This is a genomic window from Streptomyces sp. NPDC031497 (genome assembly GCF_055580905.1).
The window spans coordinates 113,942-171,024 of the sequence record NZ_JBVIKO010000017.1; the positions used below are offsets into that span (position 1 = coordinate 113,942).

Annotated in this window: 48 protein-coding genes and 1 tRNA gene; 25 read left to right on the forward strand and 24 right to left on the reverse strand. The window is 71.3% G+C overall.

Features of this window, described 5'->3' with window-relative positions:
• The first annotated feature begins 44 nt into the window (after positions 1-44).
• Positions 45-1,706, forward strand: a complete 1,662-nt coding sequence (gene qcrB, locus ACZ5K7_RS30620) for a cytochrome bc1 complex cytochrome b subunit (protein WP_468918215.1) — start codon at positions 45-47, stop codon at positions 1,704-1,706.
• A gap of 69 nt (positions 1,707-1,775) precedes the next feature.
• On the opposite strand, the gene ACZ5K7_RS30625 is transcribed toward qcrB, so the two are convergent.
• Positions 1,776-2,738 (reverse strand): acyl-CoA dehydrogenase family protein, encoded by a 963-nt coding sequence (locus ACZ5K7_RS30625; RefSeq protein WP_468918218.1) that lies wholly within the window; start codon positions 2,736-2,738, stop codon positions 1,776-1,778.
• Between the two features lies 1 nt (position 2,739).
• The gene (locus ACZ5K7_RS30630; RefSeq protein ID WP_450971777.1) at positions 2,740-3,879 is read right to left on the reverse strand and encodes an acyl-CoA dehydrogenase family protein; all 1,140 of its coding nucleotides are present in this window, start codon (positions 3,877-3,879) and stop codon (positions 2,740-2,742) included.
• Positions 3,880-3,932: 53 nt separating this feature from the next.
• On the opposite strand from ACZ5K7_RS30630, the gene ACZ5K7_RS30635 reads away from it, so the two are divergent.
• From ACZ5K7_RS30635 to ACZ5K7_RS30645, 3 genes are read left to right on the forward strand one after another with little or no spacing between them, the layout of a single operon-like run.
• A complete protein-coding gene (locus tag ACZ5K7_RS30635) occupies positions 3,933-4,721 on the forward strand; it encodes an SDR family oxidoreductase (protein WP_468918221.1) in 789 nt (262 codons plus the stop codon).
• A gap of 25 nt (positions 4,722-4,746) precedes the next feature.
• A complete protein-coding gene (locus tag ACZ5K7_RS30640) occupies positions 4,747-5,382 on the forward strand; it encodes a TetR/AcrR family transcriptional regulator (protein ID WP_351695134.1) in 636 nt (211 codons plus the stop codon).
• 46 nt (positions 5,383-5,428) lie between these two features.
• The gene (locus tag ACZ5K7_RS30645; protein WP_468918224.1) at positions 5,429-6,586 is read left to right on the forward strand and encodes an acetyl-CoA C-acetyltransferase; all 1,158 of its coding nucleotides are present in this window, start codon (positions 5,429-5,431) and stop codon (positions 6,584-6,586) included.
• Here ACZ5K7_RS30645 and ACZ5K7_RS30650 read toward each other — a convergent pair.
• Genes ACZ5K7_RS30650 through ACZ5K7_RS30665 form a run of 4 tightly spaced genes read right to left on the reverse strand, consistent with a single transcriptional unit; the run spans position 6,570 to position 9,949 of the window.
• Positions 6,570-7,628, reverse strand: a complete 1,059-nt coding sequence (locus tag ACZ5K7_RS30650) for an NAD(P)H-dependent flavin oxidoreductase (RefSeq protein ID WP_468918227.1) — start codon at positions 7,626-7,628, stop codon at positions 6,570-6,572. The genes ACZ5K7_RS30645 and ACZ5K7_RS30650 overlap by 17 nt on opposite strands.
• Positions 7,628-8,356, reverse strand: a complete 729-nt coding sequence (locus ACZ5K7_RS30655) for a CoA-transferase subunit beta (protein WP_351695128.1) — start codon at positions 8,354-8,356, stop codon at positions 7,628-7,630. The genes ACZ5K7_RS30650 and ACZ5K7_RS30655 overlap by 1 nt, the downstream gene beginning before the upstream one ends.
• Positions 8,356-9,204 carry a CoA transferase subunit A gene (locus ACZ5K7_RS30660; RefSeq protein ID WP_468918230.1) on the reverse strand — a complete coding sequence of 283 codons (849 nt, stop codon included), beginning with the start codon at positions 9,202-9,204 and terminating at the stop codon, positions 8,356-8,358. The genes ACZ5K7_RS30655 and ACZ5K7_RS30660 overlap by 1 nt, the downstream gene beginning before the upstream one ends.
• Positions 9,197-9,949 carry an enoyl-CoA hydratase family protein gene (locus ACZ5K7_RS30665; RefSeq protein ID WP_351695124.1) on the reverse strand — a complete coding sequence of 251 codons (753 nt, stop codon included), beginning with the start codon at positions 9,947-9,949 and terminating at the stop codon, positions 9,197-9,199. Before ACZ5K7_RS30665 ends, ACZ5K7_RS30660 begins: the two co-directional genes overlap by 8 nt.
• Positions 9,950-10,074: 125 nt before the next feature.
• On the opposite strand from ACZ5K7_RS30665, the gene ACZ5K7_RS30670 reads away from it, so the two are divergent.
• The gene (locus ACZ5K7_RS30670) at positions 10,075-10,833 is read left to right on the forward strand and encodes an SDR family oxidoreductase (protein ID WP_351695122.1); all 759 of its coding nucleotides are present in this window, start codon (positions 10,075-10,077) and stop codon (positions 10,831-10,833) included.
• Position 10,834: 1 nt separating this feature from the next.
• Positions 10,835-11,740 (forward strand): SDR family oxidoreductase, encoded by a 906-nt coding sequence (locus tag ACZ5K7_RS30675; RefSeq protein WP_351695120.1) that lies wholly within the window; start codon positions 10,835-10,837, stop codon positions 11,738-11,740.
• 26 nt (positions 11,741-11,766) lie between these two features.
• Here the strand turns inward: ACZ5K7_RS30675 and ACZ5K7_RS30680 are convergent, their stop codons facing one another.
• Positions 11,767-12,657, reverse strand: coding sequence for a hypothetical protein (locus tag ACZ5K7_RS30680; protein ID WP_351695118.1), 891 nt, complete (start codon positions 12,655-12,657; stop codon positions 11,767-11,769).
• Between the two features lie 154 nt (positions 12,658-12,811).
• Positions 12,812-14,563: a glycoside hydrolase family 35 protein gene (locus ACZ5K7_RS30685; RefSeq protein ID WP_468918236.1), complete on the reverse strand. Its 1,752-nt coding sequence runs from the start codon at positions 14,561-14,563 to the stop codon at positions 12,812-12,814.
• A gap of 107 nt (positions 14,564-14,670) precedes the next feature.
• On the opposite strand from ACZ5K7_RS30685, the gene ACZ5K7_RS30690 reads away from it, so the two are divergent.
• The 4 genes from ACZ5K7_RS30690 (at position 14,671) to ACZ5K7_RS30705 (ending at position 19,570) form a co-directional block, all read left to right on the forward strand.
• Positions 14,671-15,543: a helix-turn-helix domain-containing protein gene (locus ACZ5K7_RS30690; protein ID WP_351695450.1), complete on the forward strand. Its 873-nt coding sequence runs from the start codon at positions 14,671-14,673 to the stop codon at positions 15,541-15,543.
• 34 nt (positions 15,544-15,577) lie between these two features.
• Positions 15,578-15,928: a chorismate mutase gene (locus ACZ5K7_RS30695; RefSeq protein ID WP_351695113.1), complete on the forward strand. Its 351-nt coding sequence runs from the start codon at positions 15,578-15,580 to the stop codon at positions 15,926-15,928.
• A 211-nt stretch (positions 15,929-16,139) separates the two neighbouring features.
• On the forward strand, positions 16,140-18,623 hold the full coding sequence (pepN, locus tag ACZ5K7_RS30700) for an aminopeptidase N (RefSeq protein ID WP_351695111.1): 2,484 nt from the start codon (positions 16,140-16,142) through the stop codon (positions 18,621-18,623).
• A gap of 113 nt (positions 18,624-18,736) precedes the next feature.
• On the forward strand, positions 18,737-19,570 hold the full coding sequence (locus ACZ5K7_RS30705) for an NAD(P)H-binding protein (protein ID WP_468918240.1): 834 nt from the start codon (positions 18,737-18,739) through the stop codon (positions 19,568-19,570).
• Positions 19,571-19,587: 17 nt separating this feature from the next.
• Here ACZ5K7_RS30705 and ACZ5K7_RS30710 read toward each other — a convergent pair whose 3' ends face one another.
• The gene (locus ACZ5K7_RS30710) at positions 19,588-20,136 is read right to left on the reverse strand and encodes a GNAT family N-acetyltransferase (protein ID WP_351695107.1); all 549 of its coding nucleotides are present in this window, start codon (positions 20,134-20,136) and stop codon (positions 19,588-19,590) included.
• Positions 20,137-20,353: 217 nt separating this feature from the next.
• Between ACZ5K7_RS30710 and ACZ5K7_RS30715 the strand changes: the two genes are divergently transcribed.
• Together ACZ5K7_RS30715 and ACZ5K7_RS30720 are read left to right on the forward strand one after the other, a co-directional pair.
• On the forward strand, positions 20,354-21,712 hold the full coding sequence (locus tag ACZ5K7_RS30715; protein ID WP_468918243.1) for a pyridoxal phosphate-dependent decarboxylase family protein: 1,359 nt from the start codon (positions 20,354-20,356) through the stop codon (positions 21,710-21,712).
• Positions 21,709-23,130: a lysine N(6)-hydroxylase/L-ornithine N(5)-oxygenase family protein gene (locus tag ACZ5K7_RS30720; RefSeq protein ID WP_468918245.1), complete on the forward strand. Its 1,422-nt coding sequence runs from the start codon at positions 21,709-21,711 to the stop codon at positions 23,128-23,130. Before ACZ5K7_RS30715 ends, ACZ5K7_RS30720 begins: the two co-directional genes overlap by 4 nt.
• Before the next feature lie 42 nt (positions 23,131-23,172).
• On the opposite strand, the gene ACZ5K7_RS30725 is transcribed toward ACZ5K7_RS30720, so the two are convergent.
• Positions 23,173-24,978, reverse strand: a complete 1,806-nt coding sequence (locus ACZ5K7_RS30725; protein ID WP_351695101.1) for a bifunctional metallophosphatase/5'-nucleotidase — start codon at positions 24,976-24,978, stop codon at positions 23,173-23,175.
• Positions 24,979-25,128: 150 nt separating this feature from the next.
• Here ACZ5K7_RS30725 and ACZ5K7_RS30730 point away from each other — a divergent pair, with 150 nt between their 5' ends.
• Complete coding sequence (locus tag ACZ5K7_RS30730) at positions 25,129-25,836, forward strand: SIMPL domain-containing protein (protein ID WP_351695099.1); 708 nt, start codon at positions 25,129-25,131, stop codon at positions 25,834-25,836.
• A gap of 187 nt (positions 25,837-26,023) precedes the next feature.
• A complete protein-coding gene (gene pyk / locus ACZ5K7_RS30735; protein WP_453018819.1) occupies positions 26,024-27,460 on the forward strand; it encodes a pyruvate kinase in 1,437 nt (478 codons plus the stop codon).
• A gap of 33 nt (positions 27,461-27,493) precedes the next feature.
• Here pyk and ACZ5K7_RS30740 read toward each other — a convergent pair whose 3' ends face one another.
• Together ACZ5K7_RS30740 and ACZ5K7_RS30745 are read right to left on the reverse strand one after the other, a co-directional pair.
• The gene (locus ACZ5K7_RS30740) at positions 27,494-28,255 is read right to left on the reverse strand and encodes a helix-turn-helix domain-containing protein (RefSeq protein ID WP_468918250.1); all 762 of its coding nucleotides are present in this window, start codon (positions 28,253-28,255) and stop codon (positions 27,494-27,496) included.
• A 106-nt stretch (positions 28,256-28,361) separates the two neighbouring features.
• A tRNA-Leu gene (locus ACZ5K7_RS30745) sits at positions 28,362-28,436 on the reverse strand.
• A 100-nt stretch (positions 28,437-28,536) separates the two neighbouring features.
• On the opposite strand from ACZ5K7_RS30745, the gene ACZ5K7_RS30750 reads away from it, so the two are divergent.
• Entirely contained in the window at positions 28,537-29,193 is a 657-nt protein-coding gene (locus ACZ5K7_RS30750) for an ANTAR domain-containing response regulator (protein ID WP_351695094.1), read from the forward strand.
• Positions 29,194-29,268: 75 nt separating this feature from the next.
• On the opposite strand, the gene ACZ5K7_RS30755 is transcribed toward ACZ5K7_RS30750, so the two are convergent.
• From ACZ5K7_RS30755 to ACZ5K7_RS30795, 9 genes are all read right to left on the reverse strand, one after another.
• Positions 29,269-29,985: an ABC transporter ATP-binding protein gene (locus tag ACZ5K7_RS30755; protein WP_468918254.1), complete on the reverse strand. Its 717-nt coding sequence runs from the start codon at positions 29,983-29,985 to the stop codon at positions 29,269-29,271.
• Positions 29,982-30,893 (reverse strand): ABC transporter ATP-binding protein, encoded by a 912-nt coding sequence (locus tag ACZ5K7_RS30760; protein WP_468918256.1) that lies wholly within the window; start codon positions 30,891-30,893, stop codon positions 29,982-29,984. The genes ACZ5K7_RS30755 and ACZ5K7_RS30760 overlap by 4 nt, the downstream gene beginning before the upstream one ends.
• Positions 30,894-30,898: 5 nt before the next feature.
• Entirely contained in the window at positions 30,899-32,749 is a 1,851-nt protein-coding gene (locus ACZ5K7_RS30765; protein ID WP_351695087.1) for a branched-chain amino acid ABC transporter permease, read from the reverse strand.
• 5 nt (positions 32,750-32,754) lie between these two features.
• A complete protein-coding gene (locus ACZ5K7_RS30770; RefSeq protein ID WP_351695085.1) occupies positions 32,755-33,687 on the reverse strand; it encodes a branched-chain amino acid ABC transporter permease in 933 nt (310 codons plus the stop codon).
• 112 nt (positions 33,688-33,799) lie between these two features.
• A complete protein-coding gene (locus ACZ5K7_RS30775; RefSeq protein WP_351695083.1) occupies positions 33,800-35,038 on the reverse strand; it encodes a branched-chain amino acid ABC transporter substrate-binding protein in 1,239 nt (412 codons plus the stop codon).
• Positions 35,039-35,342: 304 nt separating this feature from the next.
• Positions 35,343-35,936, reverse strand: a complete 594-nt coding sequence (locus ACZ5K7_RS30780; protein WP_468918260.1) for a Tat pathway signal sequence domain protein — start codon at positions 35,934-35,936, stop codon at positions 35,343-35,345.
• Positions 35,933-36,346, reverse strand: a complete 414-nt coding sequence (locus tag ACZ5K7_RS30785; RefSeq protein ID WP_468918263.1) for a hypothetical protein — start codon at positions 36,344-36,346, stop codon at positions 35,933-35,935. The genes ACZ5K7_RS30780 and ACZ5K7_RS30785 overlap by 4 nt, the downstream gene beginning before the upstream one ends.
• A 236-nt stretch (positions 36,347-36,582) precedes the next feature.
• Complete coding sequence (locus ACZ5K7_RS30790; protein WP_468918266.1) at positions 36,583-37,068, reverse strand: PaaI family thioesterase; 486 nt, start codon at positions 37,066-37,068, stop codon at positions 36,583-36,585.
• Positions 37,069-37,156: 88 nt separating this feature from the next.
• A complete protein-coding gene (locus tag ACZ5K7_RS30795) occupies positions 37,157-39,451 on the reverse strand; it encodes an FdhF/YdeP family oxidoreductase (protein ID WP_468918268.1) in 2,295 nt (764 codons plus the stop codon).
• 256 nt (positions 39,452-39,707) lie between these two features.
• Here ACZ5K7_RS30795 and polA point away from each other — a divergent pair, with 256 nt between their 5' ends.
• Entirely contained in the window at positions 39,708-42,434 is a 2,727-nt protein-coding gene (gene polA, locus ACZ5K7_RS30800; RefSeq protein WP_468918271.1) for a DNA polymerase I, read from the forward strand.
• A gap of 301 nt (positions 42,435-42,735) precedes the next feature.
• The gene (locus ACZ5K7_RS30805) at positions 42,736-43,107 is read left to right on the forward strand and encodes a hypothetical protein (RefSeq protein WP_468918273.1); all 372 of its coding nucleotides are present in this window, start codon (positions 42,736-42,738) and stop codon (positions 43,105-43,107) included.
• Here ACZ5K7_RS30805 and ACZ5K7_RS30810 read toward each other — a convergent pair.
• The gene (locus ACZ5K7_RS30810; protein ID WP_468918276.1) at positions 43,043-43,882 is read right to left on the reverse strand and encodes a DUF4184 family protein; all 840 of its coding nucleotides are present in this window, start codon (positions 43,880-43,882) and stop codon (positions 43,043-43,045) included. The genes ACZ5K7_RS30805 and ACZ5K7_RS30810 overlap by 65 nt on opposite strands.
• 313 nt (positions 43,883-44,195) lie before the next feature.
• On the opposite strand from ACZ5K7_RS30810, the gene ACZ5K7_RS30815 reads away from it, so the two are divergent.
• The 3 genes from ACZ5K7_RS30815 (at position 44,196) to pgfA (ending at position 47,284) form a co-directional block, all read left to right on the forward strand.
• Positions 44,196-45,971, forward strand: a complete 1,776-nt coding sequence (locus ACZ5K7_RS30815) for a lytic transglycosylase domain-containing protein (protein WP_468918279.1) — start codon at positions 44,196-44,198, stop codon at positions 45,969-45,971.
• 164 nt (positions 45,972-46,135) lie between these two features.
• Positions 46,136-46,270 carry an SPW_0924 family protein gene (locus ACZ5K7_RS30820; protein ID WP_351695065.1) on the forward strand — a complete coding sequence of 45 codons (135 nt, stop codon included), beginning with the start codon at positions 46,136-46,138 and terminating at the stop codon, positions 46,268-46,270.
• 21 nt (positions 46,271-46,291) lie between these two features.
• Positions 46,292-47,284, forward strand: coding sequence for a cell envelope lipid trafficking protein PgfA (gene pgfA, locus ACZ5K7_RS30825; protein ID WP_450971708.1), 993 nt, complete (start codon positions 46,292-46,294; stop codon positions 47,282-47,284).
• Here the strand turns inward: pgfA and ACZ5K7_RS30830 are convergent.
• Positions 47,274-50,033: an ATP-dependent helicase C-terminal domain-containing protein gene (locus tag ACZ5K7_RS30830; protein ID WP_468918283.1), complete on the reverse strand. Its 2,760-nt coding sequence runs from the start codon at positions 50,031-50,033 to the stop codon at positions 47,274-47,276. The genes pgfA and ACZ5K7_RS30830 overlap by 11 nt on opposite strands.
• Positions 50,034-50,172: 139 nt before the next feature.
• Positions 50,173-51,072: a class I SAM-dependent methyltransferase gene (locus tag ACZ5K7_RS30835; RefSeq protein WP_468918285.1), complete on the reverse strand. Its 900-nt coding sequence runs from the start codon at positions 51,070-51,072 to the stop codon at positions 50,173-50,175.
• A gap of 315 nt (positions 51,073-51,387) precedes the next feature.
• Here ACZ5K7_RS30835 and rpsA point away from each other — a divergent pair, with 315 nt between their 5' ends.
• The 5 genes from rpsA (at position 51,388) to ACZ5K7_RS30860 (ending at position 57,083) form a co-directional block, all read left to right on the forward strand.
• Entirely contained in the window at positions 51,388-52,881 is a 1,494-nt protein-coding gene (rpsA, locus tag ACZ5K7_RS30840) for a 30S ribosomal protein S1 (protein ID WP_189947373.1), read from the forward strand.
• 333 nt (positions 52,882-53,214) lie between these two features.
• Entirely contained in the window at positions 53,215-54,741 is a 1,527-nt protein-coding gene (locus ACZ5K7_RS30845) for a flavin monoamine oxidase family protein (protein ID WP_468918422.1), read from the forward strand.
• A 209-nt stretch (positions 54,742-54,950) separates the two neighbouring features.
• Positions 54,951-55,889 carry a PAC2 family protein gene (locus tag ACZ5K7_RS30850; RefSeq protein WP_351695055.1) on the forward strand — a complete coding sequence of 313 codons (939 nt, stop codon included), beginning with the start codon at positions 54,951-54,953 and terminating at the stop codon, positions 55,887-55,889.
• A gap of 123 nt (positions 55,890-56,012) precedes the next feature.
• Positions 56,013-56,624 (forward strand): dephospho-CoA kinase, encoded by a 612-nt coding sequence (gene coaE / locus ACZ5K7_RS30855; protein WP_351695053.1) that lies wholly within the window; start codon positions 56,013-56,015, stop codon positions 56,622-56,624.
• 72 nt (positions 56,625-56,696) lie between these two features.
• Positions 56,697-57,083 (forward strand): tetratricopeptide repeat protein, encoded by a 387-nt coding sequence (locus ACZ5K7_RS30860; RefSeq protein WP_351695052.1) that lies wholly within the window; start codon positions 56,697-56,699, stop codon positions 57,081-57,083.

A 57,083-nucleotide genomic window follows, 5' to 3' on the forward strand; every position in this document is an offset into this window, starting at 1 on the left:
CATGCCACCCTGAGGGGTGATCCGGCGGGGAGGCGACGCGACGTATGGACGACGCGGCACGAACGGTGAACGGCTCGGTACGGGCGGGGAGTTCGGCGAGCAGGGAGAACCCGCCGGGCAACGGTGAGAAGCTCGCGGACTGGGCCGACGGGCGGCTGGGGATATACGGCCTGGCCAAGGCCAACATGCGCAAGGTGTTCCCGGACCACTGGTCCTTCATGCTGGGCGAGGTCTGCCTGTACAGCTTCCTCATCCTGATCCTCACGGGCATCTACCTCACCCTCTTCTTCGAGCCCAGCGGTGCCGAGGTCGTCTACCACGGCTCCTACGGGCCGATGAACGGCATCATCATGACCAAGGCGTACGAGTCGACGCTGCACATCAGCTTCGACGTACGCGGCGGACTGCTGATCCGGCAGATCCACCACTGGGCGGCGCTGGTCTTCGTCGCCGGGATGTTCGTCCACATGATGCGGGTGTTCTTCACCGGCGCCTTCCGCAAGCCGCGCGAGGTCAACTGGCTGTTCGGCTGGACCCTGCTGTTCCTCGCCATCCTCACCGGCCTGACCGGCTACTCGCTCCCCGACGACCTGCTCTCCGGCACCGGCGTCCGGTTCGCCGACGGCGCGATCCTGTCGATCCCGATCGTCGGCTCGTACCTCTCGATGTTCCTGTTCGGCGGGGAGTTCCCGGGCCACGACATCATCTCCCGGTTCTTCCCGATCCATGTCCTGCTGCTCCCCGGGATCATGCTGGGGCTGGTGGTGGCCCACCTGATCCTGGTCTTCTACCACAAGCACACCCAGTACCCCGGGCCCGGACGCGACCAGAAGAGCGTCGTCGGCATGCCCTTCCTGCCGGTCTACATGGCCAAGGCCGGCGGCTTCTTCTTCCTCACCTTCGGCATCCTCGCGATCATCGGCGCCATCGCCACCATCAACCCGGTGTGGGCCTTCGGGCCCTACCGCCCGGACCTGGTGACCACCGGCGCCCAGCCCGACTGGTATCTCGGCTTCTCCGAGGGGCTGATCCGCGTCATGCCCGGCTGGGAGATCAACGGCTGGGGCCACACCCTGGAGCTGGGTGTCCTCATCCCCTTCTCGCTCTTCCCGCTCTTCCTCCTGGCCATTGGCGTCTACCCGTTCATCGAGGCGTGGATCACCGGCGACAAGCGTGAGCACCACATCCTCGACCGGCCGCGCAACGTCCCCGTCCGCACCGCTCTCGGCGTGGCCTGGCTCAGCATCTACTTCGTCCTGCTGATCGGCGGCGGCAACGACGTCGTGGCCACCCATCTCCATCTCTCCATCAACTCGATCACCTGGTTCGTGCGGATCTCCGTCTTCGTCGTCCCCGTCCTCGCCTTCATCACCACCAAGCGGATCTGCCTGGGCCTGCAACGCCGGGACCGCGACAAGGTGCTGCACGGCAGGGAGACCGGCCTCATCAAGTTGCTTCCGCACGGCGAGTACATCGAGGTCCACGAACCCCTCAGCCAGGAGAGCCTGTTCGTCCTCACCCAGCACGAACAGGACCCGCCGTACGAGATCGGCCCGCTGGAGGACGCGAACGGCGTACGCCGGAAGGTCACGGCCGTCCAGCGGCTACGCGCGAGCCTGGCGAAGGGCATGTTCGGCCCGGACACCCACATCCCGAAGCCGACGCGGGAGGAGTACAAGGAGCTCACGAGCGGCGATCACCACTGAGCGCCCCGAGGAGAAGCGCCCCTTTAGGGGCGCGGGGAACTGCGCGATCAGCCCCCACCGTCCCGCAGTTCACGTACGCCCCTGCAGAACCGCGTTTCTGCATTCCTCGGGCGCCCCCCAGGCACCCCGCAACGCCCGCGCCTTGGCCAGCCACAACGACAGGTCGTACTCCGCCGTGTAGCCGATCGCCCCGTGCAGCTGCAGCGCGGCCCTGGAGCTGAGGTACGCCGCCTCGCACGCGCTGAGTTTCGCCGCGGCCACGTCCGACGGAGTCATCGTCACCGCCGCCCCGAGGACCACCGGCCGGGCGAACTCCAGCGCGATCTTCACATCGGCCAGCCGGTGCTTGACCGCCTGGAACGAGCCGACGGGCACCCCGAACTGGCTCCGCTGCTTCACATACGCCACCGTTGTGTCGAGCAGCGCCAGCCCGACCCCCAGCGCCTGCGCGGCCACCGCCAGCCGGGCCCAGGTCAGCGCATCCGCCCACGCCGGCTCCGCGCTGATCAGCTCACCGACAGGCGCGAGCGGTGTGAGCCGGCGCGCCGGGTCCAGGGACCGGCGCACCGCACCGGCGCCGGGGGAGAGCCGCAAGCCCTCCGGCGTCGCGGCGAGCCGCAGATCCGCCGCGTCCCCGTCCAGCGCGTACCCGTACCCGTGCTCGGCGACCGTCACCGTCGCCAGGGTCTCTCCCGAGGCGATCCCGGGCAGGAGCCGCTTGGCGAGATCCGGGCTCTCACCGAGCAGCACCGCCGCGGCCACCGTCTCCACCAGCGGACCGGGCACCGCATGCCGCCCCAACTCCACGAACGCGAGGGCGAGTTCCACAGCCCGGCGCCCTTCCCCGCCGTACTCCTCGGGCACCGCGAGGCCGAACACCCCCGCCGCGCCGATACGCCCCCACAGCGCCCGCCCGCTCGTGTGCTCCCCGCGGCTCCACTCCCGTATCACCGCCGGGGTGTCCGCCGCCGTCAGCAGCGCCCGCAGGGAGGCGGCGAAGTCGCGCTGCTCGATGTCGAGGAGGAAACGCATGTCAGCGGCGTCCCTTCGGCAGGCCGAGCAGGCGCTCGGCGATGATGTCGCGCTGGATCTCGTTGGTGCCCGCGTAGATGGGCCCGGCGAGCGAGAAGACGTATCCCTCGGACCACGAGGTGTCCGCCAACTCGCCGTCCGTGCCCAGCAGGTCGAGTGCCGTCTCGTGCAGCGCCAGATCCAGTTCGGACCAGAACACCTTGTTCAGGCTGGACTCGGGGCCGAGCGACTCGCCGTCCAGGAAGCGGGAGGCGGCCGCGTAGGTGAAGAGCTGGTAGGCGCGGGCGCCCAGGACGGCGTCGGCCACCCGGCCCGCGGCGGACTCGGGGGCGCCCTGCTCCCGCCACAGGCGCAGCAACCGGTCGGCGGCGGCCAGGAACCGGCCCGGTGACCGCAGCGTCAGCCCCCGCTCGTTGCCCGCCGCCGACATCGCTATCCGCCAGCCCTCGCCCGGCTCGCCGATCACGTCCTCGTCGGGGACGAACACCTCGTCCAGGAAGAGTTCCGCGAACGCCGGCTTGCCGTCGAGGCGGCCGACCGGGCGGACCGTGACCCCCGGTGCACGGAGGTCGAACATCAGATAGGTGAGTCCCTGATGCGGCTTGGGGGCGTCCGGATCGCTGCGGAACAGGCCGAACGCCCGGTCGGCGAACGCGGCCCGTGACGACCAGGTCTTCTGCCCGCCGAGCAGCCAGCCGCCGTCCGTCCGCACGGCCTTGGAGGTGAGGGAGGCCAGGTCGGAACCGGCCCCGGGCTCGGACCACGCCTGCGCCCAGACCACCTCGCCGGTGGCCATCGGCGGCAGCACCCGCGCGCGCTGCTCCTCCGTGCCGTGGTCGAAGAGGGTCGGCGCGAGCAGGCTGATGCCGTTCTGGCCGACCCGGCCCGGTGCGCCCGCCGCGTGGTACTCCTCCTCGAAGACCAGCCAGCGGATCAGCCCCGCGTCCCGGCCGCCGTACCGCTCCGGCCAGGACACCACCGACCAGCGGTCCGCGGCCAGTTCGGCCTCCCACGCGCGGTGCGCCGCGAAGCCCTCCGCGGTCTCCAGGGAGGGGAGCGGTGTGCCGGGTACGTGCGCCGCGAGCCAGGCGCGGGCCTCGGCGCGGAACTCCTCGTCGGCCGGGGTGTGGGTGAGGTCCACGGTCGCCGTCACCATCCTTCCCTAACAAGTGTTTGGTAGGTTAGCGTGGCCCTATGACAGGCGTCGAGAGCCCGGAGTACGTACCCGGGCACGGGCTGCTGGCAGGGCGCACGGCCGTCGTCAGCGCCGCGGCCGGGGCGGGGATCGGCGGTGCCACGGCACGCCGCTTCCTGGAGGAGGGCGCGCGCGTACTGATCAGCGACGCGCACACGCGCCGGCTGAAGGAGTACGAGGCCGAGCTGGCGGGTGCGCATCCGGGCGCCGTGACCGCGGTGCCCTGTGACGTGACCGACGAGGCGCAGGTGCGGGCCCTGTTCGAGACCGCCGTACGGGACCACGGACGGCTGGACATCGTCGTCAACAACGCTGGCCTGGGCGGTACTTCGGCCCTGGTCGACATGGACGACGAACAGTGGGCGCGGGTCCTGGACGTCACTCTCAACGGCACCTTCCGGTGCCTGCGCGCCGCCCTGCGGCTCTTCCGCGACAGCGGACGGGGCGGGGTCGTCGTCAACAACTCCTCCGTCGTCGGGTGGCGTGCCCAGGCCGGACAGGCCCACTACGCCGCCGCCAAGGCCGGGGTGATGGCGCTGACCCGGTGCGCGGCCGTCGAGGCGGCCGAGTACGGGGTGCGGGTCAACGCCGTGGCGCCCAGCCTCGCCATGCATCCGCACCTGGTGAAGGTGACCTCCGCCGAACTGCTGGAGGAGCTGACCGCCCGCGAGGCCTTCGGGCGGTACGCCGAGCCCTGGGAAGTGGCCAACACGATCGTCTTCCTGGCGTCCGGCTACTCCTCCTACCTCACCGGAGAGGTCGTCTCCGTCAGCAGTCAGCATCCCTGACCCCCGGAGCGCCGACAATGGACCCGTGCCGACCAAGAAGAAGCCCCAGGTGACCGCCGCGAGCAGGCGCGCTGCCGCCGCCGCTCCAGCCCGGCGCCGCGAACTCCTCGAAACCGCCGCCGAGGTCTTCGCCGAGCAGGGCTACAACGCCACCACCGTACGCAAGATCGCGGATCACGCGGGCATGCTCGCGGGCAGCCTCTACTACCACTTCGACTCCAAGGAATCGATGCTGGAGGAGATCCTGCGGACCTTCCTCGACGAGCTCTGGGGCGGCTACGACACCGTCCTGGACGCCGGACTCGGTCCCCGCGAGACCCTCGAAGCCCTGGTCACCGAGTCCTTCCGGGAGATCGACCGGCACCGCGCCGCCGTGGCGATCTACCAGAAGGAGAGCAAGCAGCTGGTCGCACAGGAGAGATTCACCTTTCTCGCCGAGTCGCAGCGCAAGTTCGAGAAGGCATGGCTGTCCACGCTGGAGCACGGGGTCGCCGCGCGCGTCTTCCGTGCCGACCTCGACGTCCGCCTCACCTACCGGTTCGTGCGCGACACCGTGTGGGTCGCCGCCTCCTGGTACCGGCCCGGCGGACAGCACAGCCCGGAGGAGATCGCCCGGCAGTACCTGTCGATGGTGCTGGACGGTATCGCCGTCCGTGAATAGCTCACCCATTCGCTGAAAACCCCTTTCTGGTGAGGGAGTCGCTGACATGGCCGAGGCCTACATAGTCGAGGCGGTGCGTACGCCCGTCGGGCGGCGCGGGGGCGGACTGAGCGGGGTCCACCCGGCCGATCTGGGCGCCCGTGTGCTGACCGCCCTGGTCCAGCGGTCGGGCGTGGACCCGGCGGCCGTCGAGGACGTCGTCTTCGGCTGCCTCGACGCGGTCGGACCGCAGGCCGGTGACATCGCCCGCACCTGCTGGCTGGCGGCCGGGCTGCCCGAGGAGGTGCCGGGCGTGACCGTCGACCGGCAGTGCGGCTCCTCACAGCAGGCCGTGCACTTCGCCGCGCAGGCCGTGCTCTCCGGCACCCAGGACCTGGTGGTCGCCGGCGGCGTCCAGAACATGTCCCAGATCCCCATCGCCTTCGCCTCCCGGCAGGCCGCCGAGCCGCTGGGGCTGACCGAGGGCCCCTTCCTGGGCAGCGAGGGCTGGCGGGCCCGGTACGGCCGGCAGCCCGTCAACCAGTTCGCCGGCGCCGAGATGATCGCCGCCAAGTGGGGCATCAGCCGCCGGGACCAGGAGGAGTTCGCCCTGAACTCCCACCGCAGGGCGCTGCGCGCCATCGACGAGGGCCGCTTCGAGCGCGAGACCGTGCCCTACGGCCCGGCCGCCGTGGACGAGGGCCCGCGCCGGGACACCTCCCTGGAGAAGATGGCCGCCCTGAAGCCGGTCGTCGACGGCGGCACCATCACCGCCGCCTGCTCCTCCCAGGTCTCCGACGGCGCCGCCGCGATGCTGCTCGCCTCCGAACGGGCCGTCCGCGAACACGGACTGCGCCCCCGCGCCCGCGTCCACCACCTCTCCGTCCGCGGCGAGGACCCCATCCGGATGCTCTCCGCCCCCATCCCGGCCACCGCGCACGCCCTGAAGAAGACCGGCCTGACCATCGACGCCATCGACCTCGTCGAGATCAACGAGGCCTTCGCCCCGGTCGTCCTGGCCTGGCTCAAGGAGACCGGCGCCGACCCCGCCAAGGTCAACGTCAACGGCGGCGCGATCGCCCTCGGCCACCCGCTCGGCGCCACCGGCGTCAAGCTGATGACCACCCTCCTGCACGAACTGGAACGCACCGGCGGCCGCTTCGGCCTCCAGACGATGTGCGAGGGCGGCGGTCAGGCCAACGTGACCATCATCGAGCGGCTCTGAGCCCCTCCAGTCCCCGCACCACCTCGTCCGCCTCCTTCATGACGCGTGCCACCAGCTCCGCGCACGACGGCAGGTCGTCGATCACCCCGGCGACCTGCCCGGACGCCATCACCCCGAGATCCGTGCGGCCGTCCACCATCGCCGACCTGAGCAGCATCGGGGTGTTGGCGGCGAGCAGCACCTGACTCCAGGACAGGTCCTTGCCGTGCCGCAGGGCCAGGCCGTCCCGGACCATCTGTCGCCAGGTCAGCCCGGAGAGTCTGCGGAAGGCGGCCGCATGGCGCACGGCCCGCAGCAGCCGTCGCGTCCGGCCGGTGTTCTCCAGGGAGTCGACGAGCGGGGTCCGCAGCATCCGGTGCGGCAGCCCGTCCACCGCCCTGGTCACCGTGACGTCCTTGACCGTCGCCCCCAGATATCTCGCCTTCACCGCGTCCGGCACCGTCGAGTCCGAGGTGAGCAGGAAACGGGTCCCCATCGCGACCCCCGCCGCCCCGTACGCCAGCGCCGCCACCAGGCCACGCCCGTCGAAGAACCCCCCGGCGGCCACCACCGGTATCCGCACCGCGTCCACCACCTGCGGCAGCAGCACGCTCGTCGCCACCTCCCCGGTGTGCCCGCCGCCCTCGCCGCCCTGCACGATCACCGCGTCCGCGCCCCACGCCGCGACCTTCTCGGCGTGCCGCCGCGCGCCGACGGAGGGGATCACCACCACGCCCGCCCCCTTCAGCTCGGCGATCAGCTCGGCGGAGGGCGCGAGCGCGAACGACGCCACCCGCACGCCCCCGTCCACGATCAGCCGCACCCGGTCACCCGCGTCGGCCGCGTCCGCCCGCAGATTCACCCCGAACGGGGCGTCCGTACGGCACCGCACCTCGGCTATCGCGGCACGCAGCTGGTCGAGGGTCATCGTCGCGGAGGCCAGGATGCCGAGAGCCCCGGCATTGGCCGTCGCGGAGACCAGACGGGGGCCCGCCACCCAGCCCATCCCCGTCTGCACGATCGGATACCGGACCCCCACCAGCCGGGTGAGCGCGGTCTCCATCAGCCCGCGACCTCCCTCGCCCGCGCGCCGCCCGGATCCAGCACCTCACGGATCAGCCGCAGCTCCTCCGGGCCCGGTTCGCGGGTGTACGGCACCTCGTCCGGGACGGCGAGCTCGAAGTCCGTGGCCTCCCGCACCTGACCGACGCTCACCCCCGGATGCAGTGCGGCCAGCCGCATCGAGCGGTCCGGGGTCTCGAAGTCGAAGACGCCGAGGTCGGTGACGACCCTCGGGATGCGGTGGAAGCGTTCCGTGCCCGGGTGCTCGGCCACCCGGTCGTACCCCACCCCGCACACCATGTCGACCTTCGCGACGAACACCCGCCGGGAGTGCTTCGGGACCCAGTAACTCGTCGGATTGTTCAGTGTGTTGAGGGACGCGCCGCGCACGCCGAGCAGCTGGCGGCGGGGCCGGGACCAGTCGCCGATGGCCGAGATGTTCTGGTTGCCGTACCGGTCGAGCTGGCTCGCGCCCATCATCACGTGCCGGCGGCCACCGGCCACCAGGGTGAGGTGCTGCCGGTAGGGCAGCCAGCCCTCGGGGGTGCCGTCCGGGCGGACCAGCGTCGCCTCGCCGTCGGTCAGCAGCAGGTCGGGGGCGAAGGTGAGCCGGGCCAGCCGGGCGCCCAGCGAGGGGATCAGGCCCATCGGGCTCGCCAGGATCTCACCGGAGCCGCGCCAGGCCTCGGCGCAGGCGATGACGCAGTAGTCGGCGCGCAGTACGTCCATCAGCCCTGCTCCTCCTGCCAGTTCCGCACCGCCGCGCGGTAGGCCTGCTCGTCCCCGGCCAGGAACCGCCCGGAGAACTCCGCCCACGGGGTCCTCGCGTACAGCCGCTGGAAGTCCTCGTCCCGCCCGTGGTCGGGGGCGCAGGAGGTGAAGTGCGCACCGCCCGGGGCCTCCACGACCCCCGTCACGTGCAGCCGCTTGACCAGCAGCGACTGCGCTGCCGCCGTCTTCGTCAACTCGGCCGTGTCCACGACCTGTTCGCAGGAGACATAGGCGGTGTCTGCCGCCTCGCAGAACAGGTCGTCGAAGTACGGATCCGGGCCGAGATACTGCCCGTTGCCCAGCCGGTCGGCGCGGTTGACGTGGACCAGGGCCGCGTCCAGGCGCAGGGCGGGCATCGCCACGAACGTCTCCCCGTCGTCGTACGGCGACGTCACCGTCCGCAGGCCGGGGTTGACCCGCATGACGTCCGAGCCGAGCCCCGCGCGCACCGGCAGGAACGGCAGCCGGTTCGCGGCGGCGCGCAGACCCCACATGAACATGCCCTCGTCGACCTCCGTCAGCTCGAACGCCCCGCGCTCGCGCGCCGCCCGGTAGTGCGGTTCCAGCGGGATGGAGTCGAGGGTGACGAAGGCCGTCACCAGTCTGCGCACCCGGCCGGCCGCGACCAGCATCCCGACGTCCGGGCCGCCGTAGGAGACCACGGTGAGGTTGTCGATGCCGCTCCGGAGCACGGCTCTGACCAGGGACATCGGCTTGCGTCGGGACCCCCAGCCGCCGATGCCGAGGGTCATGCCGCTGGTCAGCCGGGCGACGGCCTCGTCGGCGGTCATCGTCTTGTCAGTCACTCCCCGCACCCTCCTTCCCGAAGGTGTCACGGACCCGGTCGGCCACCCCACTGAGGGCGGCCTCGAAGGTGAAGCCCTGTTCCCATCGGTAGCTGCGCCGCACGTCGACGGGGTCGATGCCGTTGATGGCGGCCTTGGCCAGGCGCAGCAGCCGGCCGTCCTTGGCGGCTATCTCCCGCGCCAGCTCCAGTGCCGCCGAGAACAGTTCCCCGCGAGGCACCACCCGCCACACCGAGCCGTGGGCGTGCAGCTGGGCCGCCGTCGCCGTGCGCGAGGTGTAGTACAGCGTCCGCATCAGATGCGGCGGGACCAGCCGGGCCAGATGCGTGGCCGCGCCCAGCGCGCCCCGGTCCAGCTCGGGCAGTCCGAAGACGGCGCCCTCGCTCGCCACGATCGCGTCCGCGTTGCCCACCAGACCTATCCCGCCGCCCAGACAGAAGCCGTGCACGGCCGCCACCACCGGGGTCTCGCACTCGTACACCGCCGCGAAGGCCTCCGCGCAGGCCCGGTTGGCGCCGAGCAGTGCCTCGTTCCCGTCCGCCTGTATCTCCTTGATGTCCACGCCCGCGTTGAAACCGCGGCCCTGCGCGGCCAGCACCACACACCGGGTCTCGGGGTCGCGGCCCGCCGCGCGCACCGCGTCCGCCAGCGCGAACCAGCCGCGCACCGGCAGCGCGTTCACCGGCGGATGGTCGACCGTGACCAGCGCGACGCCCTTTTCCGGAAACGAGGTGGAGACACTCATCGACGCATCAGCTACCTTCGCACTCAGCTGCCTTTCCACCAAACATTTGTTAGGTGTGAGGCTTCGAAGCTAGCAGCCGCTGCGAGCAAGCGGGAGGCCCTGTGGAAAACCCGGAACGAGGCCCTGTGGACGACTCGCTGCGCGGCCGGACCGTCGTGGTCACCGGCGGAACCAGGGGCGTGGGCGCCGGGATCGCCCGGGCCTTCGCCGAGGCCGGCGCCCACGTCCTGACCTGTGCCCGCCGACCACCCGGACAACCCCTCGACGGCATCGAGTTCACCCCCCTCGACCTGCGCGACCCGCCCGCCGTGCGCGCCTTCTTCGACGCCCTGCCCCGGGTCGACGTGCTCGTCAACAACGCGGGCGGCACTCCCTACCGGCGGCTCGCCGAAGCGGACGCCGAGCGGCACGCCCGGGTGATCGAGCTGAACCTCCTCACCCCGCTGACCGCCTCCCTCGCCGCGTACGAGCACCTGCGGCGGGCCCGGGGAGCCGTGGTGATGATCGGCAGTGTCAGCGGCGGCCGCCCCTCGCCGGGCTCCGCCGCCTACGGCGCGGCCAAGGCGGGACTGGAGAGCCTCGCCCGGTCCATGGCGGTGGAGTGGGCACCGGAGGTCCGGGTCAACACGCTGGTCGTCGGCATGGTCCGCACCGAGCTGGCCCACCTCCACTACGGCGGCCAGGACGGCGTCGACGCCGTCTCCCGCACCGTCCCGCTTCGCCGCCTCGCCGCCCCGTCCGACATCGGCGCCGCCGCCGTCTTCCTCGCCTCCGACGCCGCCGCCTACATCAGCGGGGCGAGCCTGCTCGTGCACGGCGGCGGGGAACGGCCGCCCTTTCTCGATGCCGCGACTTCCAACAAGCCGTCCGACCAGGAGGACTGAGATGAGCGGAATCTGCACGGGCCGGGTCGTGGTCGTCACCGGCGCCGGGCGAGGGCTCGGCCGGGCCCACGCACTGGCCTTCGCCGCCGAGGGCGCCCGGGTCGTCGTCAACGACCTCGGTGTCGGCCTCGACGGCGTGCCGGGGCCGGACCATCCCGCCGGGGCCGTCGTGGACGAGATCCGCGCGGCCGGCGGCGAGGCGGTCGCACACGGCGGTGACATCGCGACCACCGCCGGGGCCGCCTCTTTGATCGGAACGGCCGTCGAGACCTACGGCAGGCTCGACACCCTCGTGAACAACGCGGGCTTCCTGCGCGACCGCATGCTCGTCAACCTCGGCGAGGACGACTGGGACGCGGTCATGCGGGTGCACCTCAAGGGCCACTTCCTGCCGCTGCGGCACGCGGCCGAGCACTGGCGGGCCGAGGCCAAGGCGGGCCGTACCCCGGTGGCCCGGATCGTCAACACCAGCAGCGGAGCCGGACTGCTGGGCTCGGTCGGGCAGGGCAACTACAGCGCCGCCAAGGCCGGCGTCGTCGGCCTCACCCTGGTCGCGGCCGCCGAACTGGCCCGCTACGGCGTCCAGGTCAACGCCGTCGCCCCGGCCGCCCGTACCCGGATGACCGAGCGCGCGTTCGCCGCGACCATGGCCGCCCCCGACTCCGGCTTCGACGCCATGGCCCCGGAGAACGTCTCCCCGCTCGTGGTCTGGCTGGGCTCCGCCGCGAGTGCCGGAGTCACCGGGCGGGTGTTCGAGAGCGAGGGCGGCCGGATCACCGTCATGGAGGGCTGGCGAGCGGGGCCGACCGCCGACAAGGGCGCCCGCCGGACCCCGGCCGACGCGGGGGAGACGGCACTGAAACTGCTGGCCGAGGCGGCGGCACCGGGGGCGGTGTACGGGGCCTGACCTGCGGGTCGGTCCAGCGGGCCGGTCTAGGTGTCGCACTCCAGCACCGTCCGGCACAGCGAGCAGCGGGCCCGGACCCGGCCCCTGACCGGCACCCTGATCCGCTGGTGGCAGGTGGGGCACGGGAACGAGACCCGCAACTGACCGACGCCGTCCGGCGTGAAGGTGTAGGGGGTGCCGGAGTGCGGGGCCGGGGCGGCGGGGGCGTGCCGGCGGTCCCGGGCGTAGCGGCGGCGGCCGGCCCAGCCCGCCGCGGTCAGCGGCGGCTGCTCCTCGTCCTGGCGGGCCCGGGCCATGCCCTTCTCGTACGCGGTGTAGGCCTGCGGGCTGGTGAACCACACGGACGGGTCCTCGTGGAAGGCGAGGGAGCGCTTGGCCAGGACGTAGCCGAACTCCTCCGGGGTGAGGTAACCCAGCTTCTGGGACGCCTCTCCGTGCTCCCGGTAGGCGTCGAGCAGCAGCCAGCCCGCGCCCAGGTAGGTGGTCGCGGTGTCCGTGAGGATCTCGTTCGCCGGGATGCTCGGGAAGGACAGGTCGAGCCGGTGCAGATAGACGTGCATCACCTCGTGGGCGAGGGCCGCGCCGATGTCCCTGCGGTGGGTGCGGAAACGGTCGTTCAGCTCGACGAAGTACTCGGGGCCCGCGGTGAGTTCGACGTTGGCCGCGTGGGTCATCTCCCGGAAGCCGACGATCATCCGGGCGTCCGGCAGCCGGAAGTGCCGGACCATCTCGTGGGCGACCCGCTGGGCGCCGAGGTGGAGGTCGTCGGTGTCACAGAACGCGACGTCGGCGGGGAGCACGCTGGTGGCGAAGGTCTGGACGGTGTCGTACGACAGGCGCCGGTACAACGCCGTGATGGCGGCCCGCACGGTGTCCAGGTGCGGGTAGCCGTGTTCTACCGGGCCGCCGTTCGCCACGTCCCTTACCCCCACAGACGCCGCCGGAGATTTCTTCCACTGTATGCGGGGGCGGGGGATTTCGGGGGTCGCAAGGTTGTTGGTCGGCCGCGGGCGAGCGGGGGCTCATCGCGCCCACGCGGCGGTAGCCGCATATCCATACAGCCCCGCGCCCCTAAAGGGGCGCCATGCGCGCCGTTCCCCGGTCGGTCCCCTGAAGTTCCAGGACCCACACCTCGTTCTCGCCCTCCCTCAGGACCGGACCCGGCACGTACAGCGACTCCTGCGGGCCCGCCGACCAGTACCGGCCCAGGTTGAAGCCGTTGACCCAGACGAAGCCCCGGGTCCAGCCGGGGAGTTCCAGGCGGGCGTCCCCGGCGCCGCGGACCGTCACCGTGCCTCGGTAGAGCCCGGGCACGCCGTCCTCCGGGAGCGAGCCGAAGGCAACAGCCTCCACGCCCCCCTCGAACGCGTCCAGATCCAGCCCCCGCGCGCGTACCCCGTGCAGGAACTGGCGTTCGTGCAGGAGGCCGCCGGTGATGCCCTTCGTCTCGCCCGAGCGGGGGCCGTAGTTGACGCGGCCCAGGGACTCCACCCAGAGCTCCACGCGCGCGGGGCCGGCGACCGGCTCCTTGAGCTGGGGTTCCTCCTCGGTGAGCACGCCGGCCCGCTCCCCGTCGACGTACACGACGGCCAGATCGCGCAGCCCCCGCGCGGTGAGCGGATACGGCCGGCGGGGTCCCGGCACGTCCGCCGCGTAGCGGACCAGGCCCCGGCCGATGCCCAGCTCCTCGAAGGTGGGCGGGACGGCGTGGACGCCTTCCGGGCCGCCGAGCGCTTCCAGGACGCCGGCCAGGGATGCCCAGCCGGTGACCGTCACGTCGGCCGCCGAGGCCAACCCGGCGGGCGCGGGCGGCGGTTCGGGCAGGGGCTCGGCGTGGTAGTCGGCCAGCACCTCGCGGAAACGCCAGAACTTCTCCGTGGGGCGGCCGTACTCGTCGATCGGCGCGTCGTAGTCGTACGACGTCACGTCCGCCTCCAGCGGGCCCTCGTGCAGGTCGCCGCCGGGCCGGTTGGCTCCCGCCCAGCCGGCGAAGTTGGTGCCGCCGTGCGCCATGTAGACGTTCACGGAGGCCCCGCAGCCGAGGATCTCCCGCAGCGCCGCCGTCGCGTCCTCCGCGTCCCGCACGACGTGCTCGCCGCCCCAGTGGTCGAACCAGCCGCACCAGAACTCCATGCACATCAGCGGGCCCCGCGGCTGGTGCCGGCGCAGCGTCTCGAAGGCCACGCGCGCGTGGGAGCCGAAGTTCACCGTCGCCAGCAGCCCGGGGACCGAGCCGCCGGTGAGCATGTGGTCCTCGGGGCCGTCCGAGGTGAACAGCGGCACGGTGACGCCCTCCGCGCGCAGCCGCCCGGTGAGATGGGCCAGGTAGTCGGCGTCGGAGCCGTAACTGCCGTATTCGTTCTCGACCTGGACCATGATCACCGGGCCGCCCCGGTCCAGCTGCCGGGGCACGACCTCGGACAGCAGGTTCTGGAACCAGCGGTCCACGTACCGGAGGAAACGCTCGTCACGCGTGCGTGCGCGTGCGCCGAGCTCGCCCGTCACCCAGTGCGGCAGACCGCCGTTCTCCCACTCCGCGCAGATGTACGGCCCCGGGCGCACGATCGCCCACAGGCCCGCGTCCCGCGCCGCGTCCAGGAAGCGGCCGAGGGCCCCGAGGTCCTGGAAGGAGCCCGGGCGCGGCTCGTGCAGGTTCCACGGGACGTACGTCTCCACGCAGTTCAGCCCCATGGCCCGCAGCATCGCCAGCCTGTGGTCCCACTGCTCCTCGTGCACCCGGAAGTAGTGCAGCGCGCCGGACAGCAGCCGTACCGGGCGGCCGTCGAGCAGGAAATCCGTTTCGCCCACCGTGAAGTCGCTCATAGGCTCACCTTGGCCCTCTGGCGGGCGCCGAGACCATGGACAAAGATCGGCAGCAGTTGGACTGAAGAGCCGAGAAGAAGGAGCGCGCAGTGCCGGGAGGGGCGCCGATCTTCCGCACCTGGATGCGGTTCTTCACACCCGGCCCCGTCCACCACCGCCTCGGCCTGGTCTGCCAGGGCGTCGGCCTCCAGTACGGCGCGGTGCCCGCCGTCGGCCCCCGCGTGCTCGACGGGCACGTCGCCGTGGTGATCAGCTCCGGCCGGGGCTGGTACCGCACACCCGACGGGCGCCGTACGCCGGTCACCGCGCCCGCCCTGGTGTGGCTGACGCCGGGCGTCCCGCACCACTACGGGCCGGACCCGGACAGCGGCTGGGACGAGGGCTTCGTGACCTTCACCGGGCCCGACACCGCGACCTACACGGAGCTCGGCTACATCGAGCCCGAGCGGCCCGTGGTGCCCCTGGCGGACGCCGCCGGACCCCGGGACGTCATCGCCCGTATCGCCAGGGCCGCCCGCCGCGGCAACCCCCTCCTGGAGGTCGAGACCGGTGCCGCCGTGCACGAACTGCTGGTCGCCCTGCGGCGCGCGCGTGCCGACCTCGCCCCCGACGGGGACCCGGTCCTGCCCGCGCTCGCCCGGGACGCCTGCACCGGCATGACCGTCGCCGACCACGCGGCCCGGCACGGCATGACCGCGGCCGAGCTGCGTACCGCCGTCCGCCGGATCGCCGGGTGCAGCCCCAAGGACTATCTGATCGGCATCCGGCTCGGCCGCGCCCAGGAACTCCTCGCCGCCACCGAACTCTCCGTCGCCGCCGTCGCCCGCCGCGTCGGCTACGACGACCCGGCCTACTTCTCCCGCCTGTTCACCCGCCGCGTCGGCATGGCCCCCGTGCGTTTCCGCGCCCAGCAGAGCCGAGCCGTCCCCGACGACTGGAACGACGGCCTCGACGAGGACGGCCTCGACGAGGGCCCTTAGTGATCACGCGGTCGTCCCCTTAGGGTTGACGCCCATGACCACCAGCAACACCGGTACCGGTGACGTCGACCCCGCCGTCCGCGCCGAGCTCGGCCGGCTGCGCGACAGCATCGACAACATCGACGCGGCCGTCGTCCACATGCTCGCCGAACGCTTCAAGGCCACCCAGCAGGTCGGCCGCCTCAAGGCGGTCCACCGGCTGCCCCCGGCCGACCCGGCCCGCGAGGCCCGCCAGATCGCCCGGCTGCGCGCCCTCGCCGAGAACGCCAAGCTGGACCCGGCCTTCGCCGAGAAGTTCCTGACCTTCATCATCGCCGAGGTGATCAGACACCACGAGTCCATCGCCGAGGACACCGTCGACGGCCGGCCGGCGGACGCGCACTGAACCGGCCGTACGTCCCGAAGAGCGCCCGGCCCCGCCGGGCCCACCGGCGGTGACGAGGCGCTCGAACAGGTGCCCAGCGGCCGGGCCGGCCGTCGGCCGCACCGCGTCCACCAGCGCCGTCCCGTCCCGCCGCACGACCAGGGAGCGGACATAAGCCGCGTACCGCTCCCGCCCCTGTGCGTTGTCGGTGTCATCGGGCAGCATGGCCCGCATGTCCGTACTGACTCGCGACGAAGCGCAGAGCCGCGCCGAGCTCCTCGACGTCCACCGCTACACGATCGACCTCGACCTGACCACCGGGGACGAGACCTTCGACTCCCGAACAGTGATCAGGTTCACGGCCCGGTCCGACGGCGACACCTTCGTCGAGATGAAGCCCGTCGAACTGCGCGCCGTCAGCCTCGACGGACAGCCCCTGGACCCCGGGGCGCTGGACCAGGACCGGCTGCCCCTGAGGAACCTCACCGCCGGGGAACACGAGCTGCGCGTCGACGCCACGATGCGCTACTCCCGCACCGGCGAGGGCATGCACCGCTTCACCGACCCCAGCGATGACGAGACGTACGTCTACACGCAGCTCTTCCTGGACGACATACAGCGCGTCTTCGCCGCCTTCGACCAGCCCGACCTGAAGGCCGTCTTCGAACTGTCCGTCAAGGCGCCCGAGGACTGGACCGTGCTCGCCAACGGCGTCACCGAGCACCTCGGCGAGGGCCGCTGGCGGGCCGCCGCCACCCCGCTGATCGCCACCTACCTGGTCGCCGTCGCCGCCGGTCCCTGGCACTCGGTGCGCACCGAGCACCGCGGCCTGCCCTTCGGCATCCACTGCCGCCGCTCGCTCGCACCGCACCTCGACGCCGACGCCGAGGAGATCCTCGACATCACACGCGCGTGCTACGACCGCTACCACGAGAAGTTCGAGGAGCCCTACCCCTTCGACTCCTACGACCAGGCGTTCGTCCCCGAGTTCAACGCCGGCGCCATGGAGAACCCGGGCCTGGTCACCTTCCGCGACGAGTTCGTCTACCGCTCCGCCGTCACCGACACCGAGCGGCAGACCCGCGCGATGGTCATCGCCCACGAGATGGCCCACATGTGGTTCGGCGACCTCGTCACCCTGAAGTGGTGGGACGACATCTGGCTGAACGAGTCGTTCGCCGAGTACATGGGTTACCAGACCCTCACCGAGGCCACCCGCTTCACGGAGACCTGGGTCGACTTCGGCGTCTCCCGCAAGGCCTGGGGCTACGACGCCGACCAGCGCCCCTCCACCCACCCGGTCGCCCCCGAGGCCGTCGACGACACCGCCGCCGCCCTGCTCAACTTCGACGGCATCTCCTACGCCAAGGGCGCCTCCGCACTGCGGCAACTGGTCGCCTGGATGGGCGAGAAGGACTTCCTCGCCGGCATCAACATCCACTTCCGGCGGCACCGGTTCGGCAACGCCACCCTCGCCGACTTCATCGACTCCCTCGCCGCCGCCACCGAACGCGACGTGCACGCCTGGGCCGACGCCTGGCTGCGCACCACCGGCGTCGACACCCTCACCCCGGTCCTCGCCACCGCCCCCGACGGCACCCGCACCCTCACCGTCGAGCGCACCGGCAGCCGCCCGCACCGCGTCTGCGTCGGCGTCTACGACCGGGACCTCGCCGACGAGGGCCGGCTCGCCCTGCGCGAGCGCATCGACCTCGACATCCCGCAGAGCGCCCCACAGGACCTCGGCAAGCGCCCCGCGCTGCTCCTGCTCAACGACGGCGACCTGACCTACGCCAAGGTCCGCTTCGACGCCGAGTCCACCAGGACCGTCCGCGCCGGCCTGTCCGGCCTGCCCGACCCCCTCACCCGCGCGGTGGTCTGGAACGCCCTGCGGGACGCGGTCCGCGACGGCGAACTCCCGCCCGCCGACTACCTGGAGACCGCCCGGGCCCATCTCCCGCGCGAGACCGACCTCGCCCTCGTCCAGGGCGTGCTGGCCTTCACCTCGGTCCAGGTCGTCGACCGGTACCTCAGGCCGGAGGACCGCCCGGCCGCCCTCGCCACCGTCTCCGCCCTGTGCCGCGACTTCATCCGGCGCACCGAGGACGGCGACAACCCCGGCCTGCGCCTGATCGCCGTGCGGTACTTCATCCGCGCGGCCGCCCACCCCGACGCCATCGCCGCCTGGCTCGCCGAGGGCACCGTGCCGGGCGGCCCCGAACTCGACCCCGAGCTGCGCTGGCGCGTCCTGAGCCGGCTCGCCGTCCTCGGCGCCACCGACGAGGCGCAGATCGCCGCCGAGCTGGCCCGCGACCCCAGCGCCAGCGGCCAGGAGGGCGCCGCCCGCTGCCGGGCCGCGCTGCCCGACCCCGAGGCGAAGCGCAGGGCCTGGGAGGCGATGTTCACCGGCGACGACCTGTCCAACTACCTCTTCACCGCCACCGCCCAGGGCTTCTGGCACCCCGAACAGGCCGACCTGGTCCGGGAGTACGTGCCGCGCTACTACCAGGACGCGGCCGCCGTCGCCGCCCGGCGCGGCCCCGCCATCGCCGCCGTCGCCGGCCGCGAGGCCTTCCCCACCCACGCCGTCGACGCCGAGAACCTCGCCCTGGGCCGGGCCTGTCTGCGCGACGCCGACCCGGTCACGGCCCTGCGCCGCCGCCTGACCGACGAACTCGACGACCTGCAGCGGGCGTTGCGGGTCCGCGAGGCGTAGGACCGCCGACGTAGGACGACACGGGTGCGGCTGGTCCCTGATGACGATGCGGGGGCCCGCCGCCGCTCCTAGGCTCGGTGTCGAAGAAGCACCAGAGACCCAGGGAGAAACCCGTGATCGTAGTCACCGGTGCCACCGGCAACGTCGGCCGCGCCCTCGTCGCACGTCTCGTCGCCGACGGACAGCCCGTGCGCGCGCTCACCCGCGCCCCGGAGACGGCCGGCCTGCCCGACAAAGCCGAGGTGGTGCGGTTCCGGCCGGACGACCAGGCCGCCCTGTTCGAGGGTGCGGACAAGGTCTTCCTGTACGTCCAGGGCGCCGACGGCCGGATGCCCGAGCTGCTGGACGCGGCCCGCGCGGCCGGAGTGCGACAGGTCGTCCTGCTCTCCTCCGGGATCATCCAGGAGGGCGCCGACGAAACCCACCCGATCCACGCCATGCACGCCACCGCCGAGCGGCAGATCCGCGACAGCGGCCTCGCCTGGACGTTCCTGCGCCCCAACGCGTTCGCCACCAACGCCCTCCAGTGGGCACCCCAGATCCGGGCCGGCGACACCGTCCGCGGTGTCTTCGCCGACATGCTCACGGCACCCATCCACGAGGCCGACATCGCCGCCGTCGCGGAACGCGCCCTCCTCGACGACGGCCACGAGGGCGCCGTCCACCGCCTCACCGGCCCCGCCGCGACCACCAACACCGACCAGATCGCCGCGATCGGGCGGGCCGTCGGCCGGGACCTGGCCTTCGTCGAGGTGGGACCGGCGGAGGCGGCCCCGCTGCTCTTCCCGCAGACACCGCCGGAGCTGGTCAGGGGCATCCTGAAGACCTTCGCGGACACCGTCGGCGTCGCTCCCGAGATCACCACCGCGGTCGAGGAGATCACCGGCAGCCCGGCCCGTACCTTCGAGCAGTGGGCCAAGGACCACGCGGCCGACTTCCAGCCCTGAAGGCCCGACCAGAGCCCTCAGTCCGCCGCCAGCCGTAGCTCCGCCCGGCGCACGCCTCCTTCCCGGGGTCCCGGGCGCCGGTTGCCCACCTCGGCCGCCCTGGGCGCCGCCGCGCCCAGCGTGAAGCCCAGGCGCTCCAGGAAGCACGCCCCGGACCGCCAGCCCGCCGGCACACTCGCCGTCACCAGGGAGATCCCCTCGGCATGCGCGAGCAGCGACTCGGCCAGCGCCCGCCCGAGACCCCGGCCCCGCACCCAGGGCGCCAGCAGGAACAGGCCCACCGCGACCGCGCCGGGCACCGGATGGTTCCGTACCGCGTCCACCAGGCCGGAGACGACCCCGTCCCGCTCCAGCACGAGCAGCACCTTGTCGTCGGGGTCGGCGCCCTCGGGCAGCCCGTAGAACAGGCTCTGCACGTCGCCCGGCCCCGACGGCAGTCCCGTCGCCGCCACGAACCAGTCCTCGCACGCCTCGAACAGGTCGAGGAGCGGCCCCTCGTCCGAGGGCAGCGGCTCCCGCACCAGCACCCGCTCACCGGGCACGTCGATCATCCACGCGTCAACCACCCGACCGACGTTAACCCCGCTCAGCCCCGGTCTCAACGCCCTGTCACCGCCTGCTCCGACGCGCCCTCGGCACACCGCCCCGACACGTTTTCCCCGCACGGCAGTACCCACTTTCGGGTTCCGATCGTTGAGCTTTGGGGACGCGCAGACCCAATCCCGTACAAGCTGGAACTCCCCCCGCGGACAACCCCTTTCGGCCGGCGCCCCGAGGAGACCCATGAGTACGCCGCCTCTCGCATCCGGACCCCAGGGCCCCGACGCCCTGCGGCCCCTGCTCGACACCGTGCTCGACGCGCTGCGCGCCGGCGGCCGGGCCCGCGGCGGACCGCTGCCGGCGGGCGGCCCGGAGGCGGTGGCCGAGCGGGTCGCGGACGCCGTCGGGGACGTCCTCCCGGACGACGGCGACCCCGACGCCCTGCGCACCTTGGTGACCGCCCTCGCGGCGGGCGCGGCCGACCCGGCCGACCCGCTGTGCGCGGGCCATCTGCACGGCCCGCCGCTCGCCGTCGCCACCGCCGCCGACCTCGCCGCGAGCGCCCTCAACCCCTCGCTGGACTCCTGGGACCAGGCCCCGGCGGCCTCCGCCCTGGAAGCCATGGTCACCCGCGCCCTCGCCCATGCCCTCGGCCTCTCCGACGCCGTGGTCACCAGCGGCGGCACCGAGTCCAACCAACTCGCCCTGCTCCTCGCCCGCGAGGCCCTCGGCGGCGGTGTCCGGCTGATCTGCGGCGCCAACGCCCACCACTCGCTGCCCCGGGCCGCCTGGCTGCTGGGCCTGCCCGACCCGGTCGTGGTCCCGGCGCCGAACGGCACCCTCGACCCGGCCGCCCTGCACGCCGCCCTCAGCCACCTGCCGAAACCGTTCGTCGTGGCCGCGACCGCCGGTACCACCGACGCCGGCCTCATCGACCCGCTCCCCGAGATCGCGGGCCTGTGCGCGGCCCACGGCGCCCGGCTGCACATCGACGCCGCCTACGGAGGCGCTCTCGCCTTCAGCGACCGGCACCGGGACAAACTCGCCGGCCTGGAGCGCGCCCACACCGTCACCCTCGACCTGCACAAACTCGGCTGGCAGCCGGTCGCCGCCGGCCTCCTCGCGGTCGCCCGCCCCGCCGAGCTCGGCGTACTCCACCACCGCGCCGACTACCTCAACGCCGACGACGACACCGAGGCCGGCTACCCCGACCTCCTCGGCCGCTCCCTGCGCACCACCCGGCGCCCCGACGTCCTCAAGATCGCGGTCACCCTCAGGACCCTGGGCCGCTCCGGACTCGGCGCCCTGATCGACCAGGTGTGCGCACGGGCCCGGGAGTTCGCGGCCCTGGTCCGGGAGCACCCCGGTTTCGAACTCTACGACCGGCCGAACATCAGCACGGTGCTGTTCCGCCCCGCCGGAGCCACCGACGACGACATCGCCGGCATACGGCGCAGGCTGCTGCACGACGGCCGGGCCGTCCTCGGCCGGGCCCGGCTCGACGGTCGGCTCTGGCTCAAGGCCACCCTCCTCAACCCCCACACCCGGCCGGACGAACTGGCCGTCCTCCTCAAACTCGTGGAAGGAACGACGCCCCAATGAGCTCGCTGCCCAACCCCCCACACCAGGAGCCCGAAGCACCCCGCGACCTGGTCGGCATCGGCGTCGGACCGTTCAACCTCTCCCTGGCCGCCCTCGCCCACCCGCTCGCCGAACTGGACGCCGTCTTCTACGAGCAGCGCCCCGGCTTCGACTGGCACCCCGGGCTGCTGATCGACGGCGCCACCATCCAGGTCCCGTTCCTCGCCGACCTGGTGACCCTCGCCGACCCCGCCAGCCCCTGGTCGTTCCTCAACTACCTCAAGTCCCGCGACCGGCTCTACCCGTTCTACTTCGCCGAGCGCTTCCACATCCGGCGCGCCGAGTACGACGCGTACTGCCGCTGGGTCGCCGAGAGCCTGCCGGGCCTGCGTTTCTCGCATCAGGTGGACGCGGTCCGCTGGAACTCCGAACGGGACCTGTTCGAGGTCGACTTCACCCAGCTCGACGCCGACGGGGAGGCCGAGTCCCTGGGCCGTACGTACACGAAGAACGTCGTGCTCGGAGTCGGCACGGTCCCCCATGTGCCCGACCCGCTCAAGCCCCTGGTGGAGGCACCGGGCGTGCCCGTCGTGCACGCGGCCGACTACCTCGAGCACCGCGAGGCCTTCCTCGCCGCCGAGCACGTCACCGTCGTCGGCTCCGGACAGTCCGGCGCCGAGGTCTTCCTCGACCTGCTGCGGCACCGCCCGGCGGGCCGCGAGAAACTGCACTGGATCGGCCGCAGCGAGGCCTTCGCGCCCATGGAGTACTCCAAGCTCGGCCTGGAGCACTTCACGCCCGACCACACCCGCTACTTCCACGCCCTCGCCGAGCCCGTCCGGGACCGGCTGGTCGCCTCCCAGTGGCGGCTGCACCGCGGCATCGACGCCGACACCATCGCCGCCATCCACGAGGAGCTCTACCGCCGCACCCTGCACGGCGGCTGGCCGGACGCCGTCCTCACGCCCGGGGTCCAGGTCCGCACGGCCGGACGCATCGCCACCACCAAGATCGAGCTCCATCTGGAACACATCCAGCAGGGCAGCCGCTCCCGGCTCCCCACCGACGCCGTGGTGCTGGCCACCGGCTACCGCGAGCGCCCCCTGGGCCGGCTGCTCGCCGGACTCGACCCCTATCTGCGCCGGGACAGCAGTGAACGCCCGCGCGTGGACGAACGGTTCCGGCTCGTCCTCGACCCGTCCGTGACCGGATCGGCGTACGTGCAGAACGCCGAGCGCCACACCCACGGCGTCGGCGCGCCCGACCTGGGCCTCGCCGCCTGGCGCAGCGCCAGCATCCTCAACTCCCTCACCGGCAAGGAGCCCTACCCGCTGCCCGCCCGCACGGCCTTCACCAGCTTCGGCCTGGAGCGGTCGGAGGACAGGGTCCCGACACAGCACGGGCAGCGGCCGAGGCAGCTCACCCCCCTGGCCGACTGAGCGACGGGCGCCGGTGCCAGGGCCGGCGCCCGCCGACCCCCGTCAGAACACCGGCGTGCCGTCCCGGGTCAGCTTCCAGTCCGCCGACGCGAAGTCCTTCGGGTCCAGGACGCCCTTGGCGGTCACCCACTCCGCGATCCGGGTACGGATCTCCGTCGACTCCGACCACAGCTCCTTCGCCGACGCCACGTACGGGAACGCGCCGCCGCCGTTGGCTCGGTAGTTGTTCACCGCCAGCACGAACTGCCGCGCGTCGTCCAGGGCGGCACCGTCGTAGGTCAGGTTCCTGATCCGGGACCCGGCCGGCTGGGCGATGTCGATCTCATATCCGAGGCCCGAGACGTAGTCGTAGTTGTAGTCCGGACGGTTGTTCGCGTTGGTCAGCTTGTCCACGTCGACGACGGTGCCGGCGGCCGTCTGCACGAAGTACTCCGCCGAGTACTCCAGGTAGGCCCGGATCTGAGCGCCCGTCATCACCTTGGCGACCAGCGTGTTGTCGTACACGTACAGGCTCGACAGGTCCCGGATGGTGACCTCGCCGGCCGGGATCTGGGAGGTCCGGGAGAACGGCGAGGCCTGCGCGAGCACCGGGAGCGCGGCGTACTCGGTGCCCGCCAGGGCCGCCTTGACCACGTCCTCCTGGACCTTGGTGATCAGATCGATGATCGGGGCGTCCTTGTAGCGCGCCTCGACCGTGGTGAGGGTCGCGGTCGCGGTGCCGACGACCTGGTTGACGTACTCGACGACCTTCGCGTGCTCGTCCTTCAGCAGCCGGGTGATCTTCGGGTCGTCGGCGACGGTGTTGGAGTTGCGCAGCGAGGCGGCGACCGACTCCACCTCCCACCCGCCCTTGGCGAACACCAGCTCGATGTCGAAGAGGGTGAGGCGCTCGGCATAGCACAGCGGCTCGGAGAGCACGACGGTCTTCCCGGTCGCCTCGTTGGTGACCTTCAGCTCCGGGATCTCCACATGCGCGTGGCCGACCAGGATGGCGTCGATGCCCGGCACCTGCCTGGCCACGTTCGCGGCCGCGTTCTCGACGTACGGCACCTGGTCACCGTAGGAGGAGGTACCCGAGGTGCCGGAGTGGGCCGAGACCACGACCACGTCCGCGCCCATCGCCTTCAGCCTGGGCACCCACTTCGCGGCCTGCTCCTCAAGCCCCGGGAAAGCCAGCTTGCCCTGGACGTAGGCCTTGTCCCAGATCGCGATGCCCGGGTTGGTCAGGCCGAGCACGGCGACCTTGACCGGCGGGGCGCCCGGGACATGGAACTTCTTCATGAAGTACGGCGGGAAGGCGGGCCTGAGGGTCTTCGCGTCGACCGCGTTGGCGCCGAGCAGCGGGAAGCGCAGCTGGTCCTCGAACCTGCGCAGGGTCTCGATGCCGTAGTTGAACTCGTGGTTGCCGAGCGCCGCCGCGTCGTACCCGATCGCGTTCATGGCCTGCGCCATCGGGTGCACCGGGCCGCCCTTGGCGGTGATCGGGTCGACCTTGGCGTAGTAGTACGCCAGCGGGGTGCCCTGGATGGTGTCACCGGCGTCCAGCAGCAGGGTGTTGTGGCGGCCCTTCTCCTCGCGCACCTGGTTCACCAGGGTCGAGACGCGCGCCAGGCCCAGCGCGTTGCCCTTGGCGTCCGTGTACTCCGCGTCCTTGAAGTAGTCCCAGTTGAAGACGTTTCCGTGCAGGTCGGTGGTGCCCATGACGGTCAGGGAGTACCGCTTGGGGTGCTTGGCCGGCCTCGGGGAGGCCTGGGCGGCCTGCGCCGGGGCCGCCGCCGCTCCGGCGACCGCCACTCCCGCCCCGGTGGCGGCGGACTTCTTCAGGAACTTCCGGCGATTCAAGGGCATGTCTCGATCTCCTCGGGAAATGGTCAACGACGCGCGTAGATTCTGTCCTGGGCATGACCTACGGCAACAGGTCCGGGAGGTTGCGATCTGGTGACCCGGACAGTGAACTCCACTGCGCACACACGGGGATGGCGTGACAGAGTGGGGCGTATGACCGCACCCTCGCCCGAGGACCGCAAGCCCGTCGGCACACCCGACGCGCCCCTTCTCGTCGTGCGCGGCGAGGCCGAGCTGGAGGTCGAACCCGAGCTGGCCCGGATCGGCGTCACGGTGAGCGCCCGAGGCCGCGACCGTCGCTCGACCCTGGACGACCTCACCCGCCGCAACACCGCCGCCCTCGACCTGATCAAGTCCTACGGCGAGGCGGTGGCGCACCTGTCGACGGGGACCTTCTCGATCGCCCCCGAATTCGCCGAGCGCGGCCGGGGCGAGCGGGTCCGCAGCTATCAGGGCCGGGTCCAGCTCACCGCCGAGCTCACCGACTTCACCGCCCTCGGTGAACTCGCCACCCGCCTCGCCGACTTGGAGCTGACCCGGGTCGACGGCCCCTGGTGGTCGCTGCGCCCCGACTCACCCGTGCACGGCGAGGCCCGGCGGCGGGCGGTCGCCGAGGCGGTACAGCGCGCCCGGGAGTACGCGAGCGCCCTCGGCACCTCCCTGGCCGCCCTGGTCGAGCTGGCCGACACGGGCATCGACGGTCCTCAGCCGCGCCGGGCGGCTTTCGGCGGCGGGGTCCGACGGATGGCGGCCGCCGCGGAAATCGCCGAGCCCGCCGAACCCCTCGATCTCGAACCTCCGCGACTGCGCGTAGCCGCTCAGGTCGGCGCGCGATTCACGATGGCGCCGCCGGAGCTGTGACCCGGGAAGCGATGTTCGGTATTTCGAATAGATGAGCGCTCGCATTCCCGCGTTCAACATATGCGAGATGCTCATCGGAGCGGGCCACCGCACAATTCAACACTTGTCAATAGGCCTTCACGCAAAGGTTGTTGGGTCGTCATGTACGGCCAATTCTCTACCCACCGGTAAGGCCTAGGCTCGAAGCATGCGCCGAGCAAAGATCGTTTGTACTCTGGGGCCCGCCACCGACTCGTACGACCAGATCAAGGCCCTGGTCGAGGCCGGAATGGACGTCGCCCGATTCAACCTCAGCCACGGCAGCTACGCCGAGCACGAGGAGCGCTACCAGCGTGTCCGCAAGGCCTCCGACGAGACCGGTCGCAGCGTCGGGATGCTCGCCGACCTTCAAGGCCCGAAGATCCGCCTCGGCAGCTTCACCGAGGGACCGGTACTCCTCGAACGCGGCGACACCTTCGTCATCACGGTCGAGGAGGGCGCCGAGGGCGACCGCCGGCAGTGCGGGACGACGTACGCCGGCCTGGCCGACGACGTCACCCCCGGTGAGCGCGTCCTCGTCGACGACGGCAAGGTCTGCCTGGAGGTCACCCACGTCGACGGCCCCCGGGTGCACACCACCGTCGTCGAGGGCGGCATGGTCTCCGACCACAAGGGCCTCAACCTCCCCGGCGTCGCCGTCTCCGTCCCGGCCCTCTCCGACAAGGACGAGGCCGACCTGCGATGGGCACTGCGCACCGGCTTCGACGTCATCGCCCTCTCCTTCGTGCGCAGCGGCAGCGACGTCGAGGACGTCCACCGCATCATGGCCGAGGAGGGCCGCCGCCTCCCGGTGATCGCCAAGGTGGAGAAGCCGCAGGCCGTCGAGAACATCGACTCCATCGTGGCCGCCTTCGACGGCATCATGGTCGCGCGCGGCGATCTGGGCGTGGAGATGCCGCTGGAGCAGGTGCCGATCGTCCAGAAGCGCGCCGTCAAGCTGGCCAAGCGCAACGCCAAGCCGGTCATCGTCGCCACCCAGATGCTCGACTCCATGATCGACAACTCCCGGCCCACCCGCGCCGAGGCCTCCGACGTCGCCAACGCGGTGATCGACGGCACGGACGCGGTGATGCTCTCCGGCGAGACCAGCGTCGGCAAGTACCCCATCGAGACCGTCCGGACGATGGCGAAGATCGTCGAGGCGGCCGAGGAGGACATCCTCGCCAAGGGGCTGCCGCCACTGACCGAGAGCAACAAACCCCGCACCCAGGGCGGCGCGGTCGCCCGGGCCGCCGCCGAGATCGGCGACTTCCTCGGTGCGAAGTTCCTGGTCGCCTTCACCCAGTCCGGAGACACGGTCCGCCGGCTCTCCCGCTACCGCTCGCCGATCCCGCTGCTCGCCTTCACCCCGGAACCGGCCACCCGCTCCCAGCTCAACCTGACCTGGGGCGTCGAGACCTTCCTCGGCCCGCACGTCGACTCCACGGACAAGATGGTCGACCAGGTGGACGAACTGCTGCTGAAGTACGGCCGCTGCGAGAAGGGCGACGTCGTGGTCATCACGGCGGGGTCGCCTCCCGGGGTGTCCGGCTCGACGAACATGGTCCGCGTACACCACATCGGCGAGGACGACAGCCCGAAGTGACGCGTGAGGGCCCCTCTTGAGGAGGGGTCCTTATCAATACTTGGGGCCCACGTGGGTGTCCATGAGGGCCACCGAGGCCTTCTTGGCGACGGAGATGTTGTACGGGTTGCCGTCACGCTTGCAGTGCGTCCACTCGATGCCGAGGTTGTCGAGGGTGTCGGTGTAGAGCTGGCGGATGTCCTCGGAGACATTGGTGAAGAAGTACCGGGGGTACTCGTACCGCTTGCGCTCACCGGCTACGAGGCGGGTGGTCCAGTTGGTGATGCGACAGCCGTCGGAGTGGATGAGGCCGCGGATGAATTTCCAGGGGTGGGCGTCGACGATCTTCTGTTGCCAAGGTTCGAGGATGATCGGGCGCTCGTGTTTCTTGCCCGGGCCGTGCTGGGGGAAGAGGTCGGGCCAGTGGGGGCTGTAGCCGACCACCGACACATAACCTTGGGCCTGCACGTGGTAGGCAGTGCCCGAGGGGTTGATCGCGCGCATGGCGATCTCGCAGGCGTCAATCAGCCCCGGCCACGAGTTGGCGCAGGCGATACGCAGGTAGTAGCCGTTCCCGCGGGGGTGAGTGCTGATGCAGCCATCGCCGAGATAGAGGCCCAGCAGGTAGGAGTAGGCGGCTTCGTTCTCCGGCGGTCCTGGTGGTGGCGGAACCGCCATGCGAGGCAGAGGTTCCAGCCGCACCGTCCAGGAGCGGATTGCGGCTCGCGAGACACCGGTCTCTCGACTCACCGAATTCAGGCTGCGTCCCTGTGCGACCAGAGCGAGTGCTCGCCTGCGTGTGCTGACGTCGTACATGTGGCCACTGTGGGAGGGAGGCCGCGGTGACACGCAGCAAAAAGCGGAAGGCCACGCGAACGTGGTCCTCCGCTTGAAAGTCATGACCTTGGAAACCAAGGAAAAGTGCCCCGGGTCGGACTCGAACCGACACTGTACGGGTTTTGAATCCGTTGCCTGCTGCCAATTGGGCTACCGGGGCTCGAAGAATCAAAGGTCACACCCGACCCTCCGCGCGTCCACCTTACCGCAGCTAGGTAGGCTCTTGTCAGCAGTACCCCTGCCCTGAACGAGGAGCCCCCGTGACCGCCGCCGAGTCGCCCAAGCCAGTCGACGTACCCGACGACGACAAGTCGCATGTGCCTCCGTTGACGACCCGTGTCGTCATCGCCGAGGACGAGGCCCTGATCCGGCTCGACCTGAAAGAGATGCTGGAGGAGGAGGGGTACACCGTCGTCGGCGAGGCCGGCGACGGTGAGCAGGCGGTCGAACTCGCCCGCGAGCACCGCCCCGACCTGGTCATCCTGGACGTCAAGATGCCCAAGCTGGACGGCATCTCGGCGGCCGAGAAGATCGCCGCGGAGTCCATCGCCCCGGTCCTGATGCTCACCGCGTTCTCGCAGCGCGACCTGGTCGAACGGGCCCGGGACGCCGGCGCGATGGCGTACCTCGTCAAGCCGTTCAGCAAGAGCGATGTCGTCCCCGCGATCGAGATGGCCGTCTCCCGCTTCACCGAGCTGAAGCAGCTGGAGAAGGAGGTCGCCGACCTCACCCTGCGCCTGGAGACCCGCAAGCTGGTCGACCGTGCGAAGTCCATCCTGCAGACCGAGTACGGCCTGAGCGAGCCGGCCGCGTTCCGCTGGATCCAGAAGACGTCGATGGACCGCCGTATGTCGATGCAGCAGGTCGCGGAGGCGGTCATCGTGGACAGCGACGAGAAGAAGTCCAGCAAGGGCTGACCGGCCGTCCGCCGACGACGAGGCCCGCGCTCCGGGGAAGAGGGAGCGCGGGCCTCGTCGTATCGAACCCGGGTGTCAGTCCTCGCCCAGGTAGGCCTTGCGGACCGACTCGTCGTGCAGCAGGTCCTGGCCGCTTCCCGACAGCACGATGTTGCCGACCTCCATCACGTGCCCCTGGTCGGCCAGCGACAGCGCGGCCTGGGCGTTCTGCTCGACGAGCAGGATCGTCGTGCCTTCGGACTTCAGCTCGGCGATCGTCGCCATGATCTTCTGCATCATGATCGGCGAGAGTCCCATGGACGGCTCGTCGAGCATCAGCAGCTTCGGCTGGGACATCAGCGCCCGCCCCATGGCCAGCATCTGCTGCTCACCGCCGGAGAGGGTGCCGGCGGCCTGCTTGCGCCGTTCGCCGAGGATCGGGAACAGGGCGTACGCCCGCTCGATGTCCTTCTCGATGCCCGGCTTGTCGTTGCGCAGGAACGCGCCGAGGCGCAGGTTGTCCTCGATGGTCATGCGCGGGAAGATGTGCCGGCCCTCGGGGGAGTGGGCCAGGCCCAGCGAGACGATGTTGTGCGCCGGGATCTTCTTCAGCGACTTGCCGTTGAACCGGATCTGCCCGCCGACCGGCTTGAGCAGCCCGGACAGTGTGCGCAGGGTCGTGGTCTTGCCGGCGCCGTTGGTGCCGATCAGGGTGACGACCTGGCCGGCCTCGACCTTGAAGGAGATGCCCTTGACGGCCTCGATCTTGCCGTAGGCGACCCGCAGGTCCTCTACTTCGAGCAGTGCGGTCATCGGTCGTTCTCCTTGCCGGGCGCGGCGTCGGTCGGGGACTCGGCGTTCGCCTCGGCCGCCTCGACCTCGGCGGCCTCCTCGTCGCCGGGCGCGTTCTCGAACGGCTCGCCGAGGTATGCGGCGATGACCCGGTCGTCGCCCTGCACGGTCGCGCTGTCGCCCTCGATGAGTTTCTCGCCCTGCACCAGAACGGCGACCCGGTCGCAGAGGTTGAAGATGAAGCGCATGTCGTGCTCGATGACGAGGACGGCGATGCCCATGTCGCGGATCTTGAAGACCAGTTCCTCGGTGGTCCGGGTCTCCTGCGGGTTCATGCCGGCCGTCGGCTCGTCGAGGAGCAGGAGTCCCGGCTCGCTGGCGAGGGCGCGTGCGATCTCCAGCTTGCGCTGCTCGCCGTAGGGCAGGTTGCGGGCCAGGTGCTCGGCCTTGCGCTCCAGGCCGACGAACTCCAGGAGTTCCATGGCCCGGGCCCGGGAGGCCGCCTCGGCGCGGTGGAAGCCGGGGCCGCGCAGCAGGGCCGACCAGAGGCCTTCCTTGGTGCGGGTGTGCCGGCCGACCAGCACGTTCTCCAGGACCGTCATGTTGGCGAACAGCCGGATGTTCTGGAAGGTGCGGGCGATGCCTGCCGCCGTGACCTTGAAGGACTTCGGCGGCAGTACCTGGCCCTTGTAGCGGACCTCGCCCTCGGTGGGGATGTACAGGCCGGTGAGGCAGTTGAAGAAGGTGGTCTTGCCGGCGCCGTTGGGGCCGATCAGACCGACGATCTCGCCGCTGTTGACGGTGAGGTTCACATTGCGTACGGCGGTCAGGCCGCCGAAGCGCATGGTCACGCCGCGTGCGTCGAGCACGGTCTCGCCGGATGCGGAGGCGCCGGGCGCGGCGTCCTGGACGGTGGTGTCGGTGGTCATGGTGGTCAGGCCCCTGCCTTGGTGAGGACGGCGGGCGCTTCGGCATCTTCGTGGAACTCGAGCTGGCGGCGCCGGTTGGGGATGAGGCCCTCCGGGCGGAAGCGCATCAGCAGGATGAGCGTGACGCCGAAGGCGAAGAGCTGGTAGTCGCCGAGGAACTGGAGCTTGGCCGGGATCAGGTAGAGCAGGGACGCGCCGACCAGCGGGCCGGAGATGGTGCCCATGCCGCCGAGTACCACCGCGGCCAGCAGGAAGGCCGAGTTGGGCGGGACGACGTAGGCGAACTGGTACTGCTCCGGGGTCACGGTGTAGGTGACGTGCGCCTGTACCGAGCCGGACAGGCCGGCGAGGCAGGCACCCAGGGCGAAGGCGATCAGTTTGACCCGGAAGCCGTTGATGCCCATGGCGAGCGCGGCGGTCTCGTCCTCGCGGATGGCGACCCAGGCGCGGCCGATCCGGGAGTCGCTGCTGCGCCGGAAGACGATGACCACGATGAGCGTGATGATCAGCATCAGCAGCAGGTAGTTGGCGAACCGGCCGATGGTGGAGCCGAGGATCTGGTGCTCGGCGCCGAAGTCGAAGCCGAGGATGTTCAGGTTCGGGATCGAGGAGATGCCGTTGGAGCCGTTGGTGACGTCCGGGCCGGAGGTGCCGTCCAGGTTGAGGACGGTGATCCGGAAGATCTCACCGAAGCCGAGTGTCACGATGGCCAGGTAGTCGCCGCGCAGCCGCAGCGTCGGGGCGCCGATCACGACACCGAAGATCATTGCGACGACCGCGCCGAGCAGTGCCGAGGCCCAGAACGGCCAATGCACGTGCAGCGGGGAGGACGGTGAGCCGGAGACCAGGGCCGCGGTGTAGGCGCCGACACCGAGGAAGGCGACGTATCCGAGGTCGAGCAGGCCGGCGAGGCCGACGACGATGTTCAGGCCGAGCGCGACGGTCGCGAAGATCAGGATGTAGACGCCGATGGTCGCGTACTGGTCGTTGGACTGGGTGAACGGGAAGGCCGCGGCGGCGAGGAAGGCGCCGGCCATGGTGATGTTGCGGTGCTTCGTGGTGATCGCCGAGACGCGGGCCACGAGCCCGGCCTTGGAGATGGCGGCGAAGCCGAAGCCGGCGGTGATCAGGAAGCCGATGAACAGTTCGTCGTACGACGTGCCGATGCCGTAGCTGAAGACGAACAGGCCGATGGCCATGGCCGCCACGATCACCAGGATCTCGATCCAGGAGGCCAGCGGGCGCGCCGGGGCCGGGGTCTTGGTGGCGAAGGCCGCGCGGAAGGTGTTCCACTTCTGCCGGGAGTTGTGGCGGAACAGCTCCCAGCCGGTGTCGTCCGGGTCGACCGGGTCGGGCTCCGGCCGTTCGAACGGCAGCGCCAGCGCGCCGACCACGGCGGCGAGCGTGGCGATCGCGACGACGAAGCCGCCCGGGTCCAGGTTCACCACGCCGCCGAGTTCGTCGCTGATGGCGATGACGGTGTACCAGGCGGTGGCGAAGGTGCCGAGCGCGGCCATCTTCAGTGCGCTCTCGGCGCTGCCCGGCGTCAGCGCGCCCAGGCCCTTCACGCCGTAGGAGGCGAGGCCGAACAGGGTGGTGAGGAGCCCGCCGATCAGGACGAGGACCTGCAGGCCGCCGGGGTAGCCGTAGACCGTGAGGTCACCGGGGAACGCGGAGGTCCAGGTCCAGGACATGAACGTGGAGACGACGGCGAGGGCGCCGCCGCCGGTGGCGAGGGCCCGGCCCAGCGGGGCGGGCAGGCCGATGAGGCCGGACGCGGCGGGCGCGGGGGCGCTCTCGGCCGTCGGGGTCCCCGGGGTCTCGGGGGTCTCGGATGCGGTGGTCTCTGTGGTCATCGGTGTCACGCCCTGTCCGCGACGCGTTCGCCGAGCAGACCCTGTGGCCTGAACAGCAGTACGAGGATGAGGAGTACGAACGCCCAGACGTCGGCCCAGGACTGGCTGCCGAACTGGCCCATGCCGGGGATGTCCGAGATGTACGCGGTCGACAGGGCCTCGGCGACACCGAGGACGAGGCCGCCGAGCATGGCGCCGTAGATGTTGCCGATACCGCCGAGGACGGCCGCGGTGAAGGCCTTCAGGCCGAGCAGGAAGCCCATCTTGAAGTCGATCTGGCCGTATTTGAGGCCGTAGGCCGTACCGCCGACGGCGGCGAAGGCGGCACCGAGGGCGAACGCGATCACGATGATGCGGTCGGTGTTGACGCCCATCAGCTTCGCGGTGTCCGGATCCTGGGCGGTGGCCTGCATGCCACGGCCGGTCCGGGTGCGCATCACGAAGTAGGCGAGGAAGGCCATGCTGAGCGGGGCCACGACCACCAGGAAGATGTCACCGGTCTGGATCGTGACGTTGCCGATGTTGAAGGGGCCGCCCGGGATGGTCGGGAAGGTCCGGGCGGACTTCGCCTCGGGGTACCAGGCCCACACCGCCTGCTGGAGGGCCAGGGAGAGGCCGATGGCGGTGATGAGGGGGGCGAGACGCGGGGCGGTGCGCAGCGGGCGGTAGGCGAACCGTTCCGCTCCCACGGCGACCAGGACGGACACGATGATGGCGCCCACGAGCATCAGCGGCAGCGCCACCCACATCGAGGTGCCGTCGGGCAGTACATACGCGTAGACCGTGAGCGCACCGAAGGCGCCGGTCATGAAGATCTCGCCGTGGGCGAAGTTGATGAGCTGGACGATGCCATAGACCATCGTGTAGCCGATGGCGACCAGCCCGTACATGGATCCCAGTAGCAGGCCGTTGACCAGCTGCTGCGGCAGTTCGTTCACCGCATGTCCTCCGAGACGTTCGGAAAGTTCGACGGATGAGGCCGGATGCGAGTCCGCGCGGGGCGCCAGTGGAACAGCGCCCCGCGCGGCTCGGTGCTGCGGCGGGTGTGGGTCAGCTGCTCGGCGTGTACGTGCCGGAGGTAGCGGCCTTCCAGGCTCCGCCCGCGACCTTGTAGACGGTGAGCTGCTTGTTGGTCGCGTCACCGTACTCGTCGAAGGAGACCTTGCCGGTCACACCGTCGAAGGAGACGTTCTGCACCGCGGCGGTGATCTTCGCGCGGGCGTCGGACGGCAGCTTGCCGCCGTTGTCGTCGACGACCTTCTTCACGGCCTCGATGATCGCCCAGGCCGAGTCGTAGGAGTAGCCGCCGTAGGCGCCGTACGCCTCCTTGTAGCCGCCCGCCTTGTAGTTGGCGATGAAGTCCTTGGCGGAGTCCAGGGTCTCGACCGGGGCGCCGACCGAGGTGGCCATGTCGCCGGTGGCGGCGGTGCTGGCCAGCTTGATGTAGTCGTCGGCGTAGATGCCGTCACCGCCGACCAGCGGGATCTTGGCACCCGCGGCCTTGAGCTGCTTGCTCAGCGGGCCGGCCTGCGGGTACTCGCCGCCGTAGTAGACCACGGTGGCGCCCGAGTTCTTCACCTTGGTGACGACCGCGGAGTAGTCCTTGGAGTCGGGGTTGATGTGCTCGGTGCCGACCACCTTGCCGCCGAGCTTCTTGAACTCGTCGGTGAAGGTCGCGGCGAGGCCGGCGCCGTAGGTCTTCTTGTCGTCGATGATGAAGGCCTTGGTGAGCTTGGCCGTGTTGTAGACGTACTGCGCGGCGAACGGGCCCTGGATCGCGTCCGTGGTCGCAGTGCGGAAGTACGACTTGTAGGGTCGCGACTTCGACGTCTGCCAGTTGGCGCCCTGTGTCAGGTCGGGGCTGGTGTTGGCCGGGGAGACCTCGACCAGCTTGGCGTCGTCGAAGACCTTCTGCATCGACTGGGCGACCGAGGAGTTCAGCGGGCCGACCACGCCGTAGACGCTGCTGTCGCCGACGAAGGCGGTGGCGTTGGCCTGGCCGGAGGAGGGCTGCGCCTGGTCGTCCTTGGCCGCGATCTTGAAGGTGACGCCGTCGACGTACTTCTTCTTGTTGGCCTGGTTGACCGCCAGGTCCACCGAGTTCTTGATGCCCAGGCCGAGCGCGGACAGGTCGCCGGTCAGCGGGGCGTCGACGCCGATGGTGACCGTGGTGCCACCACTGCCGGAGTCGGAGCCCTTGTCGCCGCTGTCGCGCGAGCCGCAGGCGGTGAGGGTGAGTGCTCCCGCTGCCAGAGCTGCGGTGATGGCGATGAGCGAACGTTGACGCACGATCAGTCCTTTCCCCTGAACAACCGCATCCCCGTGGAAACGGTCGAGTCGTGCGCCCTGTCGAACTTGAAGATTCCGACGGCGCCGTGACTGGCCGTGACTCTAGGCGGGCGGAGGGAACGGGGAGGAGGGTCTGACCCATGCTGTGACGCTCTTGTTATGACACGAGGTAATGCAGAGCGGTACATGGTGTGGAGAAGAGTGGAATTCAGGCCGATTCGCACCGTCCGCATGCTGAGAACCCGCAGGACCCGCCGTAATCGGATCAGGCGTCTCGGGGCTTTTGGTGATTACCGGAAAACGCTTACCCATCGTTGCTGCAGGCGACTTTCAGGGAGTGTGAGAGGTGTTGTGCGTAGCGGGACCCCAGGATGAAACTCTGTACTTGTATTGCGCGCGTATTACGCAGAGTTACGTCCAGGAAAGGAAGTCCGGCGTCCTTCGGAACCGTCGCGCAGTCGGTCGCATGCATCGTTATCGTGATGTCGCGCGGTGAGCCCGACTTTGTCCGAAAAGGTGTGGGTGGCGTCTCGGTCAGTGAGAGACCGGCGTAGGGCTGGCCGATCCGGTCCACGGTGACCGGCGGTCCCTCCAGCACGCTCATCCGGACCGCGAAGCTGAAGCTGCGGGTCGGGGCGCCGTGCGGAGTGACCCGGTCGCCCAGGAAGACGAACGCCACCGTCTGTGCGGGGTACGGGACTTCGGGCGGCGGCGGGTCGTGCGGCCGGGTCGTGTAGAGGTAGCCGCCGGCGGCGAGGAGGGCGGCGGTCGCGGCCAGCGCGAGGGCGGCGCGACGGCGGCCGGGGTGCGGGGGAGGGGCGGCTTCCGGCTCGGGCAGGTCCCGGCCCTGGGTGCCCTCGCCCGGCTCGACGGGGCCGATGCCGGTCGTTCCGCTCACTGCCAGGGGCCTCCCGTCGGTGCGCCGTCGCGGTATCGCCCGGTGCAGGCGGCACGCGACCGGCGGTCGATCAACTGGTCGGCGGCAGCGGCCCCTTGACGGTGTCTCACGGCTCGCGCGGCGTCCACGACGTCCCGGAGGATCTCGTACTGGCCGTTGGACAGCCCCATCGACTGGTAGTCGCCGTAGGTGCCGCTGTCGAGTACCTCGCGTGACCAGTGCGCGACGATCGCGGCGCACAGCGCGGCGTCGGAGGTCGCCGACGGTGACGCCGAAGGTGACGCCGACGGTGACGTGGAGGCCGCGGTGGTGTGGGCGGGGGTGCCGGTGGTACCGCAGCCGGTCAGCAGAGCGAGTCCGAGAACCAGTGCGGTCGCTCCACCCGGCAGGGTGCCTCCTCGCCGTCCCATGCGCCGACGTTAAGGGCGGGGACGGCGGGGAGCAATGGGCCCGTCGGCGATGGGCCTTGGCCTTGGGCGGCGGGCGGGTCCAGGCCCGGCGACCGGGCGGGGCGCAGTCCCGCGGGGCGAGGGCGGGCGGCTGCGGGGGCCGAAGGCGCTCAGCCCTGCGGGGGTGAAGGTGCTCACCCCGGGGGGCGACTGTGCTCAACCCCGGGGCGACCGTGCTCACCCCGGGGCGGGGGTGGTCAGCCCTGGGCTGCGGAGGGGAGTGAATCGCCCTTCAGGTCGCGCAGCAGGCAGGTGAGTCGGGCCGTGCACACTCGGCGGCCCTCCTCGTCGCTGATCACGATCTCGTACGTCGCCGTGGAACGCCCCCGGTGGACGGGCGTGGCCACGCCGGTGACCAGGCCGGAGCGGGCCCCGCGGTGATGCGTGCAGTTCAGGTCGACGCCGACCGCGATCTTCGAGCTGCCGCCGTGCAGCATCGACCCGACCGACCCCAGGGTCTCCGCCAGCACCGCGCTGGCCCCGCCGTGCAGCAGCCCGTACGGCTGGGTGTTGCCCTCCACCGGCATGGTGCCGACGACCCGGTCCGCCGAGGCCTCGACGATCTGCACGCCCATCCGGTTGCCGAGGTGGCCCGCCGAGAACAGGGCCGGCAGGTCGACACCGAGGGCGGCGTACTCGTCGATGACCTCCTGCGGGAACTTCACTCGCTGCTGCTCGCCCATGGGCCGGCTCCGATCGTCTTACGGCTGTCTCTCCACTGAGCAAACGCTCAGTAGGCCGCCGATTCTTCCAGACGGACTGAGCGTCTGCTCAGACGGCGGGCGCCGGCTGCGGCATGCCGCTCTGCAGACGGATCACTACGGACTTGCTGGCCGGGGTGTTGCTGGTGTCGGCGGTCGCGTCGAGCGGCACCAGTACGTTGGTCTCCGGGTAGTACGCGGCCGCGCAGCCACGGGCCGTCGGATAGTGCACCACCCGGAAGCCCGGCGCCCGGCGCTCCACGCCGTCCTTCCACTCGCTCACCAGGTCGACGTACGACCCCTCGGCGACCCCCAGCGCCCGCGCGTCCTCCGGGTGGACCAGGACCACCCGGCGGCCGTTCCTGATGCCCCGGTAGCGGTCGTCCAGACCGTAGATCGTGGTGTTGTACTGGTCGTGCGAGCGCAACGTCTGCAACAGCAGCCGGCCCTCGGGCAGTTCGGGGTACTCGACGGCCGCCGCCGTGAAGTTCGCCTTGCCGGTGGCGGTCGGGAAGCGGCGCTCGTCGCGCGGGCCGTGCGGCAGCGCGAAGCCCCCCGGGTGCGCCACGCGCGCGTTGAAGTCCTGGAAACCGGGGATCACGCGCGCGATGCGGTCGCGGACCGTCGCGTAGTCCTTCTCGAACTCCTCCCAGGGGGTGGCGCTGCCGTCACCGAGCACCCGGCGCGCGAGCCGGCACACGATCGCCGGCTCCGACAGCAGGTGCGGGCTCGCGGGCTCCAGGCGGCCGCGCGAGGCGTGCACCATGCCCATCGAGTCCTCCACGGTGACGAACTGCTCGCCGCTGCCCTGGAGATCGCGCTCGGTGCGGCCGAGCGTCGGCAGGATCAGCGCCCGCGCGCCCGTCACGACGTGCGAGCGGTTGAGCTTCGTCGACACGTGCACGGTCAGCCGCGCCCGCCGCATCGCCGCCTCGGTGACCTCCGTGTCGGGGGTCGCGGAGACGAAGTTGCCGCCCATCGCGAAGAAGACCTTCGCCTCGCCGTCGCGCAGCGCGCGGATGGCCCGGACGACGTCGAAGCCGTGCTCGCGCGGGGGCGCGAAGCCGAACTCCTTCTCCAGGGCGTCCAGGAAGGCCGGGGCCGGGCGCTCGAAGATGCCCATCGTGCGGTCGCCCTGCACGTTCGAGTGGCCGCGGACCGGGCACACGCCCGCGCCGGTGCGGCCGATGTTGCCGCGCAGCAGAAGAAAGTTGACGACCTCGCGGATCGTCGGGACCGAGTGCTTGTGCTGGGTCAGTCCCATGGCCCAGCAGACGATCGTGCGCTGCGAGGCGAGCACCATGCCGAGGGCCTTCTCGATCTCCGCGCGGGTGAGGCCGGTTGCGGCGAGCGTCTCCTCCCAGTCGGCGGCACGGGCGGCCTGGGCGAACTCCTCGTACCCGTGCGTGTGTTCGCGCACGAACTCCTCGTCGACCGCGCCCCCGGTCTCCAGGATCAGCTTGTTGAGGAGCCGGAACAGGGCCTGGTCGCCGCCGATGCGGATCTGCAGGAACAGGTCGGTGAGCGCGGCGCCCTTGAGCATGCCCTGGGGGGTCTGCGGGTTCTTGAACCGCTCCAGGCCGGCCTCCGGAAGCGGATTGACGCTGATGATCTTCGCGCCGTTGGCCTTGGCCTTCTCCAGCGCGGAGAGCATCCGGGGGTGGTTGGTGCCCGGGTTCTGCCCGGCGACGATGATCAGATCCGCCTTGTACAGATCCTCGAGCAGGACGCTGCCCTTGCCGATGCCGATCGTCTCGCTGAGCGCCGAGCCCGAGGACTCGTGGCACATGTTGGAGCAGTCCGGCAGGTTGTTGGTGCCCAGCTCGCGCGCGAACAACTGGTACAGGAACGCGGCCTCGTTGCTGGTCCGGCCCGAGGTGTAGAAGACGGCCTCATCGGGTGAGCCGAGAGCGGCGATCTCCTCACCGATGATGTCGAAGGCACGCTCCCAGCCGACCGGCTCGTAGTGCTCGGCGCCCTCGGCGAGATACATGGGGTGGGTGAGCCGGCCCTGCTGGCCGAGCCAGTAGCCGCTGCGGTGGTGCAGATCGGCGACGGAGTGCTCGGCGAAGAACTCGGGCGTCACCCGGCGCAGGGTGGCCTCCTCGGCCACGGCCTTGGCGCCGTTCTCGCAGAATTCGGCGGTGTGCCGGTGATCGGGCTCCGGCCAGGCGCAGCCGGGGCAGTCGAAGCCGTCCTTCTGATTGACCCGCAGCAGCGTCAGCGCGGTGCGCTTGACCCCCATCTGCTGCTGGGCGATGCGCAGGGTGTGCCCGATGGCCGGGAGCCCCGCGGCCGCGTGCTTCGGCTCCGCGACCTGCGGCGAGTCCTGGACCGGATCACCCTTGGGCGGCTTCGTCGCCATCGCACGATCTCCCTCTACGCCGGCACCTGTGCCTTGGACATCCGATACTCGCACGCGCCGCCGACAACGACCGAGGGCGGTCGGCAGAGCGCGACGGAACCAATGTTTGCCAGAGCCGCGCCTCCCGGCCCACCCCGGTCCTGGGTTTTTTCCGCAGCGACGGCGATCGGCCACGGGCGCTGTCCGGCGGCGCCGGGCTCACCGCGACCCGAACCGTCGGCCCTCGCTGTCAGTGGGGCGTGGCAGGATCGGGGGCGTGGCAGAAACAGCATCGAAGAAGACCGACAAGACCTCCGGCGCAGACCGTCCCCGGCTGATGCTCATGGACGGGCACTCGCTGGCCTACCGCGCGTTCTTCGCGCTGCCCGCGGAGAACTTCACCACCGCGACGGGCCAGCCGACGAACGCGATCTACGGTTTCGCGTCGATGCTGGCCAACACCCTGCGTGACGAGGCGCCCACGCACTTCGCGGTGGCGTTCGACGTCTCCCGCAAGACCTGGCGCTCCGAGGAGTTCACCGAGTACAAGGCGAACCGCTCCAAGACCCCGGACGAGTTCAAGGGCCAGGTGGAGCTGATCGGCGAGCTGCTCGACGCGATGCACGCGCAGCGCTTCGCGGTCGCGGGCTTCGAGGCCGACGACATCATCGCCACCCTCGCCACCCAGGCCGAGGCCGCGGGCTTCGAGGTCCTGATCGTCACCGGCGACCGCGACTCCTTCCAGCTGGTCACCGACCACACCACGGTCCTCTATCCGACGAAGGGCGTCTCCGAACTGACCCGGTTCACCCCGGAGAAGGTTTTCGAGAAGTACGGCTTGACGCCGGCCCAGTACCCCGACTTCGCGGCCCTGCGCGGCGACCCGTCCGACAACCTCCCCGGCATTCCCGGTGTCGGCGAGAAGACCGCCGCGAAGTGGATCAACCAGTTCGGTTCCTTCGCCGAGCTGGTGGAGCGCGTCGACGAGGTGAAGGGCAAGGCCGGCCAGAACCTCCGCGACCACCTGGACTCGGTGAAGCTCAACCGCCGACTCACCGAACTGGAGCGCCAGGTCGAGCTGCCGAAGACGGTCACCGACCTGGAGCGCGCGCCGTACGACCGCAAGAGCGTCGCGATGATCCTGGACACCCTGGAGATCCGCAACCCGTCGCTGCGCGAGCGGCTCTATGCCGTCGACCCCGGCGCCGAGGAGGCCGAGGCCACGCCGGTCGCCGAGGCGGGCGTGGCGGTGGACGGCACCGTCCTCGGCACCGGCGAACTGGCCGGCTGGCTCGCCGAGCACGGCACGCAGGCGCTGGGCATCGCCACCGTCGACACCTGGGCGCTGGGAACCGGCTCGGTCGCCGAGGTCGCGCTGGCCGCGGCCACGGGAGCGGCGGCCTGGTTCGACCCGGCGGAGCTCGACGAGGCCGACGAGAACGCGTGGACGGCCTGGCTGGCCGACGCCGAGCGGCCCAAGGTCTTCCACAACGCCAAGGGCGCCATGCGGGTCTTCCCGGAGCACGGCTGGAGCATCGACGGCGTCACCATGGACACCGCGCTCGCCGCCTATCTGGTCAAGCCCGGCCGCCGCTCCTTCGACCTGGACGCGCTGTCCCTGGAGTACCTGCACCGCGAGCTGGCCCCCGCCGCCGCGGCCGACGGTCAGCTGGCCTTCGGCGCCGACGACGGTGCCGAGGCCGAGGCCCTGATGATCCAGGCCCGCGCGATCCTCGACCTCGGCGAGGCCTTCGGGGAGCGGCTCCAGGAGGTCGGCGCGGCGGACCTGCTCCGTGACATGGAGCTGCCGACCTCCATCCTCCTCGCCCGCATGGAGCGGCACGGCATCGCGGCCGACCGCGCGCATCTCGAAGCGATGGAGCAGATGTTCGCGGGCGCCGTCCAGCAGGCCGTGAAGGAGGCGCACGCGGCGGCCGGCCACGAGTTCAACCTGGGCTCACCCAAGCAGCTCCAGGAGGTCCTCTTCGGCGAGCTGGCCCTGCCCAAGACCAAGAAGACCAAGACCGGCTACACCACCGACGCCGACGCGCTGGCCTGGCTGGCCGGCCAGACCGAGAACGAACTGCCGGTGATCATGCTCCGGCACCGTGAGCAGGCCAAGCTGCGGGTGACGGTCGAGGGCCTGATCAAGACGGTCGCCGCGGACGGCCGTATCCACACCACGTTCAACCAGACGGTCGCCGCGACCGGCCGGCTCTCCTCCACCGACCCGAACCTCCAGAACATCCCGGTCCGCACCGACGAGGGCCGGGCGATCCGCCGGGGCTTCGTGGTGGGCGAGGGCTTCGAGTCGCTGATGACGGCCGACTACAGCCAGATCGAACTGCGGGTGATGGCCCATCTCTCCGAGGACGAGGGCCTGATCGAGGCGTTCACCTCCGGCGAGGACCTGCACACCACGGTCGCCTCGCAGGTGTTCTCCGTCGACCGCACGGCCGTCGACGCGGAGATGCGCCGCAAGATCAAGGCGATGTCGTACGGCCTCGCGTACGGACTGTCGGCGTTCGGCCTCTCCCAGCAGCTGAACATCGACGCGGGCGAGGCCCGGGCCCTGATGGACACGTACTTCGAGCGGTTCGGCGGGGTCCGTGACTATCTGCGCCGGGTGGTCGACGAGGCACGCGCCACGGGGTACACCGCGACCCTCTTCGGCCGCCGCCGCTACCTCCCCGACCTCAACAGCGACAATCGCCAGCGCCGTGAGGCGGCCGAGCGGATGGCGCTCAACGCGCCCATCCAGGGCACCGCCGCGGACATCGTCAAGATGGCCATGCTGAAGGTGGACGGGGCGCTGCGCGAGGCGGACCTGAAGTCCCGGATGCTCCTCCAGGTGCACGACGAGATCGTCCTGGAGATCGCACCCGGCGAGCGCGCCGAGGCCGAGGCGATCCTCCGCCGCGAAATGCCCGACGCGGTCCGCCTCAGGGCGCCCCTGGACGTCTCGGTCGGCGTCGGCCCGGACTGGGAATCAGCGGCCCACTGAGCGCTCCGCTGGATGTGCCGCGAGGTGCTGTCGGCCGGCGGCGGCGCCGTCGTGGTCGGCCGCGCAGTTCCTCCCCCCGCCGAAGGCTGGGGGTACCCCCAGCGCCCCTTCAGGGCGTTGCCGAACCGTAGCCGACTTCACCCGACCCCCTTGGCCTCCGGCGAGAGCCGGAGGCGGGCGCCGATCCACCAAACCGGCGCCCCGGCGCCCCGGCGCCCGCCGCCGGTCGCCGGGGCGCCGTCATCACTCAGCTGGACCCCGTCAGAACGCCCCCGCCCCCGGCAGCGGCAAGGATGCGGGCATGGGTATACGCATGCTTCACGGCCGGACGCCCCAGACCAGGCCCCCGGCCAAGGCCCGCTCCGCCGCGGTGCAGGTCACGGCGGCCTCGTCGGCCCCGGCCATGGCACCCGGCGCCAGCTCCGCACGCATCCCCACCGACCTGGCCGTCACCGCGCGCAAGGCGGTCGCCCGCCTCCGGCGCAGACTCCGCACCCGCCCCGACCCGCGGCAGTGGCTCGATCTCGCCCGCAGCTATCTCACGCTGGTCGTCAGCGCACTGCCCGGCCCTCGTCGCCCTCGCACCATGACCGTGTTCGTGGCGACCCTCACCGAACGGCCGAAGGGCGCCGGCGCACGCCGTCGGCCACCGGAGCCGGACGCCACACCCTGACCGCCACGGCGTACCCGAGCACCCCGAGCAGCAGCCCCGCGCCCGCCCCGAACAGCACCGTGGGCAACAGCTCCCAGTACTTCGCCGTCGAACCCCGGTAAGCCCACCACCGCGTGGCCCGCTGCACCGCGGCGACCAGGGCGCAGCCGGCGATCCCGACCCCGGCCCACCACCGGTCCCGGGCGGACAGCAGCGGCACCCCCACCGGCTCCCCGGCCGGCGCCCGCCGTAGCGCACGGACCACGAACACGGCGAGCACCGCCGCGGCCACCGCCGAAGTGCCGTACTGGAGCAGGGTGTAGAGCGGCACGCCCGCGACGTGCCGGCCGATCGCGGGGACCAGCCGGGTCCCCCAGCGGTCGTGGTGCGTGAACGCGTCCCAGACGACATGCGTGAGCGCGCCGAGCACGGCGGAGACGTACCAACGGGCCGCGACGGAAAGACCGGCACGCGCGCGTGGCGCCCCGCAGCGCAGCAGGGCCGCCGGGCGCCTCTGCCGGGTCCGGGGCAGCAGGGCCACGAGCGGCTCCCGTACCAGCACCCACAGCGCCACCAGCGCCCAGGAGAAGAGCACGTCCACGGTGAAGACGCCCGTGAAGGAGTGCGTGAACGCGCCGAACTCCATCGCGTCCGGCACCGCGCTCGCCGCGTAGTAGGTGAGGTCGGGGGAGAAGGACCCCGCGACGAGCACCGCCGGCACCAGCCGCCCTCGCCCGGTCCCGTCGCTCCGCACGGCGGGCAGGACGGCGGCGGCGTGGCTGAGAGTGAACGGCACCCGGTCTCCCTGGAACAGTCGTCGGCCCGAGTGCCGAACAAGTGATCGCGTACGACAAGTATCCGCGACACCACGATCGTTCAACGGGGAATGGCCAACTGGTGAAAATCGGGCACCGCCGGGTGTCCGCGGAATGGAAGTTGTCGTAGTGTCGCCTGGGTCGCCGCCCCGGCGTGCACCACGGCGGCGCTACCTCACCACTCGAAAGAGGTAACAGGGGGCAACCACAGCACCAGGTCAACCGTCACACCAGGGGCGAGCAGACAGACGGAGACGGGCGCTCGGAAGGCGCCCCATGGGAGGGGTTCACCTTATGGCGGCGCAATTCGGCAGGCGGCTGCGCAAGGGAGCGGCGACGACCGCCGCGGCCGCGTTGGCGGTAGCGGCTCTGTCCGCGTCCCAGGCACCCGGGGCGACGGGCGGCGACACGGGCCGGCAGACGAACGCCGGCGCCAGCACCTCCGCACCCGACGGAGCCGGCGCGGCCGACGGCGCCACCGGCAACTCGCCGTACTACACGGACCTGCCGCCGCTCAACAGCCCGAACCCCAGCGCCAGTCCCACAGCCTCCTCGCCGAGCATCGGCACCGCCGTCTCCCGGGGCGCGGCCGAGGCCGGCATACCCGCCACCGTCCTGGACGCCTACAAGAAGGCCGAGGCGGAGCTGCGCGGCTCCAAGCCGGGCTGCAACCTGCCCTGGCAGCTGCTCGCCGCCATCGGCAAGGTCGAGTCCGGGCAGGCCCGCGGCGGCGACGTCGACGCCGAGGGCAACACCCTGCACCGGATCCTGGGCCCGCAGCTCGACGGCAACGGCTTCGCGCTCATCCAGGACACCGACGGCGGCCAGTACGACGGCAACAGCCAGTACGACCAGGCCGTCGGTCCCATGCAGTTCATCCCCTCGACCTGGGCGTGGGCGGGCCGCGACGGCAACGGCGACGGCGTCAAGGACCCCAACAACGTCTACGACGCGGCGCTCGCCGCCGGCCACTACCTGTGCCGCAACGGCTGGGACCTGTCCGTCCAGGCCGACATGAACAGCGCGATCCTCAGCTACAACAACTCGCAGGACTACCTCAACCTGGTGCTGTCCTGGTACGAGTTCTACCGCAAGGGCACCCACTCGATCCCGAACGGCACCGGCACCGTGCCCAGCCACCGCAGCGACGGCGGGTCCGGCAGCGGTTCGGGTTCCGGCGGCTCCCCGACGCCCGGCACGCCGAGCACGAGCACGCCGGGCACGCCCAAGCCCACCGAGCCGAAGCCGGACACGCCGAGCACCACCCCGACCCTGCCGCCCACGGCCACCGACACCGTGGACCACCTGGAGGACGCGGGCACCGCCAAGCTCACGGCGACGGCCGGCGACGCGTTCACCAAGAGGATCAGCACCCGCGCCGAGACCAAGGCGGGCCGGATCGTCGCCAAGGTCCGCGTCCGCTTCACCATCGTCGGCGACACGGACACCACCTTCACCGGCGGCGAGAGCGTCGCCACGGTCACCACCGACAGCAAGGGCGTCGCGGTCGCGCCGTCGCTCCAGGCGGGCGAGAAGACCGGCGACTTCACGGTCCGCGCCACCGTCGTCGGCCGTACGATCACCCCGGTCGAGTACGACGCGACGGTCACCGCGCGCGCCGCCGACACCGTCGCCCTCGTCAACACCACCGCGCTGACCTGCACCCCGGGCGCCGAGTTCGCCGACCAGGTGCAGGCGAAGGCCACCTACCAGGGCGCCGTCGCCGACCAGGTCGCCGCCACCGCCACGCTCGTCAAGTCGGCGGACGACACCGGCGAGAACGACAAGGGCCCGTACTTCAAGGACGCGAACGGCAACCCCGTCCGGACCCTCACGGACCTCAAGACGGACGCCAACGGCCTGCTCACCCTGCCCAAGCTGTACGCGGACGACACCACCGGCACGTTCCTGCTCCGCATCACCACCACCGGCGGCGCGACCCTCACCGTGGAGCTGACGGTCGCCGCGGCCGACACCTCGGCGAGCCCGTCGCCGAGCCCGTCGCCGAGCCCGTCCGCCTCCGAGTCCGCGTCGGCCTCCGCCTCCCCGAGCGCCTCCGCCACCTCCTGATCCACGGTCGTACGACGACAAGGGTGCCCTCCCGCCGACGCGGGACGGCGCCCTTCGCCGTCGTACGACCTGTTCTCATCTCACCCTCCCGTTGCTACGGTGCCCGCACCTGACGATCCATCAGGAAGACCGCCGGGAAGCAGTCCGCCGCTGGGAGGCCCCGCATGCGTGCCCTGATCGCCGCCGCGACCGGTCTCGCCCTCGCGCTGATCCTGGTCGTCACGATCAGCGCCCTGGGCTCGCCGGCCGGAAAGACGTCCCCCAAGCCGCTGCTCACGACGGTGCCTTCACATCCGTAACCGCCGCCCCGGGAGGCCGAGATGCGCCGCAAGGCCAGTCTGGTCCTGCTCGCCTGCGCCGTGTTCTTCGCGGCGCTGTCCCCGCTGCTGCGCTGGTACGCCTTCCCGCGCCTGGCCAAGATCCCCGCGAACCAGTACCAGGACATGGTCCTGGAGGCGAAGGACGCCACGCTCCTCGACTACGGCACCATGAAGGCGAAGAAGGTCCCGAAGGTCACCATCGTGCAGACCCTCAAGGGCGACGTGGCGGCCGCGAAGAAGATCGAGAAGACGGCGGGACGGGACGTCGTCGTCTGGGACAGCCTGTCCTACGTCCAGGGACCCGACGGCAAGATGGTCTCCGAGATCCCCGAGCGCTACATCTTCGACGCCCACAGCCAGGAACCCGTTCACGCCACCGGCGAGATGGTCGACGGGGACCCGGTGAAACGGGACGGCATCGAGTTCAAGTGGCCCTTCCTGACCGAGAGACGGGACTACGAGTACTTCGACGCGCAGACCCGCACCACCAACCCCATCCACTACAAGGGGACGCAGACCTTCCGGGGCGTGAAGGTCTACTACTTCGAGCAGACCATCCCCTGGACCAAGGTCCCCATGCCCAAGAAGATGCCGGTGCAGGGCATCACCCCGGAGACGGTCGCCAAGACCGGCACCACCCGCTGGTACACGACAGTCCGCAAGTTCTGGGTGGAACCCGTCACCGGGGCGCCCGTCTACGGCGAGGAGATCCACAAGGAGGAGCTGCGCGGCGGCACCCTGCTGGGCGGCCGCGCCAAGGTGACGGCCTTCGCAGGCGACGTGAAGATGCGCGAGGACTACGTCGAGCACACGGTCGCCCTGGTCAAGCAGAACCGCACGCTCGTCCTGATGCTGACCTCCTACCTCCCGTGGGGCTTCCTGTCCCTCGGCATCGCGCTCCTCGCCCTCGCCCTCTGCCTGGAAGCCCTCGGCCGCCGCCCGGCCGACCCGCGGCCGGCCGAGCCCGCGGTCCCGGAACCGGTCAGCGCCTGAGCCGCGCGTTGGTGTGCCGGGTGGGCTCGGCGGCGGCGGGATCCTCGGGCCAGGGATGCTTCGGATAGCGACCGCGCAGTTCCGCCCGTACGCCCTTGTACCCGTCCTTCCAGAAGGAGGCGAGGTCGGCGGTGACGGCGGCGGGGCGCCCGGCGGGTGACAGCAGATGCACGAGCACCGGCACCCCGGCCACGGCCGGCGACTCCCGCGCCCCGAACATCTCCTGCAACTTCACGGCGAGCACGGGCTGCTCGGGGTTCCCGTAGTCGACCCGGATCCGCGACCCGCTGGGTACGACGATCCGCTCGGGCGCCAGCTCGTCGAGCCGTCCCGCCTCCCCGCTCGCCCACGGCAGCAGCCGCCGCAGCGCCTCTCCGGCGTCGATCCTCCCGAGATCGGCCCGGCGCCGGGCCCGCCCGAGTTCCGGCTCCAGCCACTCGTCCACGCGCGCGTGCAGCGCGTCCTCGGAGACGTCGGGCCACGGCTCCCCGAGGCGCAGCCGCAGGAACGCGAGCCGCTGCCGCAGCACGGCCGCGTCGGGCGTCCACCGCAACAGGCCGAGCCCCTCCTGCCGCAGCCCGTCGAGGAGCGCGGCGCGGACGAGGGCGGGATCGGCGTCCCGCAGCGGCCGTACCACGAGCTCGATCGCGCCGAGCCGCTCCACGCGCCGTGCGACGACGTCCCCGTCGGCCCAGCGGACCTCCTGGTCCTCCGCGTACAGCGACGCCGCCGCCGACCTGGCCGTGCCCTCGTCCACCGCCGCGGCGAGCCGCACGCGCGCGTGCCCTCTGCCGACCGGACGGTCCGCGACGGCCACGGCCAGCCACGGGGCACCGCGCAGCGGGCTGCCGTCGGCGAGCTCGGCCCGGGTGCCGGAGGCCATGAGATACGACCCGCCATCGGCCTTGGCGACGCGCTCGGGGAAGGCAAGAGCGGCGACGAGTCCCACCGAGCGGTCGTCCACGGCGCGACCGTCCACCGCGCCGGCGGAGGGGCCGGCCGAGGTGCGCGGGTCGGCCACCGTGCCGGGGGAGGGGCCGGCGGAGGGGCGTCGGTCGTCTGCCGTGCCGGTGGTGGTGCCGGCGGAGGTGCGCGGGTCGGCCACCGTGCCGGCGGTGGTGCCGACCGAGGGGTGCCGGTCGTCTGCCGTGCTGGCGGTGGTGCCGGCGGAGGGGCCGGCGGAGGTGCGCCGGTCGTCTGCCAGGCCGGCGGAGGTGTCGGCCGAGGCGCGCCGGTCGTCTGCCGGGCCGGCCGGCGTGCCCTGGTCGCCCGCCCGGAGCCGGCGTACCTCCGCGCGCCACCGGCCGGCGTAGGCGTCGCCGCCACGCCGGGCGTTGCGCAACGCGCCCGCCAGGTCGTCCCCGTACTCCCGCGGCGGTTCCTCGCTCAGCAGCGCGACCACCTCGGCGCTCCCGCCGGGGCCGTCCAGCAACGCCCGCCCCAGCCGCGGATGCACCCCCAGCCGGGCCAGCCGCAGCCCCCGTTCCGTGGCCCGTCCGGCGGAGCCGACCGCCCCGATCGCCGTCAGCACCTCCCGTGCCGCCGCCATCGCCCCGCCCGGCGGCGGATCCAGCAGCGCCAGCCCGGCCGCCCCGGGATCGCCCCAGCAGGCCGTCTGGAGGGCGAACGCCGTCAGGTCGGCCACCTTGATCTCCGGCGCCGGAAAGGGCGTCAGGCGGGCGTCCTCGGCCTCGGACCAGCAGCGGTACACCGCCCCCGGAGCCTCCCGCCCGGCGCGGCCCGCCCGCTGCCGCCCGGCCGCCCGTGACGCCCGTACCGTCGCCAGCGCGCTCAGCCCGCGCGCGTGGTCGACCCGAGGCTCCCGCGCCAGCCCGGAGTCGACGACCACCCGGACCCCGGGCACCGTGAGCGACGACTCGGCCACCGCGGTGGCCAGCACCACCCGGCGCCGCTCGCCGGGCGCCAGCACCGCGTCCTGGACGGACGCCGGTGCCCGGCCGTGGACCTGGAGCACCTCCACGTCCCCCAGGTCACCCAGCCGGCCCGCCACCCGCGCGATCTCGCCCACGCCCGGCAGGAAGCACAGCACGTCCCCCGGCCGCTCGGCCAGGGCCCGCCGCACCACCGACGCCACCTGAGCCAGCAGCGCCGGATCCACCCGCATCCCGTGCGGCGGCCGCACCGGACGCACCGGCGGTGCCCACACCACCTCCACGGGGTACGACACGCCGTCCGCCTCGACCACCGGCGCACCGCCCAGCAGCCGCGCCCACCCCTGCGCGTCCGTGGTCGCCGAGGCGGCCACCAGGCGCAGCTCCGGGCGGAGCGTCTCCCGTACGTCCCAGAGGAAGGCCGCCACCGTGTCGGCGTCCAGATGCCGCTCGTGGCACTCGTCGAGGATGACGACGTCCACGCCCGACAGCTCCTGGTCGCGTTGCAGCCGCTGCAACAGCACACCGGTCGTGACGACCTCCACGCGCGCGTGCCGGCCCACGACCCGTTCGCCGCGCACGGTGTAGCCGACGCTCCGCCCCACCGGCTCACCGAGCAGCCAGGCCATCCGGCGGGCCGCCGCGCGCGCCGCGATCCGGCGGGGCTCGGCCACGACCACCCGCCGCGCGGGTCGGTCCTCGTCGAGCAGCCCGGCCAGCGCCAGCGGCACCAGCGTCGTCTTGCCGGTGCCGGGCGGCGCCACGAGGACGGCGGTGCCGTGCCCCTCCAGGGCGTCGTCCAGATTGGGCAGGGCCTGCCGTACGGGCAGCGCGTGCAGGGCGTCGTAACGGATCACGGCTCCAGTGTCTTACGGCCGCGTCCTACGGCCGCCGAAACGTCCCCACGCGCGCGTGCGCTTGCGCGCGTTCCCTTGTCCGAGCCGCCGGCAGCCGTCAGGACCGTCGGACCGGCGGCTCAGGTCCGCAGCCGTCGGCTCAGGTCCGCTCGCACACGAAGATCGCGGTCCCCGGGACGAGGCTGCCCCGCAGCGGCGACCAGCCGCCCCATTCGGCGGTGTTCCAGGCCGGCCACTCCGGCTCCACCAGGTCGACCAGCCGCAGGTCCGCGGCGACGATGTCCCGGACCCGGTCGCCGAGCGTGCGGTGGTGCTCGACGTACACCGCGTGGCCTTCCTCGTCCTGTTCCACGTAGGGCGTGCGGTCGAAGTAGGAGGCGGAGACCGAGAGGCCCTCGGGGCCCGGCTCGTCCGGGAACGCCCAGCGGATCGGGTGCGTCACGGAGAAGACGAAACGGCCTCCCGGGCGCAGTACCCGCCGCACCTCGCGCAGCACCAGACGCGGGTCGGCGACGAAGGGGAGCGCGCCGTACGCCGAGCACGCCAGATCGAAGGAGCCGTCGGCGAAGGGCAGCGCACCGGCGTCGGCGCAGACCAGGGGAAACGATCCGCCGATGCGCAGCGCGTGCTGGAGCTGGCGGTGCGAGAGGTCCAGGGCGACCGGACGGGCACCCTGGGCGGCCAGCCAGCGCGAGCACTGGGCCGCGCCGGCGCCGATCTCCAGGACGTCCTTGCCCTTGAGGTCCTCCGGCGGGCCGAGCAGCTCCGCCTCCACCTCGTCGAGGCCCTCCGGGCCCCACACGAAACGGTCGTCGCCCAGGAACGTGCCGTGCTCGACCTGGTACTCGTCGGCGTTGCGGTCCCACCAGCCCCGGTTGGCCCGGCTGCTCTCCGTGATACCGGCGGCACGCCGGGTGGCTTCGGGTTCGTCCTCGGTTCCGGTCTGTGACCCGGCCTCTTCGAGGTCGAACGAATCGGGCTCTTGGATGATCGGCTCCCTCGTCGTACTCTTCCGTGCAACCCGTTCAGGGGGTGTCACGGAGGAGGTCTGTCAGGCCTGCGTGGCCTCGCGGGACGGCTTTTGTGCCGGGAATGCGGCGATCCGCCCCGGGTGTGCGCCTTCGCGCATTGACCCTGTCCGGCTGCCCCCGTATGCTACAAGTTGCGCTGCGGGCCTGCGCACCTCAGACGTAGCAGGCTGCGCTCGCATCTGTTGTATGTCCCCTCGGTTGTCGAGGCGTCACCAGTGGTACAGGTGACGCTTCCTAGGCTGTCCGGCTTCTACAGAGCGAAACAGGCTCCCGGCGTAAGCAGTACCTACGACTTCAATGTCCGTACCGGAGCCCTTTCTCACATGACGAGCAGCACCGAGACCACCGCCACCACCCCGCAGGTAGCGGTCAACGACATCGGTAACGAGGAAGCCTTCCTCGCCGCGATCGACGAGACGATCAAGTACTTCAACGACGGCGACATCGTCGACGGCGTCATCGTGAAGGTCGACCGGGACGAGGTCCTGCTCGACATCGGTTACAAGACCGAAGGTGTAATCCCGAGCCGCGAGCTCTCGATCAAGCACGACGTCGACCCCAACGAGGTCGTCGCCGTCGGTGACGAGATCGAGGCCCTTGTTCTCCAGAAGGAGGACAAGGAAGGCCGCCTGATCCTCTCGAAGAAGCGCGCCCAGTACGAGCGTGCCTGGGGCACCATCGAGAAGATCAAGGAAGAGGACGGGATCGTCACCGGTACCGTCATCGAGGTCGTCAAGGGTGGTCTCATCCTCGACATCGGCCTCCGCGGCTTCCTCCCGGCCTCCCTGGTCGAGATGCGCCGCGTCCGCGACCTCCAGCCCTACGTGGGCAAGGAGCTCGAGGCCAAGATCATCGAGCTGGACAAGAACCGCAACAACGTGGTCCTGTCCCGCCGTGCCTGGCTGGAGCAGACCCAGTCCGAGGTCCGCCAGACGTTCCTCACGACCCTCCAGAAGGGTCAGGTCCGCTCCGGTGTGGTCTCCTCGATCGTCAACTTCGGTGCCTTCGTGGACCTGGGTGGCGTCGACGGTCTGGTCCACGTCTCCGAGCTGTCCTGGAAGCACATCGACCACCCGTCCGAGGTTGTCGAGGTCGGCCAGGAAGTCACCGTCGAGGTCCTCGACGTCGACATGGACCGCGAGCGTGTCTCCCTGTCGCTGAAGGCGACCCAGGAAGACCCGTGGCAGCAGTTCGCCCGGACCCACCAGATCGGTCAGGTCGTCCCGGGTAAGGTCACGAAGCTGGTTCCGTTCGGTGCGTTCGTCCGCGTGGACGAGGGCATCGAGGGTCTGGTCCACATCTCCGAGCTGGCCGAGCGCCACGTGGAGATCCCGGAGCAGGTCGTCCAGGTCAACGACGAGATCTTCGTCAAGGTCATCGACATCGACCTCGAGCGTCGTCGCATCAGCCTCTCGCTGAAGCAGGCCAACGAGTCCTTCGGTGCCGACCCGGCCTCGGTCGAGTTCGACCCGACCCTGTACGGCATGGCCGCCTCGTACGACGACCAGGGCAACTACATCTACCCCGAGGGCTTCGACCCCGAGACCAACGACTGGCTCGAGGGCTACGAGACCCAGCGCGAGGCGTGGGAGCACCAGTACGCCGAGGCGCAGCAGCGCTTCGAGCAGCACCAGCAGCAGGTCATCAAGAGCCGCGAGGCCGACGCTGCCGCTGCCGCCGAGGGTGGCGAGGCTGCCGCTCCGGCCGCTTCGGGTGGCGGTTCGTACTCCTCCGAGGGTGCGGACACCTCCGGTGCGCTGGCCTCCGACGAGGCGCTGGCCGCGCTGCGCGAGAAGCTCGCGGGTGGCCAGAGCTGAACGCCAGCCGCCGGGCTTAGCCGGTAACTGAGGGGCCGCACCTTTCGAGGTGCGGCCCCTTGGTGTTGTCCGGTTGTTCTTCGGCCGACGGCTCGGTGGGGGGGGGCTTGTCGCGCGGTTACCCGCGTCCCTGAGGGGAGTTGGCGTGGACGCCGGTCGAAACGTGTGGGATACACGAGTAACCGCTGGGCCGTAACGCGGTGCTGGGACGCTTCCCCGGTCTTCGTTCAAGATCGGGAGAGGAGCCCAGGCATGGCACAGCCTCAGTACAGGTCAGGGACGAGCCGGCGGACGTTCCTGCGGAACGTCGGTCTCACCGGAGGCGCCGGCACCATGCTCGCCACCATGGGAGCCCTCGGCCTCGCTCCCACCGCCCAGGCCGCCCAGCGTGAACAGCCCTTCCGGGCGCCGGGCGCAAGCGACTTCACCCTCACCGGGCGCGCCGCGGCCAGGGTCGTCGTCCTCGGCGGCGGCATCGCCGGCCTCGCGACCGCGTACGAACTGGGCAAGGCCGGCTACGACTGTACGATCCTGGAGGCCAGGGACCGAACCGGCGGACGCAACTTCACCGTGCGCGGCGGGGACTCGACCACCGACCTCCACGGCAACCGGCAGACCGCGCGCTTCGCCGACGGCCACTACATGAACGCCGGACCGGCCCGCATACCCCAGTGGATGATCACCCTCGACTACTGCCGTGAACTCGGCGTCCCCATCGAGGTGTTCACGAACACCAACGCCGACGCGTACCTCTACAACGAGTCCGCCGGCATGACCGGGCCCGAGCGCTACCGCACCGCCAAGGCCGATGTGTACGGCTATGTCGCGGAGTTGCTCGCCAAGGCCACCGACAAGGGCGCCCTGGACAAGGAGTTGACGGCCACCGACCAGGAGCGGCTCGTCGAGTTCCTCAAGGACTGGGGAGCGCTCGGCGACAAGCTGACGTACGAGGGCGGTGAGCGGCGCGGATACACGACCGTACCGGCCGCCGCCGGCACCCCCGGGGTGCTTCTCGGCGATGTGCCGGCCGCCTCCGAGGTGTTCGCGAGCGGTGTCGGGCGCTACTTCTCCTTCGAGTTCGGCTTCGACCAGGCGATGCTCATGTTCCAGCCGGTCGGCGGCATGGACCGGATACCGAAGGCACTCACCCGGGCGATCGGCGCCCATCGCATCCGTACCGGAGCCGCCGTCTCCAAGATCACCGACACGGGGCACGGCGTCACCGTGACGTACACCCAGGGCGGCCGTACCAAGGTCGTCGAGGCCGACTACTGCGTGGCCGCCATGCCGCCCAACATCCTCGCCAAGGTGCCGCACAACCTGGGCTCCGGCGTGCAGAGCGCCCTGGCGGCGGTCACCCCGTCGTCCGCGGCCAAGATCGGCCTCGAATACCGCTCCCGCTGGTGGGAACTGGACCACCGCATCTACGGCGGCATCACCGAGACCGACCAGGACGTCACCCACATCTGGCACCCCTCGTACGGCTTCCACGGCGAACGCGGCGTCCTCATCGGCTACTACAACTACGACACCGACGCCGACTCCTACGCCGCGCTCACCCCGGCCCAGCGCGAGAAGCGCGCGGTGGCCGCCGGCGTGAAGATCTACGGCGCCAAGTACCGCACCGAACTGGTCTCCTCCTTCTCCCACCACTGGCGCCAGACCCCCCACCTGGAAGCCGCCTGGCACGACACCCCCGGCGGCCCCGACGACGTGCGCTACAAGCCGCTCAACGAGCCCACCGGCCGGGTCTACTTCGCCGGCGACTGGCTCAGCTACACGGACGCCTGGCAGCACGGCGCGTTCAGCTCCGCGCGGAAGGCGGTCACCGCACTGCACGCGCGCGTGCTGTCCGCGTAGCGCCCGACAGCGCCCGACAGCGCCCGACAGCGCCCGCCAGGGCGCGACAGAGCGGGGTGCCGACAGGGCGGCCGCAGGTGCGGGCACGCGCGTGTGCCCGCACCTGCGGCATGAGAAGTCGGTGAACGGCCGGTCGACGGGGGCGCCGGCGGGAATGCTCGCCGCCGTGGCCATGTTGTCCCGTACGAACACGAGGAGGAGCGGTCACAGTGCTTGATCCGCAGGGTTTGTACGCATGGGAGCCGAAGGGCCTCGCCGTGGTGGACATGGCGCTGGCCCAGGAGTCGGCCGGTCTTGTCATGCTCTACCACTTCGACGGATACATCGACGCGGGCGAGACCGGCGACCAGATCGTCGACCGGCTCCTCGACTCGCTGCCCCACCAGGTCGTCGCCCGCTTCGACCACGACCGGCTCGTGGACTACCGGGCCCGCCGCCCGCTGCTGACCTTCAAGCGGGACCGCTGGGCCGAGTACGAGGAGCCGACCATCGAGGTCCGGCTGGTCCAGGACGCCACGGGCGCGCCGTTCCTGCTGCTGTCCGGCCCCGAGCCGGACGTCGAGTGGGAACGCTTCGCCGCGGCCGTACGGCAGATCGTGGAGCGGCTCGGAGTCCGGCTGTCCGTGGACTTCCACGGCATTCCCATGGGCGTTCCGCACACCCGTCCCGTCGGCCTCACGCCGCACGGCAACCGCACCGACCTCGTCCCGGGCCACAGCAGCCCCTTCGACGAGGCCCAGGTGCCCGGCAGCGCCGCGTCGCTGCTCGAATACCGCCTCATGGAGTCCGGCCACGACGTCCTGGGTGTCGCCGCGCACGTCCCGCACTACATCGCGCGCTCCGCCTACCCCGACGCCGCCCTGACCGTCCTGGAGGCCATCACGGGCGCCACCGGCCTGGTACTCCCGGGCATCGCCCACGCCCTGCGCACGGACGCCCACCGTACGCAGACGGAGATCGACCGCCAGATCCAGGAGGGCGACGAGGAACTCACCGCCCTGGTACAGGGCCTTGAGCACCAGTACGACGCCGCCGCCGGCGCCGAGACCCGGGGCAACATGCTCGCCGAGCCGGTGGAGATCCCCTCCGCGGACGAGATCGGCCTGGAGTTCGAGCGTTTCCTCGCGGAGCGAGAGGGCGACGGCTGAGTCCCCCTGCGGGGCCCGGAGCCAGGCCGGTCCGGGCCTCGAAACAGGGTCTGTCCGGTCGGGTCCGGCTGGCACCAGGGCCTGTCCGGTCCGGTGTCGGAGGCAGGGCCTAAGCTTCGGGGCATGCTGAAAGTTGGCCTCACCGGCGGGATCGGCGCCGGCAAGAGCGAGGTGTCGCGGCTGCTCGTCGGGCATGGCGCGGTGCTGGTCGACGCGGACCGTATCGCGCGTGAGGTCGTCGAGCCGGGAACCCCCGGCCTGACGGCCGTGGTCGAGGCCTTCGGGCCGGACGTGCTCGCCGCCGACGGCACCCTGGACCGGCCGAAGCTCGGCTCGATCGTCTTCGCCGACCCCGAGAAGCTCGCCGTGCTGAACTCGATCGTGCACCCCCTGGTCGGGGCCCGCTCCCGCGAACTGGAGAACGCGGCCGCCGCCGACGCGGTGGTGATCAACGACGTACCGCTGCTCGCGGAGAACGGCCTCGCGCCGTTCTACGACGTCGTGGTCGTCGTGGACGTCGCCCCCGAGACCCAGCTCGACCGGCTGACCCGGCTGCGGGGGATGGCCGAGGAGGACGCACGCGCGCGCATGGCAGCGCAGGCGACACGCGAGAAACGCCTGGCGATCGCCGACATCGTGATCGACAACGACGTGCCCCTGGACGCGCTCGAACAACGGGTCGCGCAGGTGTGGGCCGACCTCGTACGCCGGGCGCGGGTGTCCGGTTCGAGTTGACGGTCGTGCGTCTTCGAAATAGCGGGCACCCGTCCGGGCGTTGAACCGCTTCAGTGAGGGAAGGACTGTGCCGTGCCCGAGACCAGCGGTTCGACCGGACGTACTCCGGAGACGCATGTCATCGACTTCCGTGCCGCCGAGCAACTGCTCAACGCACGGGACCCGCGGGGCGCGGTGAAACTGCTCGACGGAGTGATCGCCGCGCACCCCGAGAACACCGCCGCCCGGCTGCTGCGCGCGCGTGCCTTCTTCGCGGCCGCGCAACTGCGCCCTGCCGAGTTGGAGTTCACCATCGTGCTGGAGCGCGAGCCGGACAACGCGTTCGCGCACTTCGCGCTCGCCCGCACCTACCAACGCCAGGGCCGCGCCGACCTCGCGATACGCCACTTCCGGCTGGCGGCCGCCCTGGACCCGAACCCGGAGTACCTGAAGGCGGCCCGCTTCGACAACGGCGCCTGA

Bases quoted from the DNA above. Each gene is read 5' to 3' on its own strand.
- qcrB (WP_468918215.1), top strand. From the start codon at position 45: ATGGACGACGCGGCACGAACGGTGAACGGCTCGGTACGGGCGGGGAGT.
- ACZ5K7_RS30625 (WP_468918218.1), bottom strand. From the start codon at position 2,738: ATGCGTTTCCTCCTCGACATCGAGCAGCGCGACTTCGCCGCCTCCCTG.
- ACZ5K7_RS30635 (WP_468918221.1), top strand. From the start codon at position 3,933: ATGACAGGCGTCGAGAGCCCGGAGTACGTACCCGGGCACGGGCTGCTG.
- ACZ5K7_RS30645 (WP_468918224.1), top strand. From the start codon at position 5,429: ATGGCCGAGGCCTACATAGTCGAGGCGGTGCGTACGCCCGTCGGGCGG.
- ACZ5K7_RS30650 (WP_468918227.1), bottom strand. From the start codon at position 7,628: ATGGAGACCGCGCTCACCCGGCTGGTGGGGGTCCGGTATCCGATCGTG.
- ACZ5K7_RS30655 (WP_351695128.1), bottom strand. From the start codon at position 8,356: ATGGACGTACTGCGCGCCGACTACTGCGTCATCGCCTGCGCCGAGGCC.
- ACZ5K7_RS30665 (WP_351695124.1), bottom strand. From the start codon at position 9,949: ATGAGTGTCTCCACCTCGTTTCCGGAAAAGGGCGTCGCGCTGGTCACG.
- ACZ5K7_RS30675 (WP_351695120.1), top strand. From the start codon at position 10,835: ATGAGCGGAATCTGCACGGGCCGGGTCGTGGTCGTCACCGGCGCCGGG.
- ACZ5K7_RS30685 (WP_468918236.1), bottom strand. From the start codon at position 14,563: ATGAGCGACTTCACGGTGGGCGAAACGGATTTCCTGCTCGACGGCCGC.
- ACZ5K7_RS30695 (WP_351695113.1), top strand. From the start codon at position 15,578: ATGACCACCAGCAACACCGGTACCGGTGACGTCGACCCCGCCGTCCGC.
- pepN (WP_351695111.1), top strand. From the start codon at position 16,140: ATGTCCGTACTGACTCGCGACGAAGCGCAGAGCCGCGCCGAGCTCCTC.
- ACZ5K7_RS30715 (WP_468918243.1), top strand. From the start codon at position 20,354: ATGAGTACGCCGCCTCTCGCATCCGGACCCCAGGGCCCCGACGCCCTG.
- ACZ5K7_RS30720 (WP_468918245.1), top strand. From the start codon at position 21,709: ATGAGCTCGCTGCCCAACCCCCCACACCAGGAGCCCGAAGCACCCCGC.
- ACZ5K7_RS30725 (WP_351695101.1), bottom strand. From the start codon at position 24,978: ATGCCCTTGAATCGCCGGAAGTTCCTGAAGAAGTCCGCCGCCACCGGG.
- ACZ5K7_RS30730 (WP_351695099.1), top strand. From the start codon at position 25,129: ATGACCGCACCCTCGCCCGAGGACCGCAAGCCCGTCGGCACACCCGAC.
- pyk (WP_453018819.1), top strand. From the start codon at position 26,024: ATGCGCCGAGCAAAGATCGTTTGTACTCTGGGGCCCGCCACCGACTCG.
- ACZ5K7_RS30740 (WP_468918250.1), bottom strand. From the start codon at position 28,255: ATGTACGACGTCAGCACACGCAGGCGAGCACTCGCTCTGGTCGCACAG.
- ACZ5K7_RS30755 (WP_468918254.1), bottom strand. From the start codon at position 29,985: ATGACCGCACTGCTCGAAGTAGAGGACCTGCGGGTCGCCTACGGCAAG.
- ACZ5K7_RS30760 (WP_468918256.1), bottom strand. From the start codon at position 30,893: ATGACCACCGACACCACCGTCCAGGACGCCGCGCCCGGCGCCTCCGCA.
- ACZ5K7_RS30765 (WP_351695087.1), bottom strand. From the start codon at position 32,749: ATGACCACAGAGACCACCGCATCCGAGACCCCCGAGACCCCGGGGACC.
- ACZ5K7_RS30785 (WP_468918263.1), bottom strand. From the start codon at position 36,346: ATGGGACGGCGAGGAGGCACCCTGCCGGGTGGAGCGACCGCACTGGTT.
- ACZ5K7_RS30790 (WP_468918266.1), bottom strand. From the start codon at position 37,068: ATGGGCGAGCAGCAGCGAGTGAAGTTCCCGCAGGAGGTCATCGACGAG.
- ACZ5K7_RS30795 (WP_468918268.1), bottom strand. From the start codon at position 39,451: ATGGCGACGAAGCCGCCCAAGGGTGATCCGGTCCAGGACTCGCCGCAG.
- ACZ5K7_RS30805 (WP_468918273.1), top strand. From the start codon at position 42,736: ATGGGTATACGCATGCTTCACGGCCGGACGCCCCAGACCAGGCCCCCG.
- ACZ5K7_RS30815 (WP_468918279.1), top strand. From the start codon at position 44,196: ATGGCGGCGCAATTCGGCAGGCGGCTGCGCAAGGGAGCGGCGACGACC.
- ACZ5K7_RS30820 (WP_351695065.1), top strand. From the start codon at position 46,136: ATGCGTGCCCTGATCGCCGCCGCGACCGGTCTCGCCCTCGCGCTGATC.
- pgfA (WP_450971708.1), top strand. From the start codon at position 46,292: ATGCGCCGCAAGGCCAGTCTGGTCCTGCTCGCCTGCGCCGTGTTCTTC.
- rpsA (WP_189947373.1), top strand. From the start codon at position 51,388: ATGACGAGCAGCACCGAGACCACCGCCACCACCCCGCAGGTAGCGGTC.
- ACZ5K7_RS30845 (WP_468918422.1), top strand. From the start codon at position 53,215: ATGCTCGCCACCATGGGAGCCCTCGGCCTCGCTCCCACCGCCCAGGCC.
- coaE (WP_351695053.1), top strand. From the start codon at position 56,013: ATGCTGAAAGTTGGCCTCACCGGCGGGATCGGCGCCGGCAAGAGCGAG.